The organism is Agrobacterium sp. ST15.13.015 (assembly GCF_027871645.1).
Classification (GTDB): Bacteria; Pseudomonadota; Alphaproteobacteria; order Rhizobiales; family Rhizobiaceae; genus Agrobacterium; species Agrobacterium leguminum.
In genome coordinates, this window is sequence record NZ_JAQAHF010000022.1 from 1 (window position 1) to 56,009 (window position 56,009).

General features: G+C 60.6%; 56 protein-coding genes (1 of these 56 running past the window's edge). 36 read left to right on the forward strand and 20 right to left on the reverse strand.

The genetic code is table 11. From position 1 onward, the window contains the following. From PIB16_RS24050 to PIB16_RS24060, 3 genes are all read right to left on the reverse strand, one after another. On the reverse strand, positions 1-354 hold a 354-nt coding region (locus PIB16_RS24050; protein WP_271046458.1), incomplete at its 3' end, for a carbohydrate ABC transporter permease. A gap of 66 nt (positions 355-420) precedes the next feature. Then, positions 421-1,698, reverse strand: a complete 1,278-nt coding sequence (locus PIB16_RS24055; protein WP_220318891.1) for a D-tagatose-bisphosphate aldolase, class II, non-catalytic subunit — start codon at positions 1,696-1,698, stop codon at positions 421-423. Then, the gene (locus PIB16_RS24060; protein WP_220318892.1) at positions 1,695-2,702 is read right to left on the reverse strand and encodes a tagatose kinase; all 1,008 of its coding nucleotides are present in this window, start codon (positions 2,700-2,702) and stop codon (positions 1,695-1,697) included. The genes PIB16_RS24055 and PIB16_RS24060 overlap by 4 nt, the downstream gene beginning before the upstream one ends. A gap of 312 nt (positions 2,703-3,014) precedes the next feature. Here PIB16_RS24060 and PIB16_RS24065 point away from each other — a divergent pair, with 312 nt between their 5' ends. From PIB16_RS24065 to PIB16_RS24110, 10 genes are all read left to right on the forward strand, one after another. Beyond that, entirely contained in the window at positions 3,015-4,328 is a 1,314-nt protein-coding gene (locus PIB16_RS24065) for an ABC transporter substrate-binding protein (protein ID WP_271046459.1), read from the forward strand. A gap of 258 nt (positions 4,329-4,586) precedes the next feature. Next, the gene (locus tag PIB16_RS24070; RefSeq protein WP_271046460.1) at positions 4,587-5,357 is read left to right on the forward strand and encodes a galactitol 2-dehydrogenase; all 771 of its coding nucleotides are present in this window, start codon (positions 4,587-4,589) and stop codon (positions 5,355-5,357) included. A gap of 16 nt (positions 5,358-5,373) precedes the next feature. Further along, positions 5,374-6,384, forward strand: a complete 1,011-nt coding sequence (locus PIB16_RS24075; RefSeq protein WP_271046461.1) for a D-altritol 5-dehydrogenase — start codon at positions 5,374-5,376, stop codon at positions 6,382-6,384. A 116-nt stretch (positions 6,385-6,500) separates the two neighbouring features. Continuing rightward, complete coding sequence (locus tag PIB16_RS24080; protein ID WP_065656182.1) at positions 6,501-7,514, forward strand: LacI family DNA-binding transcriptional regulator; 1,014 nt, start codon at positions 6,501-6,503, stop codon at positions 7,512-7,514. 262 nt (positions 7,515-7,776) lie between these two features. Then, entirely contained in the window at positions 7,777-9,135 is a 1,359-nt protein-coding gene (locus tag PIB16_RS24085; protein WP_271046462.1) for an NAD(P)H-dependent oxidoreductase, read from the forward strand. Between the two features lie 17 nt (positions 9,136-9,152). Further along, positions 9,153-9,455 (forward strand): putative quinol monooxygenase, encoded by a 303-nt coding sequence (locus PIB16_RS24090; RefSeq protein ID WP_271046463.1) that lies wholly within the window; start codon positions 9,153-9,155, stop codon positions 9,453-9,455. A 12-nt stretch (positions 9,456-9,467) separates the two neighbouring features. Then, a complete protein-coding gene (locus PIB16_RS24095) occupies positions 9,468-10,370 on the forward strand; it encodes an NAD(P)-dependent oxidoreductase (protein WP_125146398.1) in 903 nt (300 codons plus the stop codon). Between the two features lie 22 nt (positions 10,371-10,392). Further along, positions 10,393-11,388, forward strand: a complete 996-nt coding sequence (locus tag PIB16_RS24100; protein ID WP_065656180.1) for a DctP family TRAP transporter solute-binding subunit — start codon at positions 10,393-10,395, stop codon at positions 11,386-11,388. 129 nt (positions 11,389-11,517) lie between these two features. Beyond that, complete coding sequence (locus PIB16_RS24105; RefSeq protein ID WP_220318895.1) at positions 11,518-12,069, forward strand: TRAP transporter small permease; 552 nt, start codon at positions 11,518-11,520, stop codon at positions 12,067-12,069. Between the two features lie 3 nt (positions 12,070-12,072). Further along, the gene (locus PIB16_RS24110; protein ID WP_020812270.1) at positions 12,073-13,353 is read left to right on the forward strand and encodes a TRAP transporter large permease; all 1,281 of its coding nucleotides are present in this window, start codon (positions 12,073-12,075) and stop codon (positions 13,351-13,353) included. 25 nt (positions 13,354-13,378) lie between these two features. On the opposite strand, the gene PIB16_RS24115 is transcribed toward PIB16_RS24110, so the two are convergent. Then, positions 13,379-14,275, reverse strand: coding sequence for a LysR substrate-binding domain-containing protein (locus PIB16_RS24115; RefSeq protein WP_271046464.1), 897 nt, complete (start codon positions 14,273-14,275; stop codon positions 13,379-13,381). Between the two features lie 85 nt (positions 14,276-14,360). Beyond that, on the reverse strand, positions 14,361-15,569 hold the full coding sequence (locus PIB16_RS24120) for an MFS transporter (protein ID WP_271046465.1): 1,209 nt from the start codon (positions 15,567-15,569) through the stop codon (positions 14,361-14,363). Between the two features lie 123 nt (positions 15,570-15,692). On the opposite strand from PIB16_RS24120, the gene PIB16_RS24125 reads away from it, so the two are divergent. Further along, positions 15,693-16,538 (forward strand): AraC family transcriptional regulator, encoded by an 846-nt coding sequence (locus tag PIB16_RS24125; RefSeq protein ID WP_125146395.1) that lies wholly within the window; start codon positions 15,693-15,695, stop codon positions 16,536-16,538. Here PIB16_RS24125 and PIB16_RS24130 read toward each other — a convergent pair. Beyond that, positions 16,535-17,431: a helix-turn-helix domain-containing protein gene (locus PIB16_RS24130; protein ID WP_174036732.1), complete on the reverse strand. Its 897-nt coding sequence runs from the start codon at positions 17,429-17,431 to the stop codon at positions 16,535-16,537. The genes PIB16_RS24125 and PIB16_RS24130 overlap by 4 nt on opposite strands. Positions 17,432-17,517: 86 nt before the next feature. Here PIB16_RS24130 and PIB16_RS24135 point away from each other — a divergent pair, with 86 nt between their 5' ends. The 6 genes from PIB16_RS24135 (at position 17,518) to PIB16_RS24160 (ending at position 25,451) form a co-directional block, all read left to right on the forward strand. Next, on the forward strand, positions 17,518-18,789 hold the full coding sequence (locus PIB16_RS24135; protein WP_271046466.1) for an ABC transporter substrate-binding protein: 1,272 nt from the start codon (positions 17,518-17,520) through the stop codon (positions 18,787-18,789). 259 nt (positions 18,790-19,048) lie between these two features. Beyond that, a complete protein-coding gene (locus PIB16_RS24140) occupies positions 19,049-19,909 on the forward strand; it encodes a carbohydrate ABC transporter permease (RefSeq protein ID WP_003523586.1) in 861 nt (286 codons plus the stop codon). Continuing rightward, a complete protein-coding gene (locus PIB16_RS24145) occupies positions 19,906-20,742 on the forward strand; it encodes a carbohydrate ABC transporter permease (protein ID WP_046800394.1) in 837 nt (278 codons plus the stop codon). The genes PIB16_RS24140 and PIB16_RS24145 overlap by 4 nt, the downstream gene beginning before the upstream one ends. Before the next feature lie 9 nt (positions 20,743-20,751). Beyond that, positions 20,752-21,837 carry an ABC transporter ATP-binding protein gene (locus tag PIB16_RS24150; protein WP_065656174.1) on the forward strand — a complete coding sequence of 362 codons (1,086 nt, stop codon included), beginning with the start codon at positions 20,752-20,754 and terminating at the stop codon, positions 21,835-21,837. 45 nt (positions 21,838-21,882) lie between these two features. Next, on the forward strand, positions 21,883-23,886 hold the full coding sequence (locus PIB16_RS24155; protein ID WP_271046467.1) for an aldo/keto reductase: 2,004 nt from the start codon (positions 21,883-21,885) through the stop codon (positions 23,884-23,886). A gap of 332 nt (positions 23,887-24,218) precedes the next feature. Beyond that, complete coding sequence (locus tag PIB16_RS24160) at positions 24,219-25,451, forward strand: M24 family metallopeptidase (protein WP_271046468.1); 1,233 nt, start codon at positions 24,219-24,221, stop codon at positions 25,449-25,451. A gap of 8 nt (positions 25,452-25,459) precedes the next feature. Here the strand turns inward: PIB16_RS24160 and PIB16_RS24165 are convergent, their stop codons facing one another. The 3 genes from PIB16_RS24165 to PIB16_RS24175 form a co-directional block, all read right to left on the reverse strand. Further along, positions 25,460-25,777: a cupin domain-containing protein gene (locus tag PIB16_RS24165; RefSeq protein ID WP_003522691.1), complete on the reverse strand. Its 318-nt coding sequence runs from the start codon at positions 25,775-25,777 to the stop codon at positions 25,460-25,462. 42 nt (positions 25,778-25,819) lie between these two features. Then, positions 25,820-26,557 carry a FadR/GntR family transcriptional regulator gene (locus PIB16_RS24170; protein WP_125146388.1) on the reverse strand — a complete coding sequence of 246 codons (738 nt, stop codon included), beginning with the start codon at positions 26,555-26,557 and terminating at the stop codon, positions 25,820-25,822. A gap of 109 nt (positions 26,558-26,666) precedes the next feature. Continuing rightward, a complete protein-coding gene (locus tag PIB16_RS24175) occupies positions 26,667-27,464 on the reverse strand; it encodes an NAD-dependent epimerase/dehydratase family protein (RefSeq protein ID WP_271046469.1) in 798 nt (265 codons plus the stop codon). Between the two features lie 138 nt (positions 27,465-27,602). On the opposite strand from PIB16_RS24175, the gene kduI reads away from it, so the two are divergent. From kduI to PIB16_RS24215, 8 genes are all read left to right on the forward strand, one after another. Continuing rightward, the gene (gene kduI, locus PIB16_RS24180; RefSeq protein WP_065656169.1) at positions 27,603-28,427 is read left to right on the forward strand and encodes a 5-dehydro-4-deoxy-D-glucuronate isomerase; all 825 of its coding nucleotides are present in this window, start codon (positions 27,603-27,605) and stop codon (positions 28,425-28,427) included. After that, entirely contained in the window at positions 28,424-29,167 is a 744-nt protein-coding gene (gene kduD, locus PIB16_RS24185) for a 2-dehydro-3-deoxy-D-gluconate 5-dehydrogenase KduD (protein WP_271046470.1), read from the forward strand. Before kduI ends, kduD begins: the two co-directional genes overlap by 4 nt. Positions 29,168-29,281: 114 nt before the next feature. Continuing rightward, a complete protein-coding gene (gene kdgD / locus PIB16_RS24190) occupies positions 29,282-30,193 on the forward strand; it encodes a 5-dehydro-4-deoxyglucarate dehydratase (RefSeq protein WP_174036718.1) in 912 nt (303 codons plus the stop codon). A gap of 36 nt (positions 30,194-30,229) precedes the next feature. Next, positions 30,230-31,366, forward strand: coding sequence for a D-galactarolactone cycloisomerase (locus tag PIB16_RS24195; protein WP_271046471.1), 1,137 nt, complete (start codon positions 30,230-30,232; stop codon positions 31,364-31,366). Then, positions 31,363-32,241: an amidohydrolase family protein gene (locus PIB16_RS24200; RefSeq protein WP_271046472.1), complete on the forward strand. Its 879-nt coding sequence runs from the start codon at positions 31,363-31,365 to the stop codon at positions 32,239-32,241. The genes PIB16_RS24195 and PIB16_RS24200 overlap by 4 nt, the downstream gene beginning before the upstream one ends. 144 nt (positions 32,242-32,385) lie before the next feature. Further along, positions 32,386-33,363, forward strand: a complete 978-nt coding sequence (locus PIB16_RS24205; protein WP_196379846.1) for a TRAP transporter substrate-binding protein — start codon at positions 32,386-32,388, stop codon at positions 33,361-33,363. Positions 33,364-33,432: 69 nt separating this feature from the next. Then, a complete protein-coding gene (locus PIB16_RS24210) occupies positions 33,433-33,954 on the forward strand; it encodes a TRAP transporter small permease (RefSeq protein ID WP_003522682.1) in 522 nt (173 codons plus the stop codon). Next, a complete protein-coding gene (locus PIB16_RS24215; protein WP_059757073.1) occupies positions 33,955-35,235 on the forward strand; it encodes a TRAP transporter large permease in 1,281 nt (426 codons plus the stop codon). It abuts the gene before it with no gap. A 29-nt stretch (positions 35,236-35,264) separates the two neighbouring features. On the opposite strand, the gene PIB16_RS24220 is transcribed toward PIB16_RS24215, so the two are convergent. Next, positions 35,265-36,191, reverse strand: coding sequence for a helix-turn-helix domain-containing protein (locus PIB16_RS24220; RefSeq protein ID WP_104679663.1), 927 nt, complete (start codon positions 36,189-36,191; stop codon positions 35,265-35,267). Positions 36,192-36,403: 212 nt separating this feature from the next. Between PIB16_RS24220 and PIB16_RS24225 the strand changes: the two genes are divergently transcribed. The 6 genes from PIB16_RS24225 to PIB16_RS24250 all read left to right on the forward strand — a co-directional run bounded on the left by PIB16_RS24225 (position 36,404) and on the right by PIB16_RS24250 (position 43,388). Next, the gene (locus PIB16_RS24225; RefSeq protein WP_020812253.1) at positions 36,404-37,285 is read left to right on the forward strand and encodes a carbohydrate ABC transporter permease; all 882 of its coding nucleotides are present in this window, start codon (positions 36,404-36,406) and stop codon (positions 37,283-37,285) included. 4 nt (positions 37,286-37,289) lie between these two features. Next, on the forward strand, positions 37,290-38,174 hold the full coding sequence (locus tag PIB16_RS24230; protein ID WP_104679662.1) for a carbohydrate ABC transporter permease: 885 nt from the start codon (positions 37,290-37,292) through the stop codon (positions 38,172-38,174). A 2-nt stretch (positions 38,175-38,176) separates the two neighbouring features. Then, positions 38,177-39,277, forward strand: coding sequence for an ABC transporter ATP-binding protein (locus PIB16_RS24235; protein WP_271046473.1), 1,101 nt, complete (start codon positions 38,177-38,179; stop codon positions 39,275-39,277). Between the two features lie 43 nt (positions 39,278-39,320). After that, complete coding sequence (locus PIB16_RS24240) at positions 39,321-40,589, forward strand: ABC transporter substrate-binding protein (protein WP_271046474.1); 1,269 nt, start codon at positions 39,321-39,323, stop codon at positions 40,587-40,589. Between the two features lie 112 nt (positions 40,590-40,701). Further along, a complete protein-coding gene (gene pglA / locus PIB16_RS24245; protein ID WP_271046475.1) occupies positions 40,702-42,255 on the forward strand; it encodes a polygalacturonase PglA in 1,554 nt (517 codons plus the stop codon). An 8-nt stretch (positions 42,256-42,263) separates the two neighbouring features. Then, on the forward strand, positions 42,264-43,388 hold the full coding sequence (locus PIB16_RS24250; protein ID WP_271046476.1) for a glycoside hydrolase family 88/105 protein: 1,125 nt from the start codon (positions 42,264-42,266) through the stop codon (positions 43,386-43,388). 2 nt (positions 43,389-43,390) lie between these two features. On the opposite strand, the gene PIB16_RS24255 is transcribed toward PIB16_RS24250, so the two are convergent. Further along, positions 43,391-44,653, reverse strand: coding sequence for an ATP-binding protein (locus PIB16_RS24255; protein WP_078053622.1), 1,263 nt, complete (start codon positions 44,651-44,653; stop codon positions 43,391-43,393). Further along, positions 44,650-45,381: a response regulator gene (locus PIB16_RS24260; protein ID WP_208616047.1), complete on the reverse strand. Its 732-nt coding sequence runs from the start codon at positions 45,379-45,381 to the stop codon at positions 44,650-44,652. The genes PIB16_RS24255 and PIB16_RS24260 overlap by 4 nt, the downstream gene beginning before the upstream one ends. A 202-nt stretch (positions 45,382-45,583) precedes the next feature. On the opposite strand from PIB16_RS24260, the gene PIB16_RS24265 reads away from it, so the two are divergent. The 4 genes from PIB16_RS24265 (at position 45,584) to PIB16_RS24280 (ending at position 49,854) form a co-directional block, all read left to right on the forward strand. Then, positions 45,584-46,222: a hypothetical protein gene (locus tag PIB16_RS24265; RefSeq protein WP_080857175.1), complete on the forward strand. Its 639-nt coding sequence runs from the start codon at positions 45,584-45,586 to the stop codon at positions 46,220-46,222. A gap of 127 nt (positions 46,223-46,349) precedes the next feature. After that, the gene (locus PIB16_RS24270; protein WP_080857174.1) at positions 46,350-46,646 is read left to right on the forward strand and encodes a hypothetical protein; all 297 of its coding nucleotides are present in this window, start codon (positions 46,350-46,352) and stop codon (positions 46,644-46,646) included. Between the two features lie 22 nt (positions 46,647-46,668). Further along, positions 46,669-47,892, forward strand: a complete 1,224-nt coding sequence (locus tag PIB16_RS24275; protein WP_271046477.1) for an efflux RND transporter periplasmic adaptor subunit — start codon at positions 46,669-46,671, stop codon at positions 47,890-47,892. Between the two features lie 3 nt (positions 47,893-47,895). After that, a complete protein-coding gene (locus PIB16_RS24280; protein WP_080857172.1) occupies positions 47,896-49,854 on the forward strand; it encodes a MacB family efflux pump subunit in 1,959 nt (652 codons plus the stop codon). A 13-nt stretch (positions 49,855-49,867) separates the two neighbouring features. Here PIB16_RS24280 and PIB16_RS24285 read toward each other — a convergent pair whose 3' ends face one another. Then, the gene (locus PIB16_RS24285; RefSeq protein WP_003520197.1) at positions 49,868-50,104 is read right to left on the reverse strand and encodes an acyl carrier protein; all 237 of its coding nucleotides are present in this window, start codon (positions 50,102-50,104) and stop codon (positions 49,868-49,870) included. Positions 50,105-50,415: 311 nt separating this feature from the next. On the opposite strand from PIB16_RS24285, the gene PIB16_RS24290 reads away from it, so the two are divergent. Further along, positions 50,416-51,513: an acyltransferase family protein gene (locus tag PIB16_RS24290; RefSeq protein ID WP_271046478.1), complete on the forward strand. Its 1,098-nt coding sequence runs from the start codon at positions 50,416-50,418 to the stop codon at positions 51,511-51,513. Between the two features lie 370 nt (positions 51,514-51,883). Here PIB16_RS24290 and PIB16_RS24295 read toward each other — a convergent pair whose 3' ends face one another. The 7 genes from PIB16_RS24295 to PIB16_RS24330 all read right to left on the reverse strand — a co-directional run. Continuing rightward, positions 51,884-52,171, reverse strand: coding sequence for a hypothetical protein (locus tag PIB16_RS24295; RefSeq protein WP_078053615.1), 288 nt, complete (start codon positions 52,169-52,171; stop codon positions 51,884-51,886). A 547-nt stretch (positions 52,172-52,718) separates the two neighbouring features. Continuing rightward, positions 52,719-52,856, reverse strand: coding sequence for a hypothetical protein (locus PIB16_RS24300; RefSeq protein ID WP_162856819.1), 138 nt, complete (start codon positions 52,854-52,856; stop codon positions 52,719-52,721). A 96-nt stretch (positions 52,857-52,952) separates the two neighbouring features. Then, positions 52,953-53,168: a hypothetical protein gene (locus PIB16_RS24305; protein ID WP_078053614.1), complete on the reverse strand. Its 216-nt coding sequence runs from the start codon at positions 53,166-53,168 to the stop codon at positions 52,953-52,955. 252 nt (positions 53,169-53,420) lie between these two features. Continuing rightward, on the reverse strand, positions 53,421-53,630 hold the full coding sequence (locus PIB16_RS24315) for a cold-shock protein (protein WP_003508146.1): 210 nt from the start codon (positions 53,628-53,630) through the stop codon (positions 53,421-53,423). A gap of 281 nt (positions 53,631-53,911) precedes the next feature. After that, positions 53,912-54,082 carry a hypothetical protein gene (locus PIB16_RS24320; protein WP_271046479.1) on the reverse strand — a complete coding sequence of 57 codons (171 nt, stop codon included), beginning with the start codon at positions 54,080-54,082 and terminating at the stop codon, positions 53,912-53,914. Between the two features lie 335 nt (positions 54,083-54,417). Continuing rightward, a complete protein-coding gene (locus PIB16_RS24325) occupies positions 54,418-55,653 on the reverse strand; it encodes a Gfo/Idh/MocA family protein (RefSeq protein ID WP_080857169.1) in 1,236 nt (411 codons plus the stop codon). Positions 55,654-55,671: 18 nt separating this feature from the next. Next, a protein-coding gene (locus tag PIB16_RS24330) for a sugar phosphate isomerase/epimerase family protein (RefSeq protein ID WP_125146369.1) crosses the window boundary here: on the reverse strand, positions 55,672-56,009 show its end. It continues 484 nt past the right edge of the window; the window shows 338 of its 822 coding nt (coding positions 485-822); its start codon lies off the right edge, out of view; it ends in the stop codon at positions 55,672-55,674.

Consider the following 56,009-nt stretch of genomic DNA (forward strand, 5'->3'; position numbering starts at 1 on the left):
CACCGGCGGCATGACGAAGAAGGGCGAGATGATCATGATGCGCACGATGCCCTGGCCGAAAATGTCATTGTCGAGCAGAAGCGCAATGGCGATGCCGCCAACCACCGTGATGAGCAGCACGCCGCCGACGATCAACAGCGTGTTCCAGATCGACTGGAAGAAGGCCGGATCGGTATAGAAATACTGGTAATTGAACAGACCAGCGAAGCTGACATTGGCCGGGTTGAGGAGATTGTAGTTCTGGAACGAGAACCAGAGCGTCATCGCCAGAGGCACGATCATCCACACCAGCAACAACAGCACCGATGGCGCAAGCATGACCCGCGCTAATCCGCTCGTGTTTCGGGTTGCCATGAGTTTCCCCTCCCTGACCGATACCCGCAACGTCTCCCGCCAGGGCATCCCAATTTAACGATTGTCTTAGTGGCGGCCTTCGCCCGTCGCCGCATGGTAGGTCGCCAGCACCTGATCCACTGCTGCGACCAGAACCTCCTCCATATCCTTTCCTGCAACTGCCGCGAGCGGCAACTCGCCGAGATACTGGCGCAACAGGGGTTCGGGAATTGTCTTCCCATCCAGCGCCTTATGCAAGGCGGAAACGGCCGCAAGCGCTTCCGGCCGCGTCCAGTAATAGCGGATGCGGTCGCTGTAGCTGTAGTGGCGCTGCAATCGCAGCGTGATGTCATCGCCATGGTAATGTCCGCGCCAGTCGCCGGGTGAGGAGAGCATCAGCTCCTCCATGGTGCGCGCCAAAGGACGGTCGCCATAATCGCCGATCATCTCGGAGGCGATCATGTCGAGAGCGTAAAGCGCCTCGCGATAGGCGAAGGTCAGGCCGGGGCCCACTTTCAGGATGGGATATCCATCGCATACCAGTGTCGTGAGGGCGGCCTGCGTCTGGTAATCGGTGGAATGGGCCTCGAAGACCAGTTGCGGTTCGGCGTCCAGCACGGCGCTCAAGGCGGTGGCCGCTTGCGGGTCGTAAGCGACGACATTGTCGCTGCCGAATTCCACGCCGGGCTGCACGACAAAGGCGATGACCCGCTCGAACGCATCGGAAAGGCCGTGTCGCGCAAATATTTCGCGATGAAGGTCGATGGTCTGGCGCGCCGCCTGCGGCTGCGTCGGCGCGACCGTGTCGAGCACATGGTCGGCACCGCCAGGCACCGGCACTTCGGTACCGAGAATATAAAGCGGTTTGGGCAGGCCGGCAGCCGCGGCCGCCTTTTCGGCGACGGTTGCAAGCTTGGCGGCGCGGTTGGCTATCGTGTCGTCGTCCAGCGCCGCCGGTTCACCGGCGCAGCCCATCGAGGCATCGAGATGGATCTTGCGAAAACCCGCCGTCACATAGGCCTCGACCATGGCGGCGGCTTTTGTCAGCGCTTCCTCGGCCGTTTCCCTGCGCCAGGGATTGGGGCCGAGATGATCTCCGCCAAAAATCACCAGTTCGCGGGGCAACCCTTCTTCCTCGGCAATGCTGTTGACGAAGCTGACGAAGTCCCGTGGCGTCATGCCGGTATAACCGCCGAGATGATTGACCTGATTGCAGGTCGCCTCGATCAGCACCGGTGTCTTGCCGGCGGCGGCACGGCGGATTGCGGCGCGCAGAACCACGGGATGGGCGGAGCAGACGGAGGTGATGCCGGCGGGCTTGCCGGAGCGGCGCGCGGCGGCGAGATTTTCGAGAATACGGGTCACAGGATTTCCTCCGACAGTTGCGCGGCCAGAAAGGCGTCGAGTTCGGAAAGGCTTGTGGCGCCTTCCATCGGGCCGCGGCGGGTGACATTGTGCGCGCCGGCGGCATTGGCATAGGTGAGCGCCTTTTGCGGATGCATGCCGAGGCGGCGGCAGGTGAGATAGGTCGCACCGAAACAGTCGCCGGCACCGGTCGGGTCGATTTCGCGGACCCGCAAGCCGGGGACGTCGATGCGCCCATGGGCGCGGCTGAAATGGCTTGCGCCATCCGCGCCGCGCTTCAGCACGATTTCGCCGATACCGGAGGCAAGCAGCTTTTCAATCGCCGCCTCCTCGTCATTCAGCCCGGAGGCCGCGTGAAGCTCCTCACCGGAGGGCAGGAGAAGATCGGTAACACCAAGCAGATCGTCGATCAGTCTGCGGCCGGCATCGCCCTGCGCCAGTTCCTTGCGGATGTTGGGATCGAAGGAGACCGAGCCGCCGCGCGCCTTGACGCGTCTGATGGCTTCGAGAATGATTTCGCCAATGCCGGCAATCGCGAAGGCCGATCCCATGACATGCACATGGCCGGCTTTTTCGATGAGAGCCTGCGCTTCAGCCGTCATATGCGTTTCGCTGGCCGCCGAATGGGCGATGTTGAAAACGAAGTCCCTTGCGCCGTTTTCCCGGTAACGCACGAAGGCGCTGCCCGTCGGCCGGTCGGGGATGGTGGCGATGGCTGAGACGTCGACGCCGTCGCCGCGCAGCCTCTCGACATTGAGACGGCCGAAATCGTCGTCACCCACCGCCGCAATGATGCCGGCGGCTCCGCCGCAGCGCGCCACCTGATCGATGAAGATGGCCGGCGCGCCGCTCGGGAAGGGGCCGATCAGCGTTTGTGGCTCGAGAAAGCCGCTTCCCACCGTCGTCGCCATGATCTCCACGAGGATTTCGCCGGCCGTGATGGTCGGGCCATTCGTGTGCGGCGCCAGTGCGGATGTCTGCCTCATCGTCTCCTCCATATGCATTCGGCTCCCGTCCTTTTGGCGGAGGTAATCCCGCCGTCCCGAGGGCTTCTGGTTTTCGGATATCATTCAAAAATTTACGCGCGTCAATATATGAGATGACGAAAATTTTGTTGCATCGCAGCAAGAGGAACGCCTTTGGAAATAATTTTTTATGATATTATCCACTTTAAAACAGTGAGTTAATGATGCGGGCGAAGATGTCTCCATGCTCCGATTTATTTTCGGACGTTGACAAGAGAGCGGATTTTGCGAGATAAAAAATTTACGCATGTATTGTTATGCGTGGACATCCGTAAAGGAGGAGCGGGTCTCATGAGCAAATTAATTGGAATTCTGTCATCGTCCGTCGTTGGCATCGGCCTTTTCGCCGGTCTGGCGCAGGCGGAGGAAATCAACATCGCCACCGTCAATAACGGCGACATGATCATCATGCAGAAGCTTTCCAGCGCCTGGGAGAAGGAGACGGGCAACAAGATCAACTGGATCGTGCTGGAAGAGAATGTTCTGCGCGAACGCGTCACCACCGATATCGCCACCAATGGCGGCCAGTTCGACATCATGACCATTGGCGGTTACGAAGCGCCGATCTGGGGCAAGCAGGGCTGGCTGGCGTCGGTCGACGATCTCGGCGACGATTACGATTACGCCGATCTGCTCGATCCGATCAAAAAGGGCCTGACTGTCGACGGCAAGCTTTACGCGGTGCCGTTCTACACCGAAAGCTCGTTCACGCTTTACCGCAAGGATCTGTTCGATGCAGCCGGCCTGAAGATGCCGGATAATCCGACCTACGACCAGATCAAGGATTTCGCTGCCAAGCTGACCGACAAGTCGAAACAGCAATATGGCATATGCCTGCGCGGCAAGCCGGGCTGGGGTGAGAACATGGCCTTCCTCGGCACCATGATCAACACCTATGGCGGCCGCTGGTTCGACATGGACTGGAAACCGCAGCTGACGAGCGAGCCGTGGAAAAAGGCGATCTCTGACTATGTGGCGCTGATGACCTCCTACGGCCCGCCCGGTGCGGCCGCCAATGGCTTCAACGAGAACCAGACTCTGTTTTCCTCCGGCCGTTGCGCCATGTGGATCGACGCCACCTCTGCAGCAGGCCGCGTTTATGACCCCAAGCAGAGCCAGGTTGCCGACAAGACCGCGTTTACGCGTGCTCCGGTCGAGGTAACGCCGAACGGTTCGAGCTGGTCGTGGTCCTGGAACCTTGCAATCCCCAACAGCACGAAGAAGCTCGAAACCGCCAAGTCCTTCGTGAAATGGGCGACCTCGAAGAACTATGTGAAAACGGTCGGTGAAAGCGAAGGCTGGGTGGCCGTGCCGCCGGGCACGCGCAAATCCACCTACGAGCTGCCGGAATACAAGAAGGCGGCGCCCTTTGCGGATACGGTGCTGAAGGCGATCATGTCTGCCGACCCGTCCAAGCCGACCAAGGATCCGGTGCCCTATACCGGCGTGCAGTTCGTCGCCATACCGGAATTCCAGTCCATCGGTACGGTTGTCGGCCAGCAGATCGCGGCAGCCCTTTCCGGCCAGCAGACCGTCGATGCGGCGCTCGAAGGCGCGCAGAAACAGGTCGAACGTGACATGACCCGCGCGGGCTACATCAAGTAGCCGCGTCCTCCCGGCGTGCCGCCCGTTCGCCTTCTGGTGGCGGGCGGCATGGGTGGGGCTGCCACACCCGTCTCCTCATTCCTGTGCTTGTCACAGGAATCTAGCCAGCCCAAGTCCTTGGTTTGGAAGAACTCTCTTGCCGCGTGAGAGCCGCGTCGGCTGCATTCCTGCAACAAGCAGGAATGAGGGGAGTGAGGAAAAGCATCGAACAACAAAAGAGCATGGCCAGATTACCCGCCATGCATCATGGAGATCGACATGAGATTGAACAACAAGGTCGCGCTGATTACCGGCGCCGCCCGCGGCATCGGCCTTGGTTTTGCGCGGGCTTTTGCCGATGAAGGCGCGAAGGTGATTATCGCCGATATCGATATTGCCCGCGCGACGGCTTCCGCCGCGGCCATCGGCCCTGCCGCCAAGGCCGTGAAGCTGGATGTGACCGATCTTTCCGAGATCGACGCCGTGGTGAAGGCGGTAGATCAGGAATTCGGCGGCATCGACATTCTCGTCAACAATGCCGCGATCTTCGACATGGCGCCGATCAACGGCATTACCGAACGGAGTTATGAGCGGGTCTTCGACATCAATCTCAAGGGACCGCTGTTCATGATGAAGGCGGTCTCGAATGTGATGATCGAGCGGGCGCGCGGCGGCAAGATCATCAATATGGCGAGCCAGGCCGGACGACGCGGCGAAGCGCTCGTCACGCTTTATTGCGCTTCCAAGGCGGCGATCATTTCCGCCACGCAGTCGGCGGCGCTCGCGCTCGTCAAGCACGGCATCAATGTCAACGCCATTGCACCGGGCGTGGTGGATGGCGAGCACTGGGAAGTGGTCGATGCGGAATTTGCCAAATGGGAAGGCCTGAAGCCGGGTGAGAAGAAGGCGGCGGTGGCGAAATCCGTGCCGATCGGCCGTTTTGCGACGCCCGATGACATCAAGGGTCTCGCGGTTTTCCTCGCCTCTTCCGACAGCGACTATATTCTCGCCCAGACATATAATGTCGACGGCGGCAACTGGATGAGCTGAAAAGCCGGAGATGACCATGCATGCCATTCAATTCATCGAGAAGGGACAGGCCGTTCTCGCGGAAGTTCCCGTTGCCGATCTGCCGCCTGGCCACGCGCTCGTGCGCGTCAAGGCTTCGGGGCTTTGCCACACCGATATCGATGTGCTTCACGCGCGTTACGGCGACGGCGCCTTTCCGGTCATTCCGGGGCATGAATATGCCGGTGAAGTTGCGGCCGTGGCCGCCGATGTGACGGGCATAAAGTCCGGCGACCGGGTGGTGGTCGACCCCAATCTACCGTGCGGCACCTGCCCGAGTTGCAGGAAGGGGCTGACCAATCTGTGCAGCACGCTGAAAGCCTATGGCGTTTCCCATAATGGTGGTTTCGCGGAATTTAGCGTCGTACACGCCGACCACCTGCACGGCATTGGTTCCATGCCCTATCATGTCGCGGCATTGGCCGAACCGCTTGCCTGCGTCGTCAACGGCATGCAGAGCGCGGGTATCGGCGAGAACGGAACGGTGGCTGAAAATGCGCTGGTTTTCGGAGCCGGTCCCATCGGCCTGCTGCTTGCCCTGTCGCTGAAAGCGCGCGGCGTCGAGACGGTGACGATTGCCGATATCAACGAAAGCAGGCTGGCTTTTGCCGAAGGGCTCGGGCTTAAGGTGGCGGTTTCCGGTTCGGAAGCGCTGCTGCGGCAACAGAAGTCTTTCGATGTCGTGGCCGATGCGACGGGTATCGCCCCCGTAGCGGAAGCGATGATCCCGTTGGTTGCCGATGGCGGCACGGCACTGTTCTTCGGCGTCTGCGCGCCGGATGCCCGCATTTCGGTCGCACCCTTCGAAATCTTCAGGCGTCAGCTCAAGCTCGTCGGTTCGCATTCGCTGAACCGCAACATACCGCAGGCGCTCGCCATTCTGGAAACGGATGGCGATGTCATGGCGCGGCTTGTCTCGCATCGGCTGCCGCTTTCGGAGATGCTGCCGTTCTTTACGAAGAAACCATCCGATCCGGCCACCATGAAAGTGCAATTTGCAGCCGAATGATCGTTTGGTGGTTGATAACCGCAGTCGACCGGCTTTTCGTGCGAAGGCCGGTCGATATAAAGTACCACATGTAATATTTCATGGGGGCAAGCACTTTGGCCAAATCTATCAGGACGATGGAAGAGTTTTCGGAATTCGTCGGCCTTTCGCGCCCGACTGTTTCGAAATACTTCAATGATCCGGCCTCGGTCCGCAAGAAGACCCGGGACGCCATCGAGGATGCGCTGAAGAAATCGGGCTTCAGGCCCAATATTTTCGCCGTCAATCTCAACCGCCGCCGCTCCAATATCATCGGCATCATCATCCCGAATTCCACCGATCCGTTCTATATGGCGCTGACGAGCCGTATCGAACTCATCGCCAACGAGGCGGGCTTCCTTGCCTTCGTGCTGTCCTCGGATGGCAAGGCGGAAATCGAAGACCGCGCCATCCGCACTTTCAAGTCGATGAATGTCGCCGGCGCGATCATCGCGCCGCTGGGCGTCAAATCCCACCGCGCCACGCTGGAGCAACTCGCCGCCAGCATTCCGATCGTTTATGTCGATTCGCCGCTCGACGAGACCTCGGCCTTTGTTGGCACCGACAACCGCCAGAGTGTCGGGCTGATGGTGGATTATCTCTGCCGCTCGGGCGAGCCGCCCTGTTTCTTCGACATGCCGCAGGTCAATACCAATGCCGCCACGCGTCGCACCGCCTATGAGGAGGCCATGCGGCGCCTTGGTTTCGAGCCGCAGGTGATCAACGTTCCGGATATTGTCACCTGGGATTTCGAGCGTTTCGCCTTCGATGAGGCGGGCCGGCTGCTGGAAGGGGCGGGTTCTCTGCCATCGCGCACCATTCTGTGCGCCAACGACCGTATCGCCTTCGGTGTCATCGCCGCCGCCTTCCAGAAGGGCCTCAGGGTCGGCCATGGTGCGGATTATGACCTCAGGGTCGCCGGCCATGACGATCATCCGCTGTCGCGTTATGCGTGCCCGCCGATTACCACGGTAGCGCAGAACTATAACGAGATCGGCAGGCTGTCGATCGAGCTTCTGTTGCAGAAGCTGGACGAGGAGGCGGATGACACGACGCGGATGCGCGAGCGCATTCTCCTCAGCGCCGATCTGATGCTGCGCAAATCGGCCTGATGATTTGTTAGATAAGCTAAACAAAGAATCTGATTTTCTAAATAGAACTAATATTTGAACGCTCCTACTCTGTTTTCAAGGTTGCTTTGGGAGGCGACCGCGAGAGCCGGCGCAAAGGCGTGCCGGTATCCGGGAGGAACGTTAGATCGTCATGCCGTCCGTGCCGCGAGGAATAAGCCTTCGCAGCCTCGGTGTCGCATGGCCTTCGCCGGGCTGACCGGACATTCTCGCCAGCAATTTCCCCAGCGAAGGATGTCAAAACATGAATCTCTATTCTCTTCTGTCAGCGCGTGCAGCCGGCGGCAAGCCTGTTCGGGTTGGTCTCATCGGCGCGGGCAAGTTCGGCTCCATGGTGCTGGCGCAGGCGCAGCGCATCGCCGGTTTCCACATGGTCGCCGTCGCAGACCTCAATGTCGGCAAGGCGAAGGAATCGCTGGATCGCGTTGGCTGGCCGAAGGAGCGTTACGATGCGAAGAGCTGCGCCGAGGCGCTGAAGAGCGGCAAGACCTATGTGACCGACGATGTGAACGAGCTTTTCGCCTGCGGCGAGATCGAATGCGTGATCGAGGCGACCGGCCATCCGCTGGCCGGCGCGCGCCACGCGCTTGGCGCCATCGATCACAACAAGCATGTCGTCATGGTCAATGTCGAAGCCGATGTCATGGTCGGGCCGATCCTTGCTGAAAAGGCGCGGGCCAAGGGCCTGATCTATTCCATGGCTTACGGCGATCAGCCGGCGCTGATCTGCGAGCTGGTTGACTGGGCGCGCGCCACCGGTTTCGAGGTCGTTTCTGCCGGCAAGGGCATGAATTTCGAGCCGCGTTACCGTTATTCGACGCCGGACACGGTCTGGGGTTATTTCGGCTGGACGGACGAGGAAGTGGCCAAGGGCGACTTCAATCCAAAAATGTACAATTCCTTCACCGACGGCACCAAGGCGGCCATCGAGATGGCGGCCGTCGCCAACGGCACGGGACTGGATTGCCCGGATGACGGTCTGGCTTTTCCGCCCGCCGGCCTGCACGATCTCGCCCGCGTCTTCCGCCCCGCTGCCGATGGCGGCCGTATGTCGCGCTCCGGTCTGGTCGATATTGCTGCGAGCCAGGAGCCGGACGGACGCGAGGTGTTCAACAACATCCGCTATGGTGTTTTCGTCACCTTCAAGGCCCACAATGAATATGCCCGCGCCTGCTTCAAGCAATATGGCCTGCTGACCGATCCGTCCGGCTGGTACGCCTCCATGTGGCGTCCGTTCCACATTATCGGGCTGGAAACCTCGATCAGCGTGCTTTCCGCCGTGCTGCGCAACGAAGCGACCGGTTGCTCCAAGGAGTTCCGCGGCGATGCCGTCGCCACGGCGAAGAAGGATATGCAGCCAGGCGAGATGCTGGACGGCGAGGGCGGATACGCGGTCTGGGCGAACGCCATTCCGGCCACCCGCAGCCTCGATATGAAGGCGCTGCCGATTGGCCTTGCCCATAATGTCAAGCTGAAGCGCGCCATCAAAAAGGACCAGATTGTCAGCTTCGACGATGTGGAACTGGTGAACGACCTCGATGTGGTGAAGTTGCGTCAGGACATGGAAAACCGCTTCCGTCCGCAAAAAGACGCAGCTGCGTAATGGACGGAGAACGGAACATGTCGAAGGGAGCTTTCGTGGTGATCGCGGAATTTCGGGTGAAGCCTGACGCTATGGATGCCTTTCTCGACGCTGCGCGCGAGGACGCCCAGCATTCGGTTCAGGATGAACCGGGTTGCCGGCAATTCGACGTGGTGCGGCCGGAAACGGGGAACAATGTGGTGTTTTACGAGGTCTATGACAGCCGGCAGGCTTTCGACGATCATCTCAAAACACCGCATCTCGACCGGTTTCGCGAGACCTTTCCCGCCCTTATCGAAGAAGAACTGCCGGTGCGTTTCCTGAACCGGCAATGGCTTTGAAGGATGGGAACGATGGCAGACATCCGCCGGATCGCCGTTATCGGAACGGGTATCATGGGTGCCCCCATGGCGGGGCGTCTGGCGGAGGCCGGGTTTTCCGTCAAAGCCTGGAACCGCAGCGCTGAAAAAGCTGCGGTTCTGGCGGAGAAGGGCGTGCTGGCGGCGGCAACGGCTGCCGAGGCTGTGTCTGAAGCGGATGCCGTGCTCTGCATGCTGAGTTCCGGGCCGGTCTGCAACGAGGTTCTGCTCGGCCCATCGGGCGTCGTTTCAGCCATGAAGCCCGGCGCGGTGCTGCTGGTCATGAGTTCCATTCCCGTCGAGACCGCAATGGAACAGGCGGAGGCAGCCAGGGCATGCGGGGTTAGATATGTCGATGCGCCTGTATCCGGCGGTGAAAAGGGAGCGATCGAAGGAACGCTCGCCATCATGGCCGGCGGCGAACAGCAGGATGTGGATGCGCTGCGGCCGCTCCTCGGTTGTCTGGGGCGCGTCACCCATGTCGGTCCGGTGGGCTGCGGTTCTCTGGCCAAGCTCGCCAACCAGCTGATCGTCGCCTCGACAATCTGCGCCGTCGCCGAGGCTCTGACCCTCGTGGAAGAGGGGGGAGCGGACCCGGCGCAGGTGCGCCACGCGCTGCTTGGCGGCTTCGCCGATTCCACCGTCTTCCGCCAGCACGGAAAACGCATGGTGGAAGGCGATTTCCGTCCCGGCGGGCCGGCGAAATATCAGGTGAAGGATACGTCCACGGCGCTGGCCTTCGCCAGAAGCCGGGGCCTCAGACTACCGGTCGGCGAGGAGGTTGACCGGCTGTTCCGCTCCATGGTCGAGCATGGCGCGGGCGAGCTTGATCACAGCGGTGTGATCCTTGAGATTAAGCGCATGAATGCGTTCGGAGGAACGCTCGAAACTGTTTGAGAGACAACAAAGGGAGGAACACATGAAAATTTCAAAACTTTACGGGCTGGCTCTGGCCGCCACCATGCTGGTCGCATCCATCGCGCAGGCCGAAACGCTGACGCTTTCGACGCCCGATGCGGATACGTCCGAAATCACGCTTGCCGCCAACAAGTTTGCCGAGATCGTTTCGAAAAAGACCGATGGCAAGCTCAAGATCAAGGTGTTTCCGAACGGCACGCTTTATGGCGGCGATCCTTCGGCGGGCGTCAAGCAGCTGGCCGGCGGTTCGCTGGACATGCTGTTGAACTCGACCTCGCTTTACGCGACCTTCAATCCGAAGTTCACGGCCATCGCCATTCCTTACCAGTTCCGCGATATCGACCAGCTCAGGGTCTATCTCGACAGCGATCTCGGCAAGGAGCTTTCCACCGATCTCAGCAAGATCGGCATTCTCGGGCTCGATCTATGGTCGCGGCCGCTGCGCCAGATCACCAATTCGAAGGCGCCGATCAAGTCGCCGGCCGATCTCAAGGGCATGAAGCTGAGGGTGCCGAACAATCCGCTCTGGGTCGAGTTCTTCGGCGCCATGGGGGCTGCCCCGACACCGATGGCTTTTGCTGAGGTTTACAATGCGCTCCAGCTCAAAGTCGTCGATGGACAGGAAAATCCGGTCAACGTGCCTGTCAGCGCCAAGCTTTACGAGGTGCAGAAATATCTGACGATCAGCAACCACATTGCTGACGCCTGGGTGTTGGGTATGAACCCGGCCCGCTTCGAAGGTCTTGACGAGGGCTTCAAGACGGCGCTGAAGGAAGCGGCGACTGAAACCGAGCTTTGGAAAGCGCAGAACGACGCTGCCGATATCGACAAGTCGCTCGAAACGCTGAAGAAGAACGGCATGGAGGTGAACACGCTGACGGACGACGAACGCAAGGCTTTCGTGGCGGTGGCGGCCGGTCTTTCGGCAAAGTTCTCCGCGCTGGTGAAAGATCAGGCGTTCTTCGACAAGACGCAGGCTTTCCTCAAGACGAACTGACGTTTTCGCGCAGGGAAGGCCGGATCTCGGTCCGGCCTTCCCCAACGTCAGCAAGGGTTGCTTTGCCGCAGAGGCAGGGTGGCATTCGTTTTACCGGATATCCGGTTTCAGCAGTGGAAGGGTATTGTCATGAACGATACGAAACCTTCGGTGCTCGGCACCATCGTTAAAGTCATCGCCGATGTGGCCGCAGGGGCAGCCTGTGCCGGCATTCTCATCGTCGTTCTTCTTCAGGTCATCGGCCGCCTTGCCGGCAGCCCGCTTCCCTGGACCGAGGAGGCGACGCGTTTCCTCTTCATCTGGATGGTGTTCCTCGGCCTTGCCGCCGGCTTCCGCACCGTTGAAAGCGCCCGTGTGGTGGTGTTCCTGGTGCTGTTTCACCGCTTCTTCCGGCGGCTGGCGGTGCCGATCTATGTCGGTTCCTCGGTGTTCTTCTTCGGCATGATGGGCTGGACGGGCCTGACCATGGTGCGCCAGCAGATCATGATGAACGAGACCGCCGCCACCCTGCCGATCCCCATGTGGACCATCGGCATTGTCTTGCCCGTCTCCGCCGTCATCGCCGTGCTGGCCATCATCGAATCGCTGCGCAGCCGCCGGGAGCTCATCGCGCTTCCCGAGCTTGGTCTGCCGGCGGATGAGATCGCCCATGCCGATATCTCCATTTCAGCAGGACATTGAGCCATGTCGGTCTTTCTTCTCGTCGCTTTTTTCGGTCTCAGCATGCTTGGCGTGCCGCTCGCCATTGCGCTGGCGCTCGCCAGTGTCGGCACGCTGTGGCTCTTCACCTCCATGCCCATGGACCTGCTGTCGCAGACGATGTTCTCGTCGATGAACTCCTTCCTCCTCGTCGCCGTGCCGCTGTTCATCCTCGTCGGCACCGTCATGGAACGGGGACGTGTGGCGGAGCGTATCTTCGATTTCGCCGAGGCCATGGTCGGCTGGCTTCCCGGCGGGCTTGGCCACGTCAACGTCATCTCCTCGGTGATTTTTTCCGGCGTCTCCGGCTCGTCCGTCGCCGATATCGCCTCGGTCGGCGCCATCGAGATCAAGGCCATGGAGCGGCACGGCTTTCCGAAGGGTTATGCCGTCGGCATGACGCTCTGCACCTCCACACTCTCCTCGATCATTCCGCCGTCGATCCTGATCGTGATTGCCGGTTCCATCGCCAACGTGTCGATCGGCACGCTGCTGATCGCCGGTCTGGTGCCCGGCCTCTTCATCGCCTTCGCCTTTCTGGTCTTCAACCACTTCTATTCGGTGCATTACGGCTACAATCCGCCGACACCGTTCAATTTCCGTCTGGTGGTCGTCACGGGTCTTCGCGCAATCCTGCCGATGCTGACACCGCTGATCCTGATCATCGGTATTGCCAGCGGCCTGTTCACGCCGACGGAAGCCGCAGCCATCGCGGTGGTTTATGTAGCGGTGCTCGGCGTCATCGTTTACCGCACCCTGCCGGTACGCGAACTGCCGGAAATATTGATCTCGACGGCGCGCATTTCCGGCACCATCCTGTTCATCGCTGCCACCTCGCAGCTCGCCGCCTGGGTCTTCACCTTCGATGGCCTGCCGGAGCAGGTTGCCGATCTCCTGAAGGCCATGAACCTCGGCCCGATGACAGGCATGCTCGTCATCTTCGTCTTCCTGCTCATCATCGGCATCTTCATGGAAGCGATCCCGGCGATGTTTATCCTCATCCCCGTGCTGATGCCGCCGGTGGAGGCGCTGGGCATCGATCCGATCCATTTCCTGATCGTGACTGTCATGACGCTGACACTCGGGCTCGTGACGCCGCCGGTGGGGGTCTGCCTGTTTGCGGCGGCACAGGTGGCCAACATGAAGATCGAGGATGTCATTCGCGGTTCGCTGGCGCCGATGACGGTGTTGACGCTCGCCATCTTCGCGCTGGTGCTTTTTCCGGTGCTGACGCTCGGGCCAATTCGGCTGATGGGGCTTTATTGACGCGAAAACCGGATTGCCTGAAACCTCAGACAACGCGACGGGTTTGCCACTCGTCGCGTTGTTTTCGCATCCACTCCAGAAACAGCATGACTTTTCTCTGCCGCAGATGGGAATGCGGGCAGACGATCCATTGGGTGACGAGCTTGATGCGCGGCGCGTCCGTCACGGCCGGCACCAGCATTTTGTCCTGAAGCTCCCGCTCCATCATCAATGTGCTTTCCAGCGCCACGCCAATGCCGAGAACGGCGGCATCGATGGCCATGTGGCTGCGGTCGAACAGCACCCGCCGCCAGCGCTTTTCGGCTGTCACGCCGGCCAGAGGGAACCAGTGGTTCCATTGCGCCTGCGCCTTCACCGAATGGATCAGCCGCTGGTTCTGCAATTCCTCAGGCAGAAAATTACCCGCACCCTTATAATTCGGCGAACAGACCGGCAAGAATTCCTCCTCCACCAGCCCTTCCACGAAGAGGCCCGGCCAGCGGCCGTCGCCATGGCGCAGCTCTATATCGACAAGTTCCTGCGAAAAATCTGTCGGCTCGTTGGTGCCGTCAAGGCGCACTTCCAGTTCAGGATGCTCCTCCAGAAACGAGCCGAGACGCGGCAGCAGCCATTTGTTGGATATGGTCGGCGTCGCCCGGATCGTCAGCGTGGTGACAGAGCGGAAGCCGCGAATACTGTCGGTGGCGTCGGAGATCTGCTCGATCTGGGCGGTGATCATCGAGAAATACCGCTCGCCCGCCTCGGTCAGCGTCACCTTGCGACCCGCCCGCGCCATCAGCGTCGTGCCGAGCTGGCCTTCCAGCAACTGGATCTGCTGGGAAACGGCCGAAGGTGTGACACTCAGTTCCTCCGCCGCCCGTGAAATACTGCCCGCCCTTGCCGCGGCGTGGAAAACGAGGATCGATTTTATCGGGATTTGCATGGGGAGGGCTTTGCTCAACGGAATACGGCGGTCACCTGAGTATCACAGGTGACCGCCGTGTTGAAAAGCGTTGAACGCGAGGCTTTTAACGGTGGCTCGGCAGTTTGGGCAGGAACACCGTGAGCAGGCCGAGCAGCGGCATGTAGGAGCAGATGCGGTAAACGAATTCGATGCCTTCATTATCCGCATAAACACCCAGAACCGCCGCCCCGATGCCGCCGAAACCGAAGGCGAAACCGAAGAACATGCCGGCGATGAGACCGACGCGGCCCGGCACCAGTTCCTGCGCGAACACGACGATGGCCGAGAAAGCGGAGGAGAACACGAAGCCGATGACGACGACGAGAATGGCCGTCCAGAAGAGGTTCGCATAGGGCAGCAGCAGCGCGAAGGGAATGACGCCGAGGATCGAGAACCAGATGACGACGCGGGAGCCGAAACGGTCGCCGATCGGGCCGCCGAAGAACACGCCGAGCGCCGAAGCGCCGAGGAAGAGGAACAGCAGAACCTGCGCGTCCTGAACACCAAGACCGAACTTGTCGATGGTGTAGAAGGTGAAGTAGCTGGACAGGCTGGCGAGATAGGCATTCTTGGTGGCGGTCAGAACCACCAGCACCAGAAGCGTCATGATCACCGTGCCACGGGCAAGGGGAAGCGTGCGGCTGGCCGGCGCCTTGCCAACGGTTGCGCGGCGGTGGCGGGTGTACCAGACGCCAACCCAGGAAAGCACGCCAAAACCGACGAGCGCGATCAGCGAGAACCAGCTGAGGCTCGTCTGACCGAGCGGGATGACGATGAAGGCGGCGAGCAGCGGGCCGATGGCGGTGCCGGTATTGCCGCCCACCTGGAAGAAGGACTGTGCCAGACCGTGGCGGCCGCCGGATGCGAGACGTGCAACGCGGGAAGCTTCCGGATGGAAGATCGCCGAACCGATGCCGATGAGGCAGGCGCCGATCACCAGAACCTCGAAACTATGGGCAAAAGCAAGCGTGATAAGGCCGGCGCAGGTGGACAGCATGGCGACAGGCAGGGAAAACGGCATCGGCCAGCGATCCGTCACCATGCCGACAACCGGCTGCAGCAGCGAGGCGGTGACCTGAAAGGCGAAGGTAAGCAGGCCGATCTGCATGAAATCGAGCGCGTAATTGGCTTTCAGCAGCGGGTAGAGCGACGTCAGCAGCGATTGCATGATGTCGTTCAGCATGTGGCAGAAGCTGGCGGCTGCGATGATTGAAAACGCCGTGCGTTGCGGGTTGAACCCGGTGCTGGTGCTGGCGCTGGTGACAGTGGCCATGATGAAGTCCTCTCCGGTTCCCGGCGGAAGGCGGGAAACATGTCTTTATTTCTTCCCGCTTTTATTCATATTGTTTCTGGCCTGCATCTTTGCTCTGGACGATTTTCTTTGTGAGTGGGCCAAATGGCAAAAAACAATTCCATGATCTTCGGCTCCTTTTCTGCCGAAGACCACAACTACATGCTGAATTTGATCGATGGCACCAACGAGCCGGTGCTGGCGATTTCCCGCACCTATGCCAAGGGACATCGCGCACCGGTCCACAGCCATCTGCGGGCGCAGATCTGGCATGCCCGCCGGGGCGTGGTTCTGGTCAGCACCGCAGATGGTCGCTGGATGATACCGCCCGGCCATGGGCTAATTATTCCCGCCGGCCTGGAACACGAGTCGGAAACCATATCGACGGTGGAAATGCAATCGATCTATGTGCATCCCGACCTGTTTCAGGCGGAAGTGCCGCGGGTGGTGGAAATCACCGATCTCGCCTCCAGCCTGATTGCGGAACTGCTGGGCGAAGAGCATGAGCCGCCCGCTTTTCATCGGCGTGGTCTGGTGCGGGCGCTGTTGCTGGACGAGATCAACCGTCTGCCGGACCGACCGCTCGGATTGCCTTTTCCCGATAACGAGCGGCTGGCGGCGCTGTGCCGCGATTTCCTGAAAAAGCCGGTGGCGCGGGTGGAGATCGATGACTGGGCGGCGGCCATGGGCATCAGCCGGCGCTCGTTTACGCGGCTGTTCCGCAAGGAATTGGGGTTGAGTTTCGTCACCTGGCGCCAGCAGGCCTGTATCTTCGCCTCCCTGCCGAGGCTGGCAGCCGGCGAGGCGGTGACGAATGTGGCGCTGGATGCCGGTTATGAAAACATCCCGGCTTTCACCACCATGTTCCGGCGAATGCTGGGCAGTTCACCAAGGGCCTATCGGCAGGCGGCGCGGCAGCGCAGCGCCGCTTTCGCCGATAATGAAGACTAAGCCGCCGTCGCCCGCATGTCGCGGCGGAAATCGGAAGGCGACATGCCTGCGATCTGGCGAAACGCCTTGTTAAAGGCGCTGACCGAGCCGAAGCCGCTTTCCATGGCGATTTGCAGGATATTGTCCTTGCCGGTCATCAGCATCGCCTGCGCGCGGGAGAGCCGGAGCAGGGTCAGATATTTGATCAGCGTCATCCCGGTGGATTTGCGGAACAGGTTCATCGCATATTTCGGATGCAGCGATGCGGCACGGGCGATTTCCGTCGCGTCGATATCGTCGAGAAAATTGGCGGCGATGAAGTCGCACATGCGCACCACACCGATGGAGGGCGCCATGCCCTCCTCATCCTGTCTGCGTTTTCCATCGAGCGCCGAGGATATGACGGAGTAAGGCTCCAGAAACATCCGCTCTACCCGAAGCAGCAGTTCCTCCACCGCGTGCTGGGCTTTTGCCGGATCGCCCGAGGTGACGTAGCGGAACCAGCGGCCGAAATTTTCTGCATCCGCCCTGTCCGTCTCGGCACTCACCATCGTCGCACCGCCCATCAACTGGCTGGAGACGGCGGCCGGCAGGCGCATGCGGAAGAAATGCACGAGCGGCAGGTGCGCGCCGGCATAAAAGGAATCGTCGGAGGAATGGTCCATCTGATGCGGCTGGCCGCCCCAGAAAATGCACATCTGGCCGGCGTTGAGCGTCAGGTCGTGGTCGCCCATGCGGTAATGCACCGATCCCGACATGACGTAATTCACTTCCACCTGCGCGTGCCAGTGGGGCCTGAGCATGATGGGCGGATGATTGTGAAAAAGCTGAAGCGTTGTCGGCATGCCTTCGATGCTGCTCGCACCCGGCTGGTAGAAGGCTCTCTCGGCAATCTTACTTTCCGCCAAATCGATGTTCCCTTTTTACGAGACAGATTTCCTGCCGCCGGTAATGTGCCCATGTTCGCTGAAGAACGGCAATTGAAAAAGGGAGGTTTTCAATGTGCTTGAAATTTCTTGGCGCGTCTACGGCCATGCTGCTTCTCGCAGCCCCGGCTTTCGCGCAAACCGAGACCGTCACCATCTGGAGCTGGAATGTCGCGGCTTCCGCGCTGAAATCCACGGTAGAGGGCTTCAACAAGCAGAATCCGGATATCAAGATCGTCGTTGAAGACCTTGGAAACAATCAGGTTTTTGACAAGACGCTGGCTGCCTGCGCAGCCGGGGGTGATGGTCTTCCTGATATCGTCACCATTGAAAATTTCGAAGCGGAACTGTTCTGGAGTCGTTTTCCCGATTGTTTCGCCAATCTGACCGAGCTTGGCTATACGCCTGAGAAACAGGCGCTTTTCCCTGATTTCAAGCGCACGGAACTGGAGGTTGACGGTGTCGCCTATGCGGTTCCGTGGGATTCCGGTCCGGTGGCGGTATTTTATCGCCGCGACTTCTATGAGAAGGCAGGCGTCGATCCGGCCACCATTAAAAGCTGGGATGATTTCATCGCCGCCGGCAAGAAGGTCATGGCCGCCAATCCCGGCACCGTTATGGCGCAGGCCGATTTCAATGGCGATAGCGAATGGTTTCGCATGATCGCCAATGAGCAGGGATGCGGTTACTTTTCGACCGATGGCCAGAACATCACCATCAACCAGCCCGCCTGTGTCGCGACCCTTGAAAAGGTCAAGGAAATGAAAGACGCCGGCATCATCACGGCGGCGATCTGGGATGAGAAAATCCAGGCCAATACCGCCGGCAAGGCCGCCAGCCAGATGTATGGCGCCTGGTATGAAGGCACGGTTCGTTCCGGCTCTCCTGATCTTTCCGGCAAATGGGGCGTCTATCTGATGCCGAGCCTGACGCCGGATGGCCCTCACGCCGCCAACCTCGGCGGTTCGTCGCTGGCGATCAGCTCCACCTCGGAACACAAGGAGGCCGCGTGGAAATATATCGATTACGCGCTCACCACCAATGAAGGACAGGTGACGATGCTGAAATCCTTCGGCCTCGTTCCTTCGCTGCTGTCCGCCATCGACGATCCTTTCGTCAAGGAAAAGCAGCCCTATTGGGGCGGACAGGCGGTTTGGACCGATATTCTCGCCACCCTGCCGAAGATCGTGCCGAGCCGCGGCACGGCGTTCCAGTCGGATGCGGATGCGATCTACAAGGCGACGCAGACGAAATATTTCGCGGGCGGTTATCCCGACGCGAAAGCGGCGCTCGACGATGCCGCCAAGCAGATCGAAACGGCGACAGGCCTGCCGGTGGCGGAGTAAGCCGGCGGTTAGGACCGAGCGGGTGCCATAAGTTTCTTCTCCCCGAGGGGGAGAAGTCCGCGGCAGCGGGATGAGGGGGCGAGGGTAAAGATATACCGAGAGCCAGCCCCCTCATCCGGCCCTTCGGGCCACCTTCTCCCCCTCGGGGAGAAGAAATATGCCGCAGCGTTTTGCAATGGCGTTTTCCCTGAAAAACAGGGCAGGCCTTTCTGAAGCTTTTCCATTTATCCGGCCCATCGTCCGGCATCTGGAGGTCACCATGCCGTCTAGGAACAGGATCGCTTATGCGTTCCTTGCGCCCTATCTCCTGATTTTCGCCACCTTCTGGGTCTGGCCGATCATCAGCTCGTTCATGCTGTCGTTCCAGAATACCCGCATCAATCCGTGGCGGTTTGCGCCCTCCATGAACTGGGGGCGGCTCGTTTCCGATCCGGCCTTTTATAATGCGCTTTATAACACGCTGATCATTCTGGTCATTCAGGTGCCCGTGATGATCGCGCTCGCCACCGTCATGGCGGTGCTGTTGAATTCGCCGCTCCTAAAGGCGCGGCCGCTTTATCGTTTTGCCTTTTTTGCGCCTGTCGTCGTTGGCGAGGTGGCCTATGCGGCGGTGTTCCGGCTGATGTTCAGCGCCGATTTCGGCATCATCAACAAGCTCATCACCTCCGTCGGCCTTTCGCCCATCTCGTGGTTCGACAATGCCAATGCGGCCATGGCGCTCGTCATCATCGCCGTCACCTGGCGCTGGGCGGGTTATAACGCCATCATCATTCTCGCCGGCCTGCAATCCATCCCCGGCGATGTCTATGAAGCGGCGACGCTGGACAAGGTGAGCAAGCGCCAGCAGTTCTTTTATATCACCCTGCCGTTGCTTAAACCCATCATCCTGTTCTGCGTCGTCCTGTCGGTCATCGGCACCATGCAGCTGTTTGCCGAACCCTTCCTCATCACCAACAGGGGCGGGCCGGGCGGGGGCACAGAGACGCTGGGGCTGTTCCTTTACCGCCAGGGCTTTACCTCGCTCAATTTCGGTTATGCCTCGGCCATTGCCTACACCATGGCGGCGCTCGCCATCGCCATTTCGCTGCTTAATCTCTGGGTCGGGAGGGAGCCGAAATGAGATCGAAATCGAGATCGCTTTTCTGGCAGAAGATCGCGCTGCATGCGGCGCTGACGCCGCTTGCCATCATCTGGCTGTTTCCGCTGTGGATGATGTTCGTGTTCTCGACCATGCCGGATTACGGCATTTTCAGCCCGGATATCGTGCTGGTGCCATCCACCAATTTCGTCGAGAATTTCAACAATCTGCAGGCGGACACCAATTTCCTCAGGGCCATGTTCATCTCGATCACCGTCGCCGTCATTTACACCGTGCTTTCTGTGTTCCTGACATCGATGGCCGGCTGGGCGCTGGCGCGTTACCGTTTTGCCGGACGCGGGGTGGTAATCGCCATCATTCTCGGCACCATCACTTTGCCGTTTGCCGTCGTCGTCATTCCGCAATTCATCATGGTGGCGCGGGAATTCAAGCTTGCCAACACCTGGGTGGCGCTGATCGTGCCGCCGCTGTTCAACTCGCTCGGCGTGCTGTTCATGCGGCAATCCTTCTCGATGATGCCGACGGAACTTTTCGACGCGGCACGGGTGGAAGGCGTGAAGGAATGGCAGATCTTCCTGCGCATCGCTTTGCCGCTCGCCCGGCCCACCATGGCGGCGCTCTCCATCATCCTGTTTCTGGCCTCGTGGAACAATTACCTCTGGCCGCTTCTCATCAATTCCCGCCCAGGAATGATGACCGCACCCGTGGCGCTTGGCACCCTCATCGGGCTCACCAAAGTGTCATGGGGCGGCATCATGGCCGGCGCGGTGCTGCTCACCGCACCCATTCTCGTGGTTTTCGTGGCGTTGCAGCGTCACTTCATCGCCGGCATTTCCGCCGGGGCAGTCAAGTAAGGGGGCCGCATGGCGGAACTTTCGCTCAACAACGTGGTCAAGCGTTATGGCGCGCTGGAAGTGATCCATGGCGCAAATCTGGAGGTAAAGGACGGGGAATTTGTCGTTTTCGTCGGCCCCTCCGGATGCGGCAAATCCACGCTTCTCCGCATGATCGCCGGGCTGGAGGATATTTCCGGTGGGGATATCGTGATCGGCGGCAGGACGGTGAGTGATGCCGACCCGGCCGATCGCGGCATTGCCATGGTGTTCCAGTCCTATGCGCTTTATCCGCATATGACGGTTGCCGAAAACCTCTCCTTCGGCCTCCGGATGAACGGCAACCCGAAGGCCGATACGCAAAAGCGGGTCAACCGCGCCGCCGAAATCCTGCAGATCAACGAGTTGATGCAGCGCCGGCCGAAGCAGCTTTCCGGCGGCCAGCGCCAGCGCGTCGCCATCGGCCGCGCCATCGTGCGCGAACCGCAGGTCTTCCTGTTCGATGAGCCATTGTCCAACCTCGATGCCGAATTGCGGGTTCAGATGCGCGTGGAAATCTCGCGGCTGCACAAGCAGCTCGGCACCACGATGATTTATGTGACGCATGACCAGACCGAGGCGATGACGCTGGCCGACAAGATCGTGGTGCTGCGGGCGGGCAATATCGAGCAGGTCGGCGCGCCGCTCGATCTCTACGATGATCCCGCCAACCGCTTCGTTGCCGGTTTCGTTGGGTCGCCGAAGATGAATTTCCTCGACGCCACCATCATCGGTAGCGGCGCCGACAGCGTCACGCTCGCTCTCGACAGCGATCCTGCGGTGCGGCTGACGTTGCCGATAAAGGAAGGCGTCAACGAGGGGGCCAAGGTCTCGCTTGGCATCCGGCCGGAGCATTTTGCCGATGCGGGCGGGGGCGATGCCGATCTCACCGTGCATGTCGATGTCGCCGAACATCTTGGCAATACCAGCTATGTCTATGCCCGAACCGAAGGCGGCGAGCAGCTGATCATCGAACGGCCGGAATCGCGCGATGTCGGCAATCGCGACCGGCTGACGGTCGGCCTTTCCGCCCGCCGGGCTTTCCTTTTCGATAGCAAGGGTGAACGCCTGCGCTGAACCCTTTCCCAAGCACCCAAGACTGATATGAAAGACGAGGATTTCATGACGACCGTACAACCGATCCGCTGGGGCATCATCGGCCCGGGCACCATCGCCAGAACTTTTGCTGACGGTATCGCCCATTCCCGCACCGGCAGGTTAGAGGCCATCGCCACCCGCAACCCGGACAAGCCGGGCCTTGCCGAAGCTTTTTCCGGTGCGCGCATTATCAAGGGTTACGACGCGCTGCTTGCCGATCCCGATATCGACGCCGTCTATATCGCCACACCCCATACCGGCCATGCCGAATGGGCGATCAAGGCAATCCGGGCGGGTAAAAACGTGCTGGTGGAAAAGCCCATCGCGCTTTCCGCCTATGATGCCGACGCCATTTTCCACGAGGCGAAAAAGGCCGGTGTCTTCGCGGGCGAAGCCTATATGTATCGCCTGCACCCGCAGACGTCGAAATTGCTGGAACTGGTGAAAGCCCGGGCGGTGGGCGATGTCCGCATCATCCGCTCCAGCTTCGGTTTCAACATGGGCTCGTTCCGGGCCGATCACCGGCTGTTCGCCAATGAAACGGCGGGCGGCGGCATTCTCGATGTCGGCGGTTATCCGGTTTCCATGGTGCGGATGATCGCCGGCGCCGTGGATGGAAAACCTTTTGCCGAACCGGAAAAAGTGGCGGGCGCCGCCCATCTCGGCCAGTCGGGCGTCGATGAATGGGCCTCGGCGGTGCTGAAATTCGCAAACGGCATCGTCGCGGAAGTCTCGTGCTCGATCATGGCGGCGCAGGACAATGTGCTGCGCATCATCGGCTCGGAGGGCCGTATCGAGGTCAAGGATTTCTGGTTCGCCGCCGGCCACAAGGGCGGCACCGGGCGGATCGATATCATCAGGGGCGACAAGGTGGAAACCATCGAGTTGCCGGAGGATCGCTGGCTTTATTCCTTCGAGGTCGACGCGGCCGGCGAGGCGATCCGGCAGGGAAAAAAGGAATTCGATGCACCCGGCATGGCCTGGGCGGACAGCCTCGGTAATCTGCGTGTCATGGACCAATGGCGGGCTTCCGTCGGGCTCGAATACAGCATTGAAAAAGCAACGTCGCGCGTTGCCAATATTGCCGGCGGCAAGGTCGTGGCCGGAAACGCAGTGCCGAAGCGGCAGATTCCGGGCCTTGCCAAACCCGCTTCCGTGGTCGCGCTCGGTTTCGAATTCTTCCCCAATTTCGCTTCCGCGTCCCTGACGCTGGATGCCTTCTACGAGGCGGGCGGCAATCTCTTCGATACGGCCTATGTTTATGGCGCAGGAAGGACAGAGGCGATTTTCGGCGACTGGCACACCAGCCGCAACGTGCCGCGTGAAGAGATCGTACTGATCGGCAAGGGTGCACATTCGCCGCTCTGCTATCCTGACATGATCGCAAAGCAGCTCGATCAGTCGCTCGCGCGGCTGAAGACGGATTATGTCGATGCCTATTTCATGCATCGCGATAATCTGGAGGTTCCGGTCGGCGAGTTCGTCGATGCCATGGATGCCGAAGTCCGGCGCGGACGCATTCGCGGCATTTTCGGCGGCTCCAACTGGACGCGCGAGCGCATGGATGAGGCGGCCGCCTATGCTGCGAAGAATGGCAAGCAGGCTCCGGCCGCGCTCTCCAACAATTTCTCGCTGGCGGAAATGCTCGATCCCATCTGGGCGGGCTGCGTTGCTGCATCAGACGATGAGTGGAAGGCATGGCTGCAATCGCGCCAGATTCCCAATTTCGCTTGGTCCAGCCAGGGGCGCGGATTTTTCACGGACAGGGCAGGGCGCGACAAGCATGACGATGAGGAAATCGTCCGCGTCTGGTATTCCGACCGCAACTTCGTCCGTCGCGACCGGGCAATCGAGCTTGCCCAAAAACTTGGGCGGCACCCTATTCATATCGCGCTCGCTTATGTCATCGCCCAGCCTTTCCCGGTCATTCCGCTGATCGGGCCGCGCACGATTGCGGAGCTGGAAGACAGTCTTTCAGCGCTGGATATCAAACTGACGGCCGAGCAGGTGAAGTGGCTGGAGGCGTGAAAGACAATGAGACGGCGGATTTATCCGCCGTCTCAATGACATTGGGCAAGACGTCGCCGCCCGTTTCTTCTCCCCGAGGGGGAGAAGGTGGCCCGAAGGGTCGGATGAGGGGGCTAGCTCTCCGCATATCTCTACCCTTGCCCCATCATCCCGCTGCCGCGGACTTCTCCCCGGCGGGGAGAAGAAACAAGCGGTAACCACTCGTTCCAACTGGTGATCTTCGAGATGGAGATGTCATCTTCCACCTTCATTCCTTCCCTGGTGACTGCTAAAGCGTAGGCTCATAAACCGTGCGGCCTGGCATTGCAGGCAAATGATATACCGGGGTTCCCATGAGCGATATCGACCGAAGCCGTGCCCAGCAACTGATGCGGGAAGCGGATATTGAGGCGCTGGTGCTTTTCCAGCCCGAAGCCTTCCGTTATGCAGTCGGCGCCCATGCCGGTGTCGCGACCATGTGGGGCAGGGCGGGTTCGGCAATTGCGCTGGTGCCGGCCGATGCCGATGCGCGGCTTGCGGCCATCGTCAGCGATCATGCCGCCCCGCTTGTCAGAAGGGCCGCGCCGGATGTCGATCTGCGCTGCCATCGCATCTGGATCGATTTGGTCGATCTGTCGGGCGCCGAAACCATCGCGCAGGTGGACGATGCCTATCGCCGCAACAATTCCGGTGGCCCTAGGCCGGAAACATTCGACCGCGCTGCCTGTTTCGGCCTGCTGGCTGACCTGCTGCGGGAGCGCGGGCTGTCGGCGGCGCGCATTGGCGCAGACCTCGAATTCATGCCCGCCGCCGATTTTCTGGCGCTGCGTCAGGCGCTGCCCGATGTCGATTGGGTTGACGGATCGGCCGTGCTGCGCCGTCTGCGCGCCGTGAAATCCGAGCGTGAGATCGAGCTTCTGAGGCGCGCGGCAGCGGCGGCTGAGGCTGGGCTGGTCGCGATGACTGCTGCCGTGAGACCCGGCGCGGCGCTCGGCGGGCTTTCCGCTGCCTGGAAGGCCGGCGCACAGGCCCATGCCGCGAAATCCGGGTTTTCGCTGAGCGGCCATTGGGATTACATATCCGTCGGACCCGCTTTGTCGGATATGGCGGCGGTTGTTACGCCGGGTGCGCTCATCAAGGCCGATGTCGGCACGCTGGTCGACGGTTATTCATCGGATGGCGCGCGGAGTTTTTCGTGGGGGCCGGTCTCGCCTCTGGCCGCCGATGTTTTCAGCGCCCTGGAAGCGGCCTTTGCCAGCGGGCTCGAAGTGATTCGTCCGGGCAATACATTCGGTGCTGTGCACGCCGCCATGCTGGCCTCGATGCGCAGGCAAGGTTTCAGCGAATATTATCGCGGCCATTTCGGCCATTCCGTCGGCGGTGGCGTGGGCATCGAGGAATGGCCGTTCTTTTCCCATGACAATCCGGAAATCATTCTTCCCGGCATGGTCGTGGCGCTCGAAGCGCCGTTTTATGGCGAAGGGCTGGGCGCGCTGATGATCGAGGACCAGTTCCTCGTCACCTGCTCCGGCGCGGAATGCATGAACAGCCTGCCGCGCAGCCTGCGGGATTTATCGGCGGACTGAGCGCCGGATCAGAGGAAATCGTCGCGGCGCGGGGTAAAGCAGTCGATCAGCTCGCCCTCTTCCAGACACAGGCAGCCGTGCTCGATATGGCCGGGAATGACGAGGCTATCGCCCTTCTGAAGGTCGTAGGCTTCTCCGTCGCGGTAAAAGCGGAAGCTGCCGCTGGCGACGTAGGTGGATTGCACATGCGGATGGCTGTGCAGCCTGCCTTCGGCGCCGGTCTTGAAGCGGAAGGATACCACCATCAGTTCCGGCGCTTCGGAAAGCACGGTGCGCTCCACGCCATCGTCGGGGGAAACGGTGGGGAAGGTCGGAAGCTGCTGCATATCGTTCTCCTCAGTCATGCAATGCGGTTTAAACAGGTAGTCTCAGCGCGGCGCGCGCAACATGGATCGATAACGCGTCTGGCTGCTTTTCAGATGGCTGCGCATGGCGCTGCGCGCCGCCTCCTCGTCGCCGTCCTGTATCGCGATCAGGATCGCTTCATGTTCACCGACGAGCCGGGCGAGATCGGCGGGCGAAAGCACGGTTTCCGTGCCGTTTTCGGCCACGGCGCGGCGCGGAATGAGGGTGGGGCCGAGCACCTGCAGAAACTCGCTGAAGCGGGGATTGTTGGTCGCTTCGGCAATGGCGAGATGGAAGGCGAAATCGGCCTCCGCCGTCGGCACGCCCCTGGTGGCACTGGCGCGGAAGGCATCGAAGGCCTCGATGATCTTTTCCTCCTGCGCCGGCGAGCGGCGAATGGCGGCGAGACCGGCGGCGTCACCTTCCACGGCGGTGCGCAATTCCAGCATTTCGATCAGCGACGAGACGCGCGCAAGATCGACATTGTGGAAGGGGCGCCGCTCAGTGGGTGCGGGTTCCAGTACGAAAACACCAGCGCCCTGACGCGGCTCGACCAGACCGTCGGATCGCAGCGAGGCGATTGCCTCCCGCACCACGGTACGGCTGACGCCGAATTCCTGCGTCATCTGCGCTTCGGAGGGCAGGCGCTCGCCTGTCTTGTAACGACCCTTGGCGATCTGGCCGCGGAGTTCCTCCGAAACCTTCACCACAAGCGTTCTGCCTTGGGGGGCTGCCGGTTCGAAGCTTGTCGCTTTTGTCATCTTGGTCGCCGTTCTAAAAAATGTCGGTTGCGTGCACCGTTCCTCGATACGTCATTCGCGGCCTGGCATGCAATCCCGCCTTTTTCGCGGGAAAGGTCCGTGCGACATTTCACGTCTCCTTGAAGATCGGGTTGTCGACAAACACGCCACCCTGAAAGCGGATTACCGCGTCGCTCCGGTCCGGTTTGGGAACTGTCCGGGCGATGTGCTCCCGGAAGGCCTCGGCATTGTCCTTCGGCTTCCATCCCAGAAAGCCGAGATGCGAATTGTCCCACCAGCTTGCATCGTTGGCGGAGGCCCCCCAGACGACCGGGCAGCCGAGAACGGGTGCGCGGAACGCCGCTTCGATCAGCGACACGAAATCGTCATGAGAAAACCAGGTGGACAGCATGCGGTAATTGGTGGGTTCCGGCGTGCAGGAGCCGATGCGCACAAGCGCCGTCTCCTGACCGAATTTCTCGAAATACAGGCGGGCGAGGTTTTCGCCGAAACATTTGGAAACGCCGTAGAGGCCGTCCGGGCGGAAGGGAACGTCGGGACCAAGCCGTTCGGTCTGGGGATAATAGCCGATCGTATGGTTGGAGCTGGCGAAAACAATTCGCGGCTGGCCGTGGGCGCGGGCGGCCTCGTAGAGATTATAAAGCCCGATGATGTTGCCCTGAAGGATTTGTTCGAAAGGCTTCTCCACCGATATGCCGCCGAGGTGGACGATGCCGTCGCAACCGGCAACCATGGCGTCCACTGCGTCTGCATCCGCAAGGTCGCATTGCATGCATTCCTCGTTCGGGCCTGCCGGATCGAGCGGGGCGAGATCGGCAAGGCGAATGGTCTCGGCCATCGATGCAAGGCGTTTGCGCATAACGCGGCCAAGCTGGCCCGCAGCACCGGTAACAAGAAGCCGTTTCATTGCCATTCTCCCTCAGCGTTGCACGTCCCTGCCGTGGTCGAGATATGCCTATGCCTCTTGACCTTGTCATACAGATCGTACAAAAAGCGGATAACATATATTATGTGCCATACGCAACAATCATGAAGGATGAGTTTGATGTTGACCGTCGAAACAAGGCAGGCCGTGAACCCGGAATATGCAAAAACGCTGGATACCGAAGGGCTCCGCCGGCATTTCCTCGCCAACGACATGTTTCGTTCCGGCGAAATCAGGCTGATCTATACCCATTATGACCGCTTCGTGATGGGCGGTGCGGTGCCGAACGGTGCGCCGCTGACGCTGGACAAGGTGGAAGAGACCAAAACGCCGTCCTTCCTCGACCGGCGCGAGATGGGCATCGTCAATGTCGGCGAGACCGGCACGGTCAGCGCCGGCGGCGAGACCTATACCCTCAATCGCGGCGATGTGCTTTATCTCGGCGCAGGCAGCGGTGCGGTGACCTTTGACGGGGCAGGGCGATTCTACATCACCTCCTGCCCGGCGCATCGCAGCCTGCCTGCAAAGCTCGTTACACTGGCCAATAGCAAGGAGGTCAAGCTCGGCGCGACCGAGACATCCAACAAGCGCACCATCAACCAGTTCATCCATCCGCTGGTCATGGAAAGCTGCCAGCTGGTGCTGGGGTATACGACGCTGGAGGACGGTTCCGTCTGGAACACCATTCCTTCCCACATTCACGATCGCCGCATGGAGGCCTATCTCTATTTCGGCATGGATGAGAAGTCGCGCGTGCTGCATCTGATGGGCGAGCCGCAGGAAACCCGGCATCTGTTCATTTCGAATGAAGAGGGTGCGATTTCCCCGCCCTGGTCCATCCATTCCGGCGCCGGCATCGGTTCTTACACCTTCATCTGGGCCATGGCGGGAGACAATGTCGATTACACCGACATGGACTTCATCCAGCCGGGGGATCTGAAATGAAGAATCCCTTTTCGCTTCAGGGGCGTAAAGCGCTCGTCACCGGCGCGAATACGGGGCTTGGCCAGGCAATTGCGGTGGGGCTCGCTGCTGCCGGGGCGGAGGTGGTCTGCGCCGCCCGCCGCGCGCCGGATGAAACGCTGGAGATGATCGCCAGGGACGGCGGCAAGGCCAGCGCATTGTCTATCGATTTTGCCGATCCGCTGGCGGCGAAGGACAGTTTTGCCGGCGCCGGTTTCGATATTCTCGTCAACAATGCCGGCATTATCCGCCGTGCCGATTCCGTCGAGTTTTCCGAACTCGACTGGGACGAGGTGATGGACGTCAATCTCAAGGCGCTGTTTTTCACCACCCAGGCTTTTGCGAAAGAGTTGCTGGCGAAAGGCCGGTCCGGCAAGGTGGTCAATATCGCTTCGCTCCTTTCCTTTCAGGGTGGCATTCGCGTGCCGTCCTATACGGCGGCGAAACACGGCGTCGCGGGCCTCACCAAGCTTCTGGCGAATGAGTGGGCGGCGAAGGGCATCAATGTGAATGCGATTGCGCCCGGCTACATCGAAACCAACAATACCGAGGCGCTGCGTGCGGATGCGGCCCGTAATAAGGCCATTCTCGACCGTATTCCGGCCGGCCGCTGGGGCCATTCCGACGATATAGCCGGGGCGGCGGTTTTCCTTGCTTCGCCGGCGGCGGATTATGTGCACGGCGCCATTCTCAATGTCGACGGCGGCTGGCTGGCGCGCTGATCTGTCACAGATTTCAACAATTCATCATACAACATGTATGATGAATTGTTGACAAGCATGCGGCAACCGGGTTAGGTGGCTTCCAGTCAATGAATTTGCAAAGGAATACCAAACATGAACCCTGAACAAATCAAGACGGCGCTCGGCTCCGGCCTGTTGTCTTTCCCGGTCACCCATTTCGATTCCGAGGGCCGTTTCGCCCAGGACAGTTACCGGGCGCATGTCGAATGGCTTGCCGGTTATAAAGCGCCGGTGCTGTTTGCCGCCGGCGGCACGGGTGAGTTCTTCTCGCTGAAGCCGGATGAAATTCCGACCATCGTTTCCGCCGCCAAGGATGTGGCCGGTGAAACCGCCATCGTTTCCGGCTGCGGTTACGGCACCGAGATTGCCGTTGATATCGCCCGCTCGGTCGAAAAGGTCGGCGCGGACGGCATCCTGCTTCTGCCGCATTATCTCATCGATGCGCCGCAGGAAGGCCTTTACGCCCACATCAAGAAGGTGTGTCAGTCGGTCGGCATCGGCGTCATGGTTTATAACCGCGACAATTCCGTGCTGCAGGCCGATACGCTGGCGCGTCTCTGCGACGAATGCCCGAACCTCGTTGGCTTCAAGGACGGCACCGGCGATATCGGTCTCGTTCGCCAGATCACCGCCAAGATGGGCGACCGCCTGATGTATCTCGGCGGTATGCCGACGGCGGAACTGTTTGCCGAAGCCTATCTCGGCGCCGGTTTCACCACCTATTCCTCGGCTGTCTTCAACTTTGTGCCGGGTCTTGCCAATGAATTCTACGCCGCCCTGCGCGCCGGCGAACGCGCCACCTGCGAGCGTATCCTGACGGAATTCTTCTATCCGTTCATGGCGATCCGCAACCGCGCCAAGGGTTATGCCGTCTCGGCCGTCAAGGCCGGCGTCCGCCTGCAGGGCTTCAATGCCGGTCCGGTGCGCGCGCCGCTGAAGGACCTGACCAATGAGGAAATCGGCATGCTCGACGCCCTGATCGGCACGCACAAGCGCAAAGCCTGATTTGGAGGCCTGATCGAGACAAGCGGGAGGGGAGCCATGAAGATCACAGCGGTGCGCACGCATCTGCTCGAACATCGGCTGGACACGCCGTTCGAAAGCGCATCCATGCGTTTTGATCGCCGCGCCCATGTTCTGGTGGAAATCGAATGCGACGACGGAACCGTCGGCTGGGGCGAATGCCTCGGCCCGGCGCGGCCCAACGCCGCCGTGGTTAAGGCTTACTCAGGCTGGCTCATCGGCCAGGACCCGCGCCAGACCGAAAAGATCTGGGCCGTGCTTTATAATGCCCTGCGCGATCAGGGACAGCGCGGCCTGAGCCTCACGGCCTTGTCCGGTATCGATATCGCGCTGTGGGATATCAAGGGCAAGCATTACGGTGCTTCCATCTCGATGCTGCTCGGCGGGCGCTGGCGCGAAAGCGTGCGGGCCTATGCCACCGGCAGCTTCAAGCGCGATGGCGTCGACCGCGTTTCCGACAACGCCTCCGAGATGGCGGAGCGCCGGGCGGACGGCTTTCACGCCTGCAAGATCAAGATCGGCTTCGGCATTGAGGAGGACCTCCGCGTCATCGCCGCCGTGCGCGAGGCGATTGGGCCGGATATGCGGCTGATGATCGACGCCAATCACGGCTACACCGTCACCGAGGCCATCGCGCTCGGCAACCGCGCCGCCGACTATGGTATCGACTGGTTCGAGGAGCCGGTGGTTCCCGAACAGCTCGATGCCTATGCCCGGGTGCGGGCCGGCCAGCCGATCCCGGTTGCGGGCGGCGAGACCTGGCACGGGCGTTATGGCATGTGGCAGGCGCTTTCCGCCGGTGCCGTGGATATTCTCCAGCCCGATCTCTGCGGCTGCGGCGGTTTTTCCGAAACGCAGAAGATCGCGGCGCTCGCCACGCTGCACGGCGTGCGCATCGTGCCGCATGTCTGGGGCACCGGCGTACAGATTGCGGCAGCCCTGCAATTCATGGCGGCGATGACGCCCGATCCGGTGCGGGTCAATCCCATCGAGCCGATCATGGAATTCGACCGCACCTATAATCCGTTCCGGCAGGCCGTGCTGAGCAAGCCGATAGAGGCGATAAACGGCGTCGTCACGATCCCGAACGGCCCGGGCCTCGGCATAGAGATCAACCGCGACGCATTGCTTGAATTCAGGATGCCAGACCCGTGAGCGAACTTGTCAGAAAACTGAGCGGCACAGCGCCTCGGCCTGCTTTCCCGAAAGGCGCCGTCGATACGCAGATGCATCTCTATCTGCGCTACTATCCCGCCCTGCCGGGTGGACCGGGCCTGCCGCCGGGCGCTCTGCCCGGACCGGAGGATTATCGCAGCCTCATGCAATGGCTCGGCATCGACCGGGTCATCATCACCCAGGGCAACGCCCATCAGCGCGACAACGGCAACACACTCGCCTGTGTCGCGGAAATGGGCGAGGCGGCCCGCGCGGTGGTCATCATCGATGCCGGCACGACCGAAAAGGACGTGGAAAAGCTTGCCGCCGCAGGGGCCGTCGGTGCGCGTATCATGGATTTGCCGGGCGGTGCGGTAAACCTGTCCGAGCTGGAAGCCGTGGACGAGCGCGCGCATGCGGCCGACTGGATGGTGGCGGTGCAATTCGACGGCAATACGCTGCTCGATCACCTGCCGCGCCTTCAGAACATCCGCTCGCGCTGGGTGTTCGATCACCACGGCAAGTTCTTCAAGGGCATCAGAACCGATGGCCCGGAAATGGCGGCGCTTCTGAAACTCATCGACCGCGGCAATCTCTGGTTCAAGTTCGCCGGCGTCTACGAAAGCTCACGCGAGAGCTGGCCCTATGAGGACGTCGCCGCCTTTTCGCGCGTCATCGCCGCCCATGCGCCGGAGCGCATCGTCTGGGGCACCAACTGGCCGCATAATTCCATCCGCGAGACGGCGGCCTATCCCGACGATGCCCGCCTTGCGGAACTCATACTCGGCTGGCTGCCGGATGAAGCAGCGCGCCACCGTGCGCTGGTGGAAAATCCGGAAGCGCTGTTCAAGCTGCCGCCAGTCAAGGCGGCATAGGTCAATCCGGGATGGCTGGGGAAGGGAGGTCCCCATCATCCTTTTAAAGTGAAAGGTCTTTGCATGCCGGCCCGGATGGGCGTGAAAAAATCGGTCCGATAGCCTTGGAGGGGCTGGATCGTTTCAACAATGGAGGAGGAAAGCATGAAAAAGATTGCAAGCATGATGTGCGTCGCGATGGGGATCGCGCTCGCCGGTGTTTCCGCCAAGGCGCAGGAAATCACCCTGCGTTCGGCCGATATTCATCCCGACGGTTATCCGACGGTCGAAGCCGTGAAATATATGGGCGAGCTTCTGGCCGAGCGCACTAAGGGCCGCATCAAGATACAGGTCATGAACAATTCCGTTCTCGGCGGCGAGAAGGATACCATCGAGCAGACCCGCTTCGGCGTCATCGACATGAACCGCGTCAATGCCGCGCCCTTCAACAATCTGGTCAAGGAAACCACCGTCCTCGGCCTGCCTTTCCTGTTCCGCTCGACGGAGCACATGCACAACACGGTCGACGGCCCGATCGGCGATGAGGTTCTGGCGGCCTTCGAACCGCACGGCCTCATCGGTCTTGCCTTTTACGATTCCGGCGCGCGGTCCTTCTACACCACCAAAAAGCCCATCGAAAAACTCGCGGACCTGAAGGGCCTGAAAATCCGCGTGCAGCAGTCGGATCTGTGGATTTCGATGATGCAGGCTTTCGGCGCCAACCCGACGCCGATGCCGATGGGCGAAGTCTATTCCTCGCTTGAAACCGGTGTCGTCGACGGTGCGGAAAACAACTGGCCCTCTTACGAATCCGCCCGTCACTACGAGGTTGCGAAAAACTACTCCCTGACGGAACATTCGCTGAACCCGGAAATCCTCGTCATTTCCAAGGTCTCTTACGACAAGCTCTCTCCGGAAGATCAGAAGCTCTTGCGTCAGGCGGCCAAGGATTCCGTCGGCAAGATGCGTGAACTCTGGAGCGCTCGCGAAAAGGCATCGGAAGAAAAGGTCCGCGCCGGCGGCGTCAACGTCATCAAGGTCGACAAGGAGGAATTCGCTGCCGCGATGGGTCCCGTCTACGACAAGTTCGTCACCGATCCGAAGATGAAAGACCTTCTGGAACGGGTGAAAGCGGTCAAGTAATGCGCGGAAAACCGGCCCTGGGAACAGGGCCGGTTTTCTTTTGTCGCCGTTGACGCGGAGGAACGGACAATGCGAAATTTCATGCGGGCCATTCGCCCCTTTCTCGGCGCGCTCAGCCACGCGTCGCTTTATATTGCCGGTATCGGCATGATCGCCATGACGCTTATCGTCGGCTGGCAGGTCTTTGCGCGGTATATTCTGAACGATTCACCCAGCTGGTCGGAGCCGCTGTCGCTGCATCTCATGTCATGGTTCATCATGCTGGGGGCGGCGGTGGGCGTGCGCGAGAGCGTGCATCTGGGGCTGGATATATTGCGCTATATGATGCCGCCACGCGTGCAGAAGGGAATGGACCTTACCAGCCTTGCCCTGATCTTTTTCTTCGGCGCCGGCATGGCCTGGTATGGCACCTCGCTTTCCATGGGCACATGGACGGCGACGATCCCGGTTCTCGGCTGGCCGGGCGGCACGGATTTCTTTCCGCTGATCGGCGGCGGTTTCCTCATCGCGCTGTTTGCGGCTGAACGTTTCGTCGATCTCGCCATCGGCGAGGAGATTGCGGCCGACGTGATCGTGCAGGAGGCCGCATAAATGGCTTACACCATTCTCTTCGGGGTGTTCACCCTGCTGATGCTGATCGGCACGCCGATCGCGTTCTGCCTCGGCATCGCCTCTTTCGCCACGGTTCTTTATCTCGGCCTGCCGCCCATTGTCGTGTTCCAGCAGATGAATTCCGGCATGAACGTGTTTGCGATGATGGCGATACCGTTTTTCATCTTCGCCGGGGACCTGATGGTGCGCGGCGGCATCGCCCATCGGCTCATCCGCTTTGCGGCCGGTCTCGTGGGGCACCTGCGCGGCGGTCTCGGCCAGGTCAACATCGTGGCCTCGACGCTGTTCGGCGGTATTTCCGGCTCGGCCGTGGCCGATGCCTCGGCCGTCGGCGGGCTGATGATCCCGCAAATGGCCAAGCGCGGTTACGACAGGGACTATGCGGTCAATGTGACGGTCAATGCGGCCATCATCGCGCTGATGATACCGCCCTCGCATAATATGATCCTTTATTCGATTGCGGCGGGCGGAAATGTTTCGGTGGCCGATCTCTTCACCGCCGGCATCGTTCCGGGTTTCCTGCTTGCAGCGGCGCTGATGGTGACGGCCTATATCGTTGCCCGGCGCAAGGGTTATCCTTCCGAGCCGTTCCCTGGCTTCTCGAAGCTGATGTATTATCTCCTGGCTTCGTTCCCCGGCATCCTGTTGATCGGCATCATCTTCGGCGGCGTGCGTTCGGGCATCTTCACCGCGACGGAAAGTTCCTGCATCGCGGTTCTCTACGCCTTCCTCGTTGCCATGCTCGTCTACCGCGAGCTGGACTGGAGCGGTTTCGTCGAGGCGGTGATGGGTGCGGTGCGCACGACGGCCATGGTTCTGCTGGTCATCGGCACGGCGGCGTCCTTCGGCTGGCTGATGGCCTTCCTGCAGGTGCAGACGCTGATGATTGCCGCAATCAGCGCGATTTCGGACAATCCGATCATCGTGCTGCTCGTCATCAATGTCATCCTGCTGTTGCTCGGCACCTTCATGGACATGGCGCCGATGGTCATCATCTCCACGCCGGTGCTTCTGCCCGTCGTGAAGGCCTTCGGCATCGACCCCGTGCATTTCGGTGTCGTGATGATCCTGAACGCCGGCATCGGGCTCAACACGCCGCCGGTCGGAACGGTGCTTTTCGTCGGCTGCGCGGTGGGCGGCATATCGATACGGGAAGCGATGCGGACGATCTGGCCGTTCTTTGGGGCCAGCATCGCGGTGCTGCTTGCCGTCACCTATATTCCGTCGCTGTCCCTGTGGTTGCCGTCACTGTTCCGGTAATTCCAGCGCTTTCAAACGAGAAGGCCCCGCTATGCCGGGGCCTTTTCCGCTTCAGTGGCAAGCAGCCGCTGCTGTTCGTGTTCGTCAAAGGCCATGAGATTGCCGTGCCTGCTGCGGCGTATGCGGTTCATATGGTCGCGCGGGCTTAACCCCAATGTCCGTTTGAACATGCGTGAGAAATAATAGGGGTCGCCATAGCCCACTTCGGCGGCCGCCGCCGAGACCGAAAGCCCCGCCTCGAGAAAATGCATGGCGCGTTCCATGCGTTTGAACTCCTGATATTTGCGCGGCGTCCGTCCCACCCGCTTCTGGAATTCCCGCAGAAAATAATCGCGATTATAGGGAGCCGCCTCGGTCGCCCGGCCGGCAATGTCGGGGTCCAGCGGATTGGCCGAAATCATGGTGATCGCCTTCATCACCGCAAGGTCGAGGCCTTCCGTCCCCTCCGGCTGGAAACTCGGGCGGTCCACCCATCCGAGGAAGGCGTCGTCGATGAAGGCGATGAGAAGCACCATAAAGAGATGATGCTGGCCAAGCGTGACGGAGGAGGGCGGGGCGCTCTGCCGGTAGTGGCGCACCAGCGGTTCCAAGAGCGCCCAGCGGCTCAGCCTCACTTTCGGCTTCAGGTCCATCTGCGCGATCAGGTTGTGGCGGCCGTAAATATCCAGCGTGAAATGCTGCGCCACCCCGCGATAGGTGACGGCCTGCTCGTTCCAGCCGACAAAGCGCTGCCCCCGGAAAATCAGCATGGCGTCACCCGGCTCCAGCACCCGCGCCTCGCCATCGACGAGATAATGCCCGCGCCCTTCCAGGCAGATGATGAGATCGTCCACCTGGTTGGATTTGTCGATCTGCCAGGTGCGCGAATGCTCCATCTTGATCGTTGCGCGCGTCAGGTTGAGGTTGAGCGCCGCAGGCGGAACGGACGATAGAATGCCACCTTCGATTTCGTCCATCTTTTTCCTCGTCTTTGTTAATTCACCTTGGCGCGGAAATTTGGTTTTGTCACCGCATAAATTGCTTTTACGCGCCGTATCAATGAGGGAGGAGATCGGTCGCGGCGAGAAATTGCGCCATCACGCGCGTGCCGCCGGCCGTTCCGGGAGAATCACTTGTACGAAATTGTATTCTGTCATTCGCGTTCCACTGGGACGCGGGGAGGAGCATTATGAAATCTCAGCGCTTCCTCGGGCTGGGATATCTGACGCCTTATATCGTCGGGCTTCTGGTCTTCACGGCCATCCCGTTTCTCGGCTCGCTCTATCTCAGCTTCACCCGTTACGATCTGATGAGCGATCCCAGCTGGGCGGGGCTGGCCAATTACGAGCGGCTGTTCACCCGCGACCGCACCTTCATGAAATCGCTGAACGTTACCCTGTTCTATGTGTTCTTGACGGTGCCGCTGAAGCTTGCCTTCGCGCTGTTCATTGCGGCCATACTCAATTACAAGCTGCAATTCATCAATTTCTTCCGCACCGCCTTTTACGTGCCGTCCATCCTGGGCGGCTCCATCGCGATTGCGGTTCTGTGGCGCTATATCTTCGCAAGCGAGGGGCTTGCGAATATGGCGCTGGCCGCCATCGGCCTGTCGCCGGTGGACTGGTTCGGCGATCCCGGCAACGCGCTTTTCACCATCACGCTGCTGCGCTGCTGGCAGTTCGGTTCGGCTATGGTGATCTTTCTCGCCGCCCTGCAATCCATTGACAAGTCGCTTTATGAGGCCGCCGCCATCGATGGCGCGGGCAAGGTGAGGACCTTCTTCTTCATCACGCTGCCGCTGCTGACGCCGGTGATCTTCTTCAACCTCATCATGCAGATGGTTCAGGCATTCCAGGAGTTCAACGGGCCTTACATCATCACCCAGGGCGGGCCGTTGAAGTCAACTTATCTCTTGCCTCTTTACATCTATGACGAGGCCTTCAAGAAGTTCAACATGGGCTATGCCTCCGCCATCGCCTGGGTGCTCTTCACCATCATCACCGTGCTGACCCTCGTGGCCTTCTGGTCCTCGAAGAAGTGGGTCTATTACGCCGGCGACAAGCGGAACTGATGCCATGACCGATATCGCAACCCTAAACGACATGCAGGCGGCCCGCCGGGCGCGGCTGAGACTCGTCTCCACCTCGGTCCGCTACGTGCTTCTCTTCGCGGTCGGCCTCATCATGCTCTATCCGCTGATCTGGCTGGTGGGCGCGAGCTTCAAGACCAATTCGGAAATCTTCTCCGGCGCCGGCTTCATCCCCGATAATCCGACGCTGGACGGCTATATTCGCGGCTGGGAAACCTCGACGCCCTATACATTCGGCCGGTTCTTCTGGAATTCGTTCCTGATCATCCTGCCGAAAGTCATCGGCACGGCGATTTCCTGCACCATGGCGGCCTATGCCTTCGCCCGCTTCGATTTTCCGCTGAAGAAAATCCTGTTCGGTTCTGTCATCGCCATCCTGCTGCTGCCGAATGTCGTTACCCGCATTCCGCAATATATCCTGTTTCGCGATCTCGGCTGGCTGGACAGTTTCCTGCCGCTCTGGGTGCCGTCCGCGCTCGCCGGCGATGCCTTCTTCGTTTTCATGCTGGTGCAGTTTCTGCGCTCGCTGCCATCGGACATGGAAGAGGCCGCCCGGGTGGATGGCGCCAACAGCCTGCAGACGCTGATTTACATCGTGGTGCCGATGCTGGCCCCGGCTCTGATCTCGGTTTGCCTGTTCCAGTTCATGTGGACGATGAACGATTTCCTCGGGCCGCTGATCTACCTGTCCTCGGTCGACAAATATCCGGTGAGCCTCGCGCTCAAACTCTCCATCGACACCACCGAAGCCTTCGAATGGAACCGCATCCTGGCGATGTCGGTGCTGACGATCGCGCCTGCGCTGATCGTGTTCTTCGCGGCGCAACGGTATTTCATTGAAGGGATCTCGTCTGGCGGGGTCAAGGGCTGAAAATGGCAAGCGTTCAACTTAAAAATCTCGAAAAAATCTATGGCGGCAGCTTCAAGGCTGTGCACGGCATCAATCTCGATGTCGAGGATGGTGAGTTCATGGTGTTCGTCGGCCCTTCCGGCTGCGCCAAATCCACGACGCTGCGCATGGTGGCGGGGCTGGAGGAAATCACCGGCGGCGAAATCCTGATTGGCGACCAGCGCGTCAACGACCTGCCGCCCGGCAAGCGTTCCATCGCCATGGTCTTCCAGAATTATGCGCTTTATCCGCATATGAAGGTGCGCGGCAATCTCGCCTTCGGCCTGAAGATCGCCGGTGTCGCCAAGCCAGAGATCGAAAAGGCAATCGACAATGTCGCGCGCATTCTCGAAATCGAGCCGCTGCTCGACCGTCTGCCGAAACAGCTCTCGGGCGGGCAGGCGCAGCGTGTGGCGCTGGGCCGCGCGCTCATCAAGAAGCCCGGCGTGTTCCTGTTCGATGAGCCGCTGTCCAATCTCGACGCAAAGCTTCGCGCCTCCATGCGGGTGCGCATCACCGATCTGCACCGTCAGTTGAAGGCGGAAGGCCTGTCCTCGACGGTCATTTACGTCACCCATGACCAGACGGAGGCCATGACCATGGGCGACCGTATCTGCGTCATGCAGGCCGGCCGCATCATGCAGGTCGCGACGCCGAAGGAGCTTTATAACCATCCCGCCAATCTTTTCGTCGCCGGCTTTATCGGCACGCCGGAAATGAACCTGGTGGATGTGGCAATCGACGGCGCTGAGTTCGTCATCGCCGGCCAGCGCCTGCCCATCGGTGCGCATCTGGAGCAACGGCTATCGGCGAGACCCGCAGATGCCGTCATCGGCATCCGCCCGCAGCATCTTGCTCTGGCGGGAGAACCCGATGGCCCGGCGCTGCAGGCGAAACTCACCAATGCGGAATTCATGGGCCACGAGGTCTATCTGCACGCCGATCTCGGCGGCCAGAAGCTGGTGAGCGTGGTCGGTGCGGCAGAGTTCGAGGCGCTTGGGCGCGACGGCATCCTGCGGCTGAAGCCGGACCCGGAGAAGCTGCATATTTTCGACAAGGCCGATGGTCGCAACGTCTCGCTGTGAGGAGCGGACGGGCGTGCCTGATTTTTCGAGGAGGAGAAGAACAATGAAGACGATGACAAGAATGATGGCGATGCTCGCCGGCGTAGGTTATGTGGCGATGGCGACGGCCCCGGCGGTGGGTGCTGCGGAACTGCGCATGTCATGGTGGGGCGGCGAAAGCCGCCACGTCGCCACCCAGAAGGCCATTGCCGCCTGCGGCGAGAAATACGGCCACACGGTGAAGGGGGAATTCACCGGCTTCGACGGCTATCTGGAAAAGCTCACCACGCAGATGGCAGGCAAGACGGAGGCCGATATCGTTCAGGTCAACTGGCCGTGGCTGCCGCTGTTTTCCAAGAACGGAGAAGGTTTTGCCGATCTGCGCCAGCTGAAACCGCTCGATCTTTCGCAATGGGCGGAGAGCGATCTGGACGCCGGTTCGATGAATGGCGTGTTGCAGGGGCTTTCCGTTTCCACCACCGGCCGCGTCTTCTTCTTCAACGCCACCACCTTCGAAAAGGCCGGCGTGGAAATTCCGAAGACCTGGGACGAGTTTTTCGCGGCAACCAAGACCATCAAGGAAAAGCTCGGCAAGGACTATTACACCTTCAATGCCGTGAAGGAGACTGCCCAGCTGCTGGTGACGCTGGCTGTCGTGCAGAAGACCGGCAAGGATCTGGTCGACCCCAAGACCAACCGCGTGGCCTGGACGCCGGAGGAGCTGGCCGAGGGCATTTCCTTCGTCGGCAAGCTGGTCGAAACCGGATCGATCCGCTCGCAGAAAGAGGAAGCGGCCGATGGTAACGTCAATCTTTACGAAAAGCCGTCCTGGTCCGAAGGCCGGATTGCCGGTTCCTATGAATGGGATTCGACCTATTCGAAATATGCCGATCCGCTCAAGGAAGGGCAGGTTCTGAAACCGTTCCCGATGCTGAAGCTTGCCGATGCCGTAACAGAGGGCGTCTATCGTAAGCCCTCCATGGTGTTTTCGATCTCGAAAAACTCTAAGAACCCGGAGGCGGCCGCGCAAATCCTGAACTGCCTGCTGAACGAACCTGAGGGCATCGATGCGCTCGGCACCTCACGCGGCCTGCCCGCTTCGAAGGCAGCGGCGGCGCGTCTGGGTGACAAGGGCGAGCCGGAGGTGCGGGCCGCCAACGCAATCGTCATGGCGGCATCCGGACCGGTGGTGTCACCCTTCAACGAGCATCCTGAAATCCGCTCGGGCTTCATCGATACGCTTGAGGAATATGCCTATGGCCAGCTGACGGCGGAAGAAGCGGCCGAGCAGATCATCGATACGACCAACGATGTTCTTGCCAAATTCGATTGACGACGATGGTCTGCCGCCTCAATGGCGGCAGGCTCCCTATCCGGCTGCCGGATGATGTGAGGCATGTCCGCCAAGGGTTTGGCCGGACAGGCACCAAAGACGAGAAAAGAGCATGAACGAACCCCCTATCATCGCGTCTTCGGCGCGAACGGCAGCGCTTTGCCTTGCCGTGCCCGGCGCTCGCTATTTCCTTCCGTCCAAAACGGCATGGCGTTTGACGTCGGCGGATGGCGCCGAAAGGAGAGGCGAAACCGCGACCGTGGTGATGCTGCTGCATGATCTCTCCCCGGATACGCGCTATGTTTTCGAAGCGGAGGGGTTCGGGCGGCTGGAGTTCAGAACCGCCCCCTGTGCCGGGCTTGTCGAGGCTGCGGAATTTTCCCTCATGCCGGATGTTGCACTCGATGATGAGACACGTGCGCGCGCCAATGCGCAAGCACTGGAAAGGGCGGTGGCTGCGGTACCGCACGGCGGCACATTGCGTCTCGGGGCCGGTCTCTGGACAGCCTTTCCCGTACGCCTGAAAAGCAACATGACCTTCCACCTTGCTGAAGGAGCCGTGCTGCGCGCGCCCTCCACCCGCAGGGGCTGGCCGATCCTGCCTGCCCGCGATGAGGCAGGCCGTATGCTCGGAAGCTGGGAAGGCTTGCCGGATGCCTGTTTTGCCGCGCCGGTTCATGCCATCGCGGCAGACAATCTCGTCATCGAGGGCAGGGGCGTTCTCGATGGTTCGGGCGATAGCGGCGACTGGTGGAGCTGGCCGAAAGAAACTCGCGACGGCGCGCGCCGGCCGCGTGGCCTGCATCTCGTTTCCTGCCGGAACACAAACCTGCTCGGTTTCACCATCCAAAACGCCGCCTCCTGGACGATCCATCCGCAGGGCTGCGAAGACTTGATCGCCGCCGGCCTCAGCATCGTCGCACCGCATGACAGCCCGAACACCGATGGTTTCAACCCCGAAAGCTGCCGCAACGTTACGATATCAGGCGTGCGCTTTTCCGTCGGCGACGATTGCATCGCGGTGAAGGCGGGAAAGCGCGGCCCCGATGGCGAGGACGATCATCTCGCGGAAACGCGCGGCATTCGGGTGCGCCATTGCCTGATGCAGCGCGGCCATGGCGGGCTGGTGATCGGTTCGGAAATGTCCGGCGGTGTGCATGACGTGGCGGTCGAGGATTGCGACATGGTCGGCACGGATCGCGGCCTGCGCCTCAAGACACGGCGCGGGCGGGGCGGAACAGTCAGCAACATCGCCATGCGCCGGGTGCTGCTGGATGGCGTGCACACCGCGCTTTCCGCCAATGCCCATTACCATTGCGACGCCGATGGACATGACGACTGGGTGCAGTCGCGAAAGCCTGCGCCGGTCGATGGCGGCACGCCCTTTATCGACGGTATTACCGTGGAGGATGTCGAAATCCGCAATCTCTCCCATGCGGCCGGTGCTTTTCTCGGCCTTGCCGAAGCGCCCATCCGCAACATCGCCATCCGCAATCTCACCATTGTCTCGCGTGATCCTTCGGCCACCGCAACGCCGCCGATAATGGCCGACCGGGTGCGCCCCATGCGCCATGAGGCGATTGTTTTCGAGCAGGCGCATATAGTCAGCGATAATCCCGCCCTGTTGAGCGATGCTTCCGTTTCCATTGTGTCAGATTTCGATTGAGAAAACCGATGAAAGCCACTGAATATTTTGATCAATTCTCCAGTCGCTATAAACATTACAAGGGCGGAAGCTGGTGTTATGAGGATGGGTGCGTCTATCGTGGCCTGCAGCAGCTGTTCGACGCGACCGGGGAGGCGCGCTGGAACGAGCATCTGCATCGTCTCGCTGATGCGCAGATAGCGCCAGACGGCACGCTCGCCGGGTACGATCCGCAGGAATATAATATCGACCATATTCTCGCCGGCCGTATCCTCTTTCCCCTTGCGGCGGAAACGGGCGATCCGCGTTACCTCGCTGCGGCGGAGCATCTGGCGGGGCAACTGCGCAGCCATCCGCGCATCGCATCCGGGAATTACTGGCACAAGAAGCGTTATCCACATCAGGTCTGGCTGGACGGGCTTTATATGGGGCTTCCGTTCCAGATCGAATATGCGCAGGCGACGGGCCGGGCGGAACTGATCGACGATGCGCTGCGGCAGTTTTCAGCGGCACTCGCGGCGACCGAGGATAGCGGTGGGCTCTATGCCCATGGTTACGACCACAGCCGCAGCCAGCGCTGGGCCGATCCTCAAAGCGGCAAGTCTCCAGCCATATGGGCGCGCGCGGTCGGCTGGCTGGCCATGGCGCTGGTGGACGCGCTGGCCATCCTGCCGGAAGACGGCGCGACGGCGGCGCTTCGCAACAAGACGCAGTCGCTTCTGACCGGCATCATCGCACGGCAGACCGAGACAGGGCTCTGGATGCAGGTTCTCGACAATCCGGGCCTTGCGGGCAATTACGAGGAAACATCCGCCTCAGCCATGTTTGCCTATGCCTTGCTGCATGCAGTGCGGCTGAAGCTCGTGCAGGGCGAAGAGACGAATGCCGGCCTTTCGGCGGGTGGTCGCGCGCTTGAGGCGCTTCTTGAAACCCGGCTGAAAGCCGATGAAGAGGGCGTGACGCGCCTCACCGGCATCGTTCATGTCGCGGGCCTTGGCGGCTTTGAGGGCAATTATCGCGATGGAACGCCCGAGTATTATCTGACCGAGCCGGTGGTGTCCGACGATGCCAAGGGCGTCGGGCCGCTGATGATGGCCTATGCCGAAAGCCTGCTTCTGGCCAAGCCGCAGGCGCAGGCTGTTTCAGCGGCGTGACGTCACGACGCCCTTGTGAAGATCACGGTCTGGACCAGGCCCTGTTTCTTGTGGTTGGCGATGGTGATCGTGCCGCCGAAGCGCTCGATGATTTCCCTGGCGATGGCAAGACCAAGACCCACGCCGGGGATTGATTTGCGCCGCGCGAGGTCCACCCGGAAGAAGGGCTCGAAAACCCGCCCGATCAGTTCCTGCGGAATGCCAGGGCCTTCATCCCTGATCGTCACGACGATTTCGCTCTCGTCTCCGGTCAGATCGATATGCGCCTTCTTGCCATGGGTGACGGCGTTCAGGATGAGGTTGCGCAGGGCTCTTTTCAGCGCCAGCGGTGCCGCCTTGATGGTCATGGCGGCTTCCGGCTCGATGAAGTCGAGCGCGCCCGCATGACCAAGATCGGAAACATCACTGACTATCTCGCTGAGAAGCGTGCCGATGTCGATCGTCTTGACGCTGTCCTGGCTGACCTCTTCCCGCACCAGAAGAATGGCGCTGTCGGCGATGGCGTCCAGCTCCTCCAGGTCCGCCAGCCATTTGGCCCGTTCCTCGTCGTTTTCGATGAATTCCGCCCTCAGCCGCATGCGGGTCATCGGGGTTCTGAGATCGTGGCCGGCGGCGGCGACGAGGCGCATGCGGCTTTCCATCGCCGCCTTCAGGCGGGTGGCGAGTTCGTTCAGCGCCCGCGCGGTGGCGCGGATTTCGCCCGGTCCGGTTTCCGGCAGGTGCGGCAGCGAACCGTCAGGCCCGATGCTGGCGGCGGCATTTTCCAGCATGTCGAGCGGGCGGGTGATCTTGCTGGCGGCAAAGATCGAAACGGCGGCACTGCCGAGGATGATCAGCCCGATCCACATGCCGAAAATCTTCCAGCCGCCCGGCGGCGGACCCATATGCGGAATTTCCGCGACCAGCCAGCCGCCTTTTTCCAGCGCGATAGCCGCCACGGGCGCAGGATTTCCCGGTGAGCGGATGACCATCGCGGTGCGCGGCTCTCCGACGCGGGCCAGCGCCTTTTCCAGAAATTCCGAAAGCATGCCGTCGAGATCGCCTTCCGGCGGCTTCTGTTCTATCTGGAAATAGCCGGGCTGCTGCAGGGAAGGATCGCGCTCGGCCATAGTCACGGCAAAGGCGAGGCTGCGGGCGAGCGGCTCGATGGTGGCGTCGGGCGGCGGCGGCTGCAACGTCCGGTCCGCTACAAAAGTCGCAAGTGCGATGACCGCGATGATGGAGACGATCATCAGCGCCGTGATGCGGTTTTTAAGCGAGCTCATCGCTGCACCGGCAGGGTTTTGACCTGAACCGTCATCTGGTAACCGCCATTGCGCACGGTCTTGAATATCGGCGTTTGAGTGTCGGCGTCCAGCTTCTTGCGCAAGCGGCTCATCAGCACGTCGATGGAGCGGTCGAACGGGCCGCGATCCTTGCCCTGCGTGAGATCGAGAAGCTGATCGCGGGAGAGCAGCCGACCGGGCCTGTCGAGAAAGACTTTCAGCAGATCGAATTCCGCTCCCGTCAAATCTATCTTTTCACCGCTGGCGCGGATGACGGAGCGCTGCTCGGGATCGGCGGTGAAATCCGCAAAACCATAGGCGGCGGATGAGGGGCGGGGGGCTTCCTGCGGTGTGGTGCGGCGGAGCACGGCCTTGATGCGCGCGGTCAGTTCGCGCGGATTGAAGGGTTTGCCGAGATAGTCGTCGGCGCCGATTTCCAGCCCGACGATGCGGTCGACATCTTCCTTCAGCGCAGTCAGGAGAATGACCGGCGTGCGCGGCCGGCGACCCTGCAGATCGCGGCAGATATCGAGGCCGGAGCCATCGGGCAGCATCACGTCGAGCACGATGAGATCGGGATCGGAGCTGGCGATCTTTTCCTCGAACTCACGCCTGTCGGCGGCCATCGACACGCGAAACCCCTGCGAGCCGAGATATTTCGCGAGCAATGTGCGTATTTCCGGATCGTCATCGACGATCAATATATGTGTCACCGAAACTGTCGTCATATCGTCCAACCTTTTGATGCCACTATACATAAGCGTTGAAAAGAAACGGCGGATTTTTGCAACGAAAGCTTTCCGGCGCCGTTCTGGCAACATTCGGTTACAAATAGGCGGTTTGCGGAAGCAGCCCGGAAACATTCGGACCAAAGCCGGAAACGCGATGCTCCTATCGTCCTTTCATGTTGGAAAACGGAAGGAAGGTAAGATGAGAAACTCGCTACTGGCCGCCGCCATCGCGACAGCAACTATTGGCGTTTCCGCCGCCGCGCAGGCAGCGGAAGAGAATGCGCCCGCACCCCAGGCGACCGAACAGGCTGCGCCGCCGCACGCCAATCTCGATCTCGGCCCGGACATCGGCCCGGATCGGGGTCCGGATGAAAGGCCGCTGCCGCCGCATATGCGCAGAATGCCCGGCCCGGATGTTCTAGGGCTGGCGACGAAGCTTTCGGCGGCTGAAATCTATCTCGGCGTCAGGCCGGAACAGCTCGGTCCATGGCGCGCCTATACCGCGGCGCTGATCGATCTCGTTTCCCCCGGTCCAGAGCGCAATCCGCCGCCGTCGGTGCCGGGTGAAGGCAAGGCCAGGCCCGAGCCGCGTCTTGCGGGAGAGGAGCTGGCAGGCATCATCGCGCAGAAGGCGGAAAAGGCCAAAGCCCTGCAGGACGCCATTGCGGCGCTGAAACCGAAGCTTTCGCCGCAGCAGGTGCTGAAGCTTGCCGAGCTTGAGCGTGCACTGATGCCGCCTCCGCCTCCCGGCCCGCGTCATGGCCCCGCAGACCGCGGCGGCTTTGCTCCCCCGCATGGCGATATGAGGCCGCCGGTTCCCGAGGCGGAACGGGGCTGAGGCAACTATTCGAAGTTTCCTCCTTTAATCTGCCCCCCAGTAAAGGAGGAAATCAGCCGGCGACGGCTGGAGCCGGGGGATCGCACGCCTGCGATCCCCCGCGTGATTTTCAAGCAGGAAGACGATGATGAGATACTTCTATCTGGTGCTGGCAACGGCTTTTGGTTTGAGCTTTGCCTGGTCGGTGGCCGTGGCAAAGGACAAGCCCGTGCAACAGCCGGCGGCCAAATCCCGGCAGGATGAACAACGGCGTCAGCCCGCCTGTGCGAAGGATCAGCGCGAAAAGATGGATTCGAGACGTCTTCGCAGCACCTGCCGCAAGGCCGCGGTGCGAAAATCGGCCTCTGCCTATGAATGGATCGAAGCGGAGAGGGGTTTCATCCTCGTAAAACACGAGATGACGCCGGTTTCTTCCTTCGAGTGAACCGGCTGGATAGGACATCGATATGAAAACGGCACGCAAGGCAGGTGCATTGCTGGCGGTTGTCGCTCTCGCCGTGGGCGGCTACTGGCTGTCCTCGCAATATACGCGGGCGGCCACACCCGGCTATATCACCGCACCGGTGACGCGCGGCGATATCGAGCAGACGGTGCTGGCGACGGGAACGCTGAAGCCCGTTCGCCTGGTCGCCGTCGGCGCTCAGGCCTCGGGCCGCATCACCGCCGTCAAGGTGGCGCTCGGCGATACGGTCAAGGCGGGCGATCTGATCGCCGAAATCGATTCCGTTACCCAGACGAACAGTCTGCGCACGGCGCAGGCGGCCCTGGCGAATGTGAAGGCGCAACGGGTGGAGAAGCAGGCGACGCTTCTTCTCAACCGCCAGAGCCTTGCCCGTCAGCAGGAGATGGTGTCAAAGAACGCGGCCTCCCGCGCCGATTTCGAAAGCGCCACCGCAGCCCTTGCCGTCACCGAGGCGCAGATCGAAGCCATCGACGCCCAGATCGAGGAAGCGCAGGTCGCGGTGGAAACGGCCGATGCCAATCTTGGCTATACGAAAATCACCGCGCCCATCGAAGGCACGGTTCTGTCGATCGTCAGCCAGGAAGGGCAGACCGTCAACGTCACCCAATCCGCGCCAACCATCGTCATTCTCGGCCAGCTCGACCGGATGACGGTGCGCACGGAAATTTCCGAGGCGGATGTAACGCGGGTCAGGCCGGACCTGCCGGTCTATTTCACGGTGCTCGGCGAGCCGCAGCAGCGTTACAACGCGACGCTCGCCTCGATAGAGCCGGCGCCGGAATCGGTGCGCAGCGATTCCAGCTTCAGTTCCTCGACCTCTTCATCCTCCAGCTCATCCTCTTCCAGCACGTCGTCATCCGAGGCGATCTATTATAATGGCGTGTTCGAAGTGCCGAACCCGGACGGCAAGCTGCGTACCTATATGACGGCGGAGGTCCATATCGTTCTCGGCGAAGCGAAGAACGTGCTGACCGTCCCTTCGGCAGCCCTTGGCAGCATGGACAGCGACGGCAGCTATGCCGTGCGCGTGGCCGGCGCCGATGGCAGGGTTTCCGAGCGCAAGGTCGAAATCGGGCTCAACAACAAGGTCACGGCGGAAGTGCGTTCCGGCCTTGCCGAAAACGAGCGCGTGGTGACCGGCGAACGTTCCACCGACACCACCGCAAACGCCATGCCGGGGCCGGGCGGCCCGCCGATGGGGCTTTGAACCATGGCTGAACCTTTGATTTCGCTTAAATCCGTGCGGCGGGATTATCCCTCCGGCGAAGGCACGATCAGCGTGCTGAAGAATATCGACCTCACCATCGAGGCCGGTGAGATGGTGGCGATCGTCGGCGCGTCCGGGTCGGGCAAGTCGACGCTGATGAATATTCTCGGCTGCCTCGACCGCCCGACATCGGGTAGCTACAGCATCAGGGGCCGGGAAACGGGCAATCTCGATGCCGACGCGCTTTCGGCGCTCAGGCGTGAAAATCTCGGCTTTATCTTCCAGCGCTACCATCTGCTGGCCGAGTTGACGGCGCTTGGCAATGTTGAAATTCCGGCGATCTATGCCGGCAAGACGCAGGGCGACCGCAGGCACAATGCCGCAAGGCTGCTTGGCCGCCTCGGCATGGCGGAACGCCTCGATCACCGTCCCGGCCAGCTTTCCGGTGGCCAGCAGCAGCGCGTTTCCATCGCCCGCGCCCTGATGAACGGTGCCGAGATCATTCTTGCCGACGAACCGACCGGCGCGCTCGATAGCGCCAGCGGCGACGAGGTGTTGCGCATCCTCGGCGAGCTGCATGCTGAAGGCCGCACCGTCATCATCGTCACCCACGATATGTCGATTGCCAGACGCGCCGGGCGGATCATCGAAATCAGCGACGGAACGATCATTTCCGACCGCAGGACGGATGCGACGACCGTACCGCAGGTCGATGCCAAACCCGCTGCCGTTTCCGCCGGGTCTTCCGGTCTTGCGGGTCTCGTTTCGTCTCTGCGCGAGGCGTTGCGCATGGCGCTTCTGTCGATGCGGGCGCACAAGCTGCGCACCTTTCTCACCATGCTCGGCATCATCATCGGCATCGCCTCGGTCATCAGCGTCGTGGCGCTGGGGCAGGGGTCGCAGCAGCGGGTGCTGCAGAACATATCGAGCCTCGGCACCAACACGCTGGAAATCTTCGCCGGCAAGGATTTCGGCGACATAAGGTCGGGCAAGATCACCACGCTCGTCGTTTCCGATGCCGAAGCGCTTGCCAAGCAATCCTATGTCGCGGCGGTGACGCCGACGGTCTCGACCTCCAGCACGGTGCGTTTCGGCGCGAAGGAGGCGAATGCGCTGGTGAACGGCGTCAGCGAGCGCTATTTCGTCGCCAAGGGCACCAAGCTGTCGCAGGGCCGCTTTTTCGATGGCGGAAGCGTGGCGCAGAAGGCGCAGGACGTGGTGATCGACGAAAATACCCGCAAATCGCTGTTTGCGGATTTCGACGGCAGCCCTGTCGGCCAGGTCATTCTCATCGGCAAGGTGCCGGCCCGCATCGTCGGTGTCACGCAGGCGCAGCAGGGCGGTTTCGGCTCAAGCCAGAACCTGTCGCTTTACCTGCCCTATACCGCCGTCCAGTCGCGCTTTCTCGGCAGCCTGTCGCTGCGCAGCATCACGGTGCAGGTGGCCGACGATGTCGATGCCTCAATCGCCGAACAGGCGGTGACGACGCTTCTGACCCAGCGGCACGGCACACGGGATTTCTACATTCTCAATACCGACGATATCCGCCAGACCATCACCAGCACCACGCAGACGCTGACCCTTCTGATTGCTGCCATTGCGGTGATTTCGCTGCTGGTCGGCGGCATCGGGGTGATGAACATCATGCTCGTTTCCGTGTCTGAACGCGTATCGGAAATCGGCGTGCGCATGGCGGTGGGCGCGCGCCGCACCGATATTCTGCGGCAGTTCCTCATCGAGGCGGTGCTGGTCTGCATCATCGGCGGTACGCTGGGCGTGCTGGGCAGCCTCGGCTTCGGCGCGCTTTTCTCCGCCTTCAGCAGCAATTTCGCCATGGTCTATTCCACGGCGTCGATCATCGCCGCCTTCGTCTGCTCGACGCTGATCGGCGTTGTCTTCGGTTATCTGCCGGCGCGCAACGCGTCGAAGCTCGATCCCGTCGCGGCTTTGTCTGCGGGGTAAATCCCCTTGCCGGTCACGCCTTGTTTTTTTCGACGAAGCGGATGGCGTCGCCAACGGTCAGGATCGTGCTTGCGGCGGAATCTGGAATTTCCACCCCGAATTCCTCTTCGATTTCCATGACGATCTGAACGGTCTCGAGCGAATCCGCACCGAGATCGTCAGCAAAACTGGCCTCATCCACGATGGTGGCAGGGTCTGCGCCAAGCTGGTCCACGATGATTTTTCTGATACGTTCTGCAATGGTGGACATGGTGAGACTCCGCGAAAGTTGCCTGCCGCCGAACGCCGCTCCATCTGAATTTGCGCCGAAGATATCCAAGCGAAATCAAGCTGAATTTCGAAAGGACAGGGCACAGAGTCAAAGGCTCGGAAGATCGATGACATCCGGACGTAGCACGCCTTTCGCAGCCGCGAAAGAGTGTCGATCACCCGTTAGTATTCCATAATAATATGGGATGTTCGCCACGTTAAACAGTTTGTGACTGGCAGCGGTGAACCGCAACGCGGTAAAGCTCGTTGCCTGTGAACCTCAAATCCGTCAGCCACACCGAGCCTCATGCCATGGTCCAGTCGTCCCCGGAACGCTTTATATTGCTCGATGGCATAAGGGGCGTGGCCGCCCTTTTCATCGTCCACCGCCATGCCGAGGATCTGTTCGGGAAAAGCACGGCTTCGAGCTATCTCGCCGTGGATCTGTTCTTTGCGCTCAGCGGTTTCGTGCTCGCGCATGCCTATAGCCGGAAACTGGCCGAAGGGGCGATTACGCCAGGCTTTTTCATGAAGGCGCGCTTCGCACGTCTTTACCCTCTTTATGGGCTGGCGCTGGCCCTGATGGCCGCCTATTTCATCTGTCTCTACGTGCTGGGCCTGCCGACGCCGATCGACGATCTGCATCGTCTTATCGATCCCGGCGAGCTTGCTTTCGCCTTGGTAACGGGGCTGCTCTTTTTGCCGGCGCCCTTCACGCTCACTCTGAACGGCGCGCTGTTTCTCGTCAGCCCGGCATGGTCGCTTTTCAACGAGCTGGTGGTGAATGCGTTTTACGCCCGCTTCGGTGTCCGGGCCACGACGAAACAGACCGCCGCGGTGCTCATTATCAGCGCCCTTGTGCTGATGGTGGCCGCCGCCCAGTTCGGCCGTCTGCATGCCGGTTTTCGCTGGCATGAAATGTATGCCGGCATGGGGCGGGTGTTCTTCTCGTTTTTTGCCGGCGTGCTGATTTACCGTTTTCGCAATCGCGTGCCGCAGTTGAAACCTTTTCAGGCGGCGCTTTGCCTTCTGCTGGTCTGTTTCATTCTGGCCGTGCCCATGTCGCGCGAGCTTCGACCGTTCTTCGATCTTGCGGTGGTCCTCGTCGTCTGGCCGATGCTGCTGTTCGTCGCCAGCAAGACGGTTCCGGGGCGCGGTGTGGGAATGGTTTCGGTGTTTCTCGGCACGGCGTCCTACGCGGTCTATGTACTGCATATTCCGCTTCTGGCCTGGACGGAGTTTCTGATCCCCGCTGTGCACCGGGAAAACCTTGCTTTGCCGGCCGGCATTGTTTTCCTCATCGGCACGACGTACCTGTCATGGTGGCTGACGGTCCATTACGATCAGCCCGTTCAGAAATGGCTGAAGAACCGGTTGAGAAAGCCGAGTGAAGTCCGCCAGCCGGTATGATCCTGCCTCGCGGCTGCAAACCTCAATAATGGGCAAAAATCGGGGCAGTCAGCACGAAAGCCGCGACGAGGCTGATGATCGTCAGTTTCGCCGCTCGCATGCGGCGCATTTTGCGGCCGCTCCAGTCATACGTCATACTCACCTCCACGCAGACGCAAAACTTACCGGCATGGGAAACAACGCAAGCTTGGCGAAGACCGGTCATGGTCCCGCAACGCACAGGGTGCACATTCCATACCCAAGCTTCCCGGGACGCGCCTGATCGCGCGCGGGACGCTCAATTTCAGTGTTGCCTGATATACGGCTTTTGCCAAGCCGTTATTTTCATCGGTGATTTTGAAGGCCGCCACGAAAAGGGCGGCAAGCCCCATCATCGGTAAAGAGGCGGCAGGCCCTGAATGGCGTAACGCGGCAGCGGTTTCCACGGTTTGACGCGTTCATGTTTGTGAACGCCGAACAGGAACAGCATTTCCTCCGAAATATCGGCAGGGTCGGTCAAGCCATCCTGAAAGAGCTCGATCACCTTGCGGGCGGCATTGTTGTAGAGAATGACTTCGTCATCCATGGTGTGGCTGTCATAACCGAGACCTTCCAGCACTGACTGGAGCATTTTCAGGTCCTGCGATGTGATGATGCAATTTTCATATGCGGAAGACATGACGTCCTCCTTTCCTGTGGGGGGCAAAAAAGCTGGAGCGTCGCGTCGCCACCCATAAGTGGCGCGAGGACGCTTCAACGCCTCGAAACGCGCACAGCGTCAGGCAAACCGTCTCCGGCCCGTACCGTCATGCATGTCGCGTGGCTTGGAGATCGTTCCCCTGGTCAACAGGCGGGACAGGGCAAAGATTGCAAGAGGCCTTACGGCGGCAACGCCCTTTAATTACCGATAGGGAAGCGTGCGCCCTTTGAGGAGAATAGGCAAGTTAATTCTGTCTCGTAGAGCGGGCAATTTAGCACGCGCTCCCGCAGGCAACAAAAAAGGCCGGGGCAATATTGCACCGACCTTCCTCATATCGCTCTCAACACCCGTGCCAGTACATCCGTGGTCAAAAGTCTGAAGCGACTAAAACAACTGCGAACGTCGATTTCATTCGCGCTCACCAGCAGTTGCCATGAGAGCTGTTTAATTGGGAAATGTGGCCAAAACAAGTCCGGCATGGATGGCTATGCTTTTATTCGCCGTGACTTGTCGGCCGGCTTGGCGCCTATTTCTTTTTGCTATCCGCTGTCGTGGCGTTTGCGAATTTGACCTGCGAACCGGTGGGCGGCGCGGCAGGCGCTTTCGTCTTGTCCTTCTTCGGTTTGCGGATTTCCTTGTTGCTGCGCAATTGACCCTTGGCCATGGTGTCCTCCTCCTGTTGGATTGGTGCGGCCTCGAGCGGCTATGAGACAATCCGTTCAAGGCCCGTTCGAGCGGGCGATGCTGGAAATCCGGCCAGTCAGTTCTTGCCGGATCGTTTTTTTGCGGAAACCGGCACGTCGGCGATAATCGTCGCTTCCTGTGCTTCGCGAAGCTGGCGAAGGCGTTCCGTTTTGCGGGCGCGCTGGTCGGCCTCGGCGTTTATGATCTGCTTTGCGGCGTTATCCGTCAATGACGCCCTGTCCTGTGCGGATAGTTTGCCGGGTTTGAAAAAAGCTTCCTTTGACGCGGCCATGGCATTCTCCTTTATGGAAGAGCGGTATCGGAAGGCTGTCGGGGGCGGGTAACCTTTTTGGGGGCAGGCAGCAGCCCTTCGCGCTGAATTTTCTTCTTTGCCCTCTTGCGGCGGTGGCGCACGGCTTAGGCTTCTTCGCGGACGCGCTTTTTCCCTGGCCCAAAAACAAAAGGCCGGGCTTTGACCCGACCTCTCACAATCATTCTAACCTGCAGCCAGTACATCCGTGGTCTGCGGGTTAAATGATGAATATCAAGCTGCCTGAAGGTTATCAGCCGAGCTTTTGCCGGACCGACGGTCCTGGACGATCTCGTAGCTGATCTTCTGGCCGTCGTTCAGCGAACGCATGCCAGCGCGCTCAACAGCGGAGATGTGAACGAAAACGTCCGTGCCGCCATTGTCAGGTTGAATGAAGCCGAAGCCCTTGGTGGCGTTGAACCACTTTACAGTACCAGTGTTCATAACGATTTCCTTTCGTAGAATCGTTGTGGTTCCCGCGATACCTTGCGGGATAAGATCGATTATTTGAGAGGAAATCCGACGGGGAACAGTCTGTTCCAGAACGACGTCACAAGCAATGGTCGATGAAGAAAATATAGGCGCAATTTTTGATTTTGCAATGGGCATTGAAGGAAAAAGCACTGGCGAGCGACCGATCATTGGCTAAGTATCTGGTTCACGGTGCTATTTCCCGCTGACCCCATCGTGCGGCCGGTCTGGCGCAGCCTTTGGTTTCGCGCGCATCAACCTCCACCGGGAGACACGTCCTTCGCACGGTCATCCGGCAGGCTGCCTGCCCCCGGCGTCTTGTCATAGTCGGTGAGGGACGATTTGGCGTGCGGGCCGGCGGGAGGAATGTCGTTCGGGCTGGAAGGCCGTTTGTCAACTGTTTTCGGCTTCGTTTTGTTCGTCATGTCGCGTCCTCCTTTTAAAGGGGAAACGCAGGGGAAAAGGCGCGGGTTCCGTTTCCACGCCGCGCGGGCGCGCTTTTCCGCCGTCAGCGGCGGGAACGCGGCTTTTTCTCTTCCCGGTTCATATCTCGCCCCACCCATTTGAAAAATACGACGAGGCTGAGGCCGATGATGATGAGCGGAACGAAGGATTCAAAACTGGACATGACTCACTCTTTCTTCCCCCGGCGACCATTTTACCGGCATGGAAGAAGCGCGTAATCTGTGGAATATCGTCCGTTCTTTTTTGGCAATTGCCATCTGCGGCCCAGTTGTCGATGGGCCGCAGACGAAGGCGGTTAAACCGGCAGCGATTTCACCGCTGCCGTGCCGCCTTCACGGGCGCTTTTCAGCGCCGCCACCCCTGTCAGGACGGACATTGCGCCGGCGCGCGAGCCCGCCCGCTGCCGCAGCCGGTCGTTGGAGCCGGGCTTGAAGATCATGTCGCGCATGCGGTTGTCGCCGCCATAATGGCCGCCCGGCTCATGTGGCACCCAGATATGTTCGACGCCACCGCCGAAACTTTTCACCAGCAGGATTTCATCGGCCGGCGGTTCCGTCCAGGGCTGCTTTTCATACTGGCGCATCTCGATGCGGCCCTTATGGCCGTTGAAGGCGATGTGATGGCCCTCGATCGGCATATAGGTGTTGAGCGAATAGGAAACCTGCACGCCGCTGGCATAACGAATCGAGGCGCTCATCGTATCGGGAATGTCGATCTCCTCGCGGAAGACGCAGGCATCGCGCACATAACCGTCCACCGTCGAAGGGTCTTCATAAAGCGCATCGAGAAAAGGATCGGCGCCGAGATCCATGAAATAATCGCACTCGTTCTTGTGCGGACAGGTGCGACAGCGCGTTCCGCGGAACGGACCGTTCTTTCCGTAATGCAGCAATTGCCCGAAGCCCTTCACCTCCACGGGATCGGAATCGAGATACCAGTTCAAGAGATCGAAATGGTGGGTGGCCTTGTGCACGAACAGGCTACCGGAATGTTCGGTAAAGGCGTGCCAGCGGCGGAAATAATCTGCGCCGTGCTGGTTGTCCAGATACCAGTGAAAATCGACCGAGGTGACGGTGCCGATGGCGCCTTCGTCGATCAGCTCCTTGATGCGGGCGGCGGTGGGAGAGAAACGGTAATTGAAGGAGACGTCGACGCGGCGGCCGCTTTTGGCCTCCGCCGCGCGAATACGGTCGATCTTTTCCGGGGTGGTGGTCATGGGTTTTTCGCTGATGACATCGGCCCCGCCTTCCAGCGCCCGGATGATGATGTCGTCATGGGTATCGTCAGGTGTGCAGACGATCACCAGTTCGGGTCGCTGCTCCTCCATCATCCGGTCGAAATCGTCGTAAAGCGGCGCGCTCGATCCCATCATGGCGCGGGCGCGTTCGGCGCGCATGAGGTTCAGGTCGCAAATGCCGACCAGCTCGACGTAGTCGCTCCAGCCGGCCAGAAGTTCGCGGCCCCACATCGTGGTGCCGCGATTGCCGGTGCCGACCAGCGCATAGCGTTTGCGTTTCACCTTTTCAGGCATCGTCTCTCTCCCGGATAATCAACAAACAGTTTTGAAACGCTCGACCACGGTGGCGAGGACCTCGTCCATCGGGCGCGCCTGCCAGCGATGCGAAAAGATTTCCACTTCCTGCGGGCCGTGGAAGCCGGCGGCCTCGATCATGGCGCGAAATGCCTTCAGGTCAATCACGCCGTCGCCCATCATGCCGCGATCGTTGAGCGGATCGGTGGTCGGCACCAGCCAGTCGCAGATGTGGTGGGCGAGAATTTGCCCGTTCCTGCCGGCGCGCGCCACCTGTTCCTCCAGTTCCGGATCCCACCAGACGTGGTAGACATCGATGGCGACACCGGTTCCAGACCCCAGCCTGTCGCAGAGAT

Excerpts from the sequence above, each read along its gene's own strand:
- PIB16_RS24300 (WP_162856819.1), bottom strand. The coding sequence starts at position 52,856 with ATGGCCAAGGGTCAATTGCGCAGCAACAAGGAAATCCGCAAACCGAAG.
- PIB16_RS24080 (WP_065656182.1), top strand. The coding sequence starts at position 6,501 with ATGGAAGAGTTTTCGGAATTCGTCGGCCTTTCGCGCCCGACTGTTTCG.
- PIB16_RS24170 (WP_125146388.1), bottom strand. The coding sequence starts at position 26,557 with ATGACAAAAGCGACAAGCTTCGAACCGGCAGCCCCCCAAGGCAGAACG.
- PIB16_RS24240 (WP_271046474.1), top strand. The coding sequence starts at position 39,321 with ATGAAGACGATGACAAGAATGATGGCGATGCTCGCCGGCGTAGGTTAT.
- PIB16_RS24325 (WP_080857169.1), bottom strand. The coding sequence starts at position 55,653 with ATGCCTGAAAAGGTGAAACGCAAACGCTATGCGCTGGTCGGCACCGGC.
- PIB16_RS24210 (WP_003522682.1), top strand. The coding sequence starts at position 33,433 with ATGCGAAATTTCATGCGGGCCATTCGCCCCTTTCTCGGCGCGCTCAGC.
- PIB16_RS24075 (WP_271046461.1), top strand. The coding sequence starts at position 5,374 with ATGCATGCCATTCAATTCATCGAGAAGGGACAGGCCGTTCTCGCGGAA.
- kduD (WP_271046470.1), top strand. The coding sequence starts at position 28,424 with ATGAAGAATCCCTTTTCGCTTCAGGGGCGTAAAGCGCTCGTCACCGGC.
- PIB16_RS24320 (WP_271046479.1), bottom strand. The coding sequence starts at position 54,082 with ATGACGAACAAAACGAAGCCGAAAACAGTTGACAAACGGCCTTCCAGC.
- PIB16_RS24065 (WP_271046459.1), top strand. The coding sequence starts at position 3,015 with ATGAGCAAATTAATTGGAATTCTGTCATCGTCCGTCGTTGGCATCGGC.
- PIB16_RS24150 (WP_065656174.1), top strand. The coding sequence starts at position 20,752 with ATGGCGGAACTTTCGCTCAACAACGTGGTCAAGCGTTATGGCGCGCTG.
- PIB16_RS24275 (WP_271046477.1), top strand. The coding sequence starts at position 46,669 with ATGAAAACGGCACGCAAGGCAGGTGCATTGCTGGCGGTTGTCGCTCTC.
- PIB16_RS24120 (WP_271046465.1), bottom strand. The coding sequence starts at position 15,569 with ATGGCCACTGTCACCAGCGCCAGCACCAGCACCGGGTTCAACCCGCAA.
- PIB16_RS24295 (WP_078053615.1), bottom strand. The coding sequence starts at position 52,171 with ATGTCTTCCGCATATGAAAATTGCATCATCACATCGCAGGACCTGAAA.
- PIB16_RS24155 (WP_271046467.1), top strand. The coding sequence starts at position 21,883 with ATGACGACCGTACAACCGATCCGCTGGGGCATCATCGGCCCGGGCACC.
- PIB16_RS24265 (WP_080857175.1), top strand. The coding sequence starts at position 45,584 with ATGAGAAACTCGCTACTGGCCGCCGCCATCGCGACAGCAACTATTGGC.
- PIB16_RS24140 (WP_003523586.1), top strand. The coding sequence starts at position 19,049 with ATGCCGTCTAGGAACAGGATCGCTTATGCGTTCCTTGCGCCCTATCTC.
- pglA (WP_271046475.1), top strand. The coding sequence starts at position 40,702 with ATGAACGAACCCCCTATCATCGCGTCTTCGGCGCGAACGGCAGCGCTT.
- PIB16_RS24160 (WP_271046468.1), top strand. The coding sequence starts at position 24,219 with ATGAGCGATATCGACCGAAGCCGTGCCCAGCAACTGATGCGGGAAGCG.
- PIB16_RS24250 (WP_271046476.1), top strand. The coding sequence starts at position 42,264 with ATGAAAGCCACTGAATATTTTGATCAATTCTCCAGTCGCTATAAACAT.
- PIB16_RS24270 (WP_080857174.1), top strand. The coding sequence starts at position 46,350 with ATGAGATACTTCTATCTGGTGCTGGCAACGGCTTTTGGTTTGAGCTTT.
- PIB16_RS24085 (WP_271046462.1), top strand. The coding sequence starts at position 7,777 with ATGAATCTCTATTCTCTTCTGTCAGCGCGTGCAGCCGGCGGCAAGCCT.
- PIB16_RS24280 (WP_080857172.1), top strand. The coding sequence starts at position 47,896 with ATGGCTGAACCTTTGATTTCGCTTAAATCCGTGCGGCGGGATTATCCC.
- PIB16_RS24235 (WP_271046473.1), top strand. The coding sequence starts at position 38,177 with ATGGCAAGCGTTCAACTTAAAAATCTCGAAAAAATCTATGGCGGCAGC.
- PIB16_RS24070 (WP_271046460.1), top strand. The coding sequence starts at position 4,587 with ATGAGATTGAACAACAAGGTCGCGCTGATTACCGGCGCCGCCCGCGGC.
- PIB16_RS24090 (WP_271046463.1), top strand. The coding sequence starts at position 9,153 with ATGTCGAAGGGAGCTTTCGTGGTGATCGCGGAATTTCGGGTGAAGCCT.
- PIB16_RS24115 (WP_271046464.1), bottom strand. The coding sequence starts at position 14,275 with ATGCAAATCCCGATAAAATCGATCCTCGTTTTCCACGCCGCGGCAAGG.
- PIB16_RS24165 (WP_003522691.1), bottom strand. The coding sequence starts at position 25,777 with ATGCAGCAGCTTCCGACCTTCCCCACCGTTTCCCCCGACGATGGCGTG.
- PIB16_RS24225 (WP_020812253.1), top strand. The coding sequence starts at position 36,404 with ATGAAATCTCAGCGCTTCCTCGGGCTGGGATATCTGACGCCTTATATC.
- PIB16_RS24285 (WP_003520197.1), bottom strand. The coding sequence starts at position 50,104 with ATGTCCACCATTGCAGAACGTATCAGAAAAATCATCGTGGACCAGCTT.
- PIB16_RS24315 (WP_003508146.1), bottom strand. The coding sequence starts at position 53,630 with ATGAACACTGGTACTGTAAAGTGGTTCAACGCCACCAAGGGCTTCGGC.
- PIB16_RS24060 (WP_220318892.1), bottom strand. The coding sequence starts at position 2,702 with ATGCATATGGAGGAGACGATGAGGCAGACATCCGCACTGGCGCCGCAC.
- PIB16_RS24105 (WP_220318895.1), top strand. The coding sequence starts at position 11,518 with ATGAACGATACGAAACCTTCGGTGCTCGGCACCATCGTTAAAGTCATC.
- PIB16_RS24195 (WP_271046471.1), top strand. The coding sequence starts at position 30,230 with ATGAAGATCACAGCGGTGCGCACGCATCTGCTCGAACATCGGCTGGAC.
- PIB16_RS24100 (WP_065656180.1), top strand. The coding sequence starts at position 10,393 with ATGAAAATTTCAAAACTTTACGGGCTGGCTCTGGCCGCCACCATGCTG.
- PIB16_RS24230 (WP_104679662.1), top strand. The coding sequence starts at position 37,290 with ATGACCGATATCGCAACCCTAAACGACATGCAGGCGGCCCGCCGGGCG.
- PIB16_RS24215 (WP_059757073.1), top strand. The coding sequence starts at position 33,955 with ATGGCTTACACCATTCTCTTCGGGGTGTTCACCCTGCTGATGCTGATC.
- PIB16_RS24290 (WP_271046478.1), top strand. The coding sequence starts at position 50,416 with ATGGTCCAGTCGTCCCCGGAACGCTTTATATTGCTCGATGGCATAAGG.
- PIB16_RS24220 (WP_104679663.1), bottom strand. The coding sequence starts at position 36,191 with ATGGACGAAATCGAAGGTGGCATTCTATCGTCCGTTCCGCCTGCGGCG.
- PIB16_RS24135 (WP_271046466.1), top strand. The coding sequence starts at position 17,518 with ATGTGCTTGAAATTTCTTGGCGCGTCTACGGCCATGCTGCTTCTCGCA.
- PIB16_RS24255 (WP_078053622.1), bottom strand. The coding sequence starts at position 44,653 with ATGAGCTCGCTTAAAAACCGCATCACGGCGCTGATGATCGTCTCCATC.
- PIB16_RS24260 (WP_208616047.1), bottom strand. The coding sequence starts at position 45,381 with ATGACGACAGTTTCGGTGACACATATATTGATCGTCGATGACGATCCG.
- PIB16_RS24145 (WP_046800394.1), top strand. The coding sequence starts at position 19,906 with ATGAGATCGAAATCGAGATCGCTTTTCTGGCAGAAGATCGCGCTGCAT.
- PIB16_RS24110 (WP_020812270.1), top strand. The coding sequence starts at position 12,073 with ATGTCGGTCTTTCTTCTCGTCGCTTTTTTCGGTCTCAGCATGCTTGGC.
- PIB16_RS24095 (WP_125146398.1), top strand. The coding sequence starts at position 9,468 with ATGGCAGACATCCGCCGGATCGCCGTTATCGGAACGGGTATCATGGGT.
- PIB16_RS24205 (WP_196379846.1), top strand. The coding sequence starts at position 32,386 with ATGAAAAAGATTGCAAGCATGATGTGCGTCGCGATGGGGATCGCGCTC.
- PIB16_RS24125 (WP_125146395.1), top strand. The coding sequence starts at position 15,693 with ATGGCAAAAAACAATTCCATGATCTTCGGCTCCTTTTCTGCCGAAGAC.
- PIB16_RS24305 (WP_078053614.1), bottom strand. The coding sequence starts at position 53,168 with ATGGCCGCGTCAAAGGAAGCTTTTTTCAAACCCGGCAAACTATCCGCA.
- kduI (WP_065656169.1), top strand. The coding sequence starts at position 27,603 with ATGTTGACCGTCGAAACAAGGCAGGCCGTGAACCCGGAATATGCAAAA.
- PIB16_RS24175 (WP_271046469.1), bottom strand. The coding sequence starts at position 27,464 with ATGAAACGGCTTCTTGTTACCGGTGCTGCGGGCCAGCTTGGCCGCGTT.
- kdgD (WP_174036718.1), top strand. The coding sequence starts at position 29,282 with ATGAACCCTGAACAAATCAAGACGGCGCTCGGCTCCGGCCTGTTGTCT.